The 55,929-nt window shown below is 69.5% G+C and carries 52 protein-coding genes (2 of these 52 only partly in view); 29 read left to right on the top strand and 23 right to left on the bottom strand.

All coding sequences use genetic code 11. The features are described from left to right. Positions 1 to 393, bottom strand: partial view of a beta-ketoacyl-ACP reductase gene (gene phbB, locus CSC66_RS01810; protein WP_162375632.1) — the 5' portion only. 348 nt of this gene lie to the left of the window's left edge; only the first 393 of its 741 coding nucleotides appear in the window; its start codon is at positions 391 to 393; its stop codon lies off the left edge, out of view. A gap of 27 nt (positions 394 to 420) precedes the next feature. Beyond that, on the bottom strand, positions 421 to 1,389 hold the full coding sequence (gene gluQRS / locus CSC66_RS01805) for a tRNA glutamyl-Q(34) synthetase GluQRS (protein WP_379655837.1): 969 nt from the start codon (positions 1,387 to 1,389) through the stop codon (positions 421 to 423). An 80-nt stretch (positions 1,390 to 1,469) separates the two neighbouring features. Between gluQRS and htpX the strand changes: the two genes are divergently transcribed. Further along, positions 1,470 to 2,345: a protease HtpX gene (gene htpX / locus CSC66_RS01800; protein WP_162375630.1), complete on the top strand. Its 876-nt coding sequence runs from the start codon at positions 1,470 to 1,472 to the stop codon at positions 2,343 to 2,345. Between the two features lie 96 nt (positions 2,346 to 2,441). Here htpX and CSC66_RS01795 read toward each other — a convergent pair whose 3' ends face one another. From CSC66_RS01795 to CSC66_RS01780, 4 genes are all read right to left on the bottom strand, one after another. Next, positions 2,442 to 2,906 (bottom strand): MliC family protein, encoded by a 465-nt coding sequence (locus CSC66_RS01795; RefSeq protein ID WP_162375629.1) that lies wholly within the window; start codon positions 2,904 to 2,906, stop codon positions 2,442 to 2,444. 38 nt (positions 2,907 to 2,944) lie between these two features. Beyond that, positions 2,945 to 3,511, bottom strand: coding sequence for a type 1 glutamine amidotransferase domain-containing protein (locus CSC66_RS01790; RefSeq protein ID WP_162375627.1), 567 nt, complete (start codon positions 3,509 to 3,511; stop codon positions 2,945 to 2,947). Between the two features lie 115 nt (positions 3,512 to 3,626). Next, entirely contained in the window at positions 3,627 to 4,490 is an 864-nt protein-coding gene (locus CSC66_RS01785; RefSeq protein ID WP_162375626.1) for an endonuclease/exonuclease/phosphatase family protein, read from the bottom strand. Positions 4,491 to 4,514: 24 nt separating this feature from the next. Continuing rightward, complete coding sequence (locus CSC66_RS01780; protein WP_162375624.1) at positions 4,515 to 6,350, bottom strand: M14 family metallopeptidase; 1,836 nt, start codon at positions 6,348 to 6,350, stop codon at positions 4,515 to 4,517. 151 nt (positions 6,351 to 6,501) lie between these two features. On the opposite strand from CSC66_RS01780, the gene CSC66_RS01775 reads away from it, so the two are divergent. Both CSC66_RS01775 and CSC66_RS01770 read left to right on the top strand, forming a co-directional pair. Further along, the gene (locus CSC66_RS01775; RefSeq protein ID WP_162375622.1) at positions 6,502 to 8,121 is read left to right on the top strand and encodes a POT-type proton-dependent oligopeptide transporter; all 1,620 of its coding nucleotides are present in this window, start codon (positions 6,502 to 6,504) and stop codon (positions 8,119 to 8,121) included. A 9-nt stretch (positions 8,122 to 8,130) separates the two neighbouring features. Further along, positions 8,131 to 8,751 carry a rhomboid family intramembrane serine protease gene (locus CSC66_RS01770; RefSeq protein ID WP_162375621.1) on the top strand — a complete coding sequence of 207 codons (621 nt, stop codon included), beginning with the start codon at positions 8,131 to 8,133 and terminating at the stop codon, positions 8,749 to 8,751. 7 nt (positions 8,752 to 8,758) lie between these two features. Here CSC66_RS01770 and CSC66_RS17770 read toward each other — a convergent pair whose 3' ends face one another. Continuing rightward, positions 8,759 to 9,358, bottom strand: a complete 600-nt coding sequence (locus CSC66_RS17770) for a hypothetical protein (protein WP_162375619.1) — start codon at positions 9,356 to 9,358, stop codon at positions 8,759 to 8,761. A 43-nt stretch (positions 9,359 to 9,401) separates the two neighbouring features. Here CSC66_RS17770 and CSC66_RS01760 point away from each other — a divergent pair, with 43 nt between their 5' ends. After that, positions 9,402 to 9,659 carry a hypothetical protein gene (locus tag CSC66_RS01760; RefSeq protein ID WP_162375617.1) on the top strand — a complete coding sequence of 86 codons (258 nt, stop codon included), beginning with the start codon at positions 9,402 to 9,404 and terminating at the stop codon, positions 9,657 to 9,659. A gap of 86 nt (positions 9,660 to 9,745) precedes the next feature. Here CSC66_RS01760 and CSC66_RS17430 read toward each other — a convergent pair whose 3' ends face one another. Beyond that, positions 9,746 to 9,913, bottom strand: a complete 168-nt coding sequence (locus tag CSC66_RS17430; RefSeq protein WP_202935572.1) for a hypothetical protein — start codon at positions 9,911 to 9,913, stop codon at positions 9,746 to 9,748. A gap of 181 nt (positions 9,914 to 10,094) precedes the next feature. Between CSC66_RS17430 and CSC66_RS01755 the strand changes: the two genes are divergently transcribed. The 3 genes from CSC66_RS01755 to cfa are packed head-to-tail and all read left to right on the top strand — an operon-like array spanning position 10,095 to position 12,415. After that, positions 10,095 to 10,379, top strand: a complete 285-nt coding sequence (locus CSC66_RS01755) for a GNAT family N-acetyltransferase (RefSeq protein ID WP_162375615.1) — start codon at positions 10,095 to 10,097, stop codon at positions 10,377 to 10,379. Positions 10,380 to 10,435: 56 nt separating this feature from the next. Beyond that, a complete protein-coding gene (locus CSC66_RS01750; RefSeq protein ID WP_162375613.1) occupies positions 10,436 to 11,281 on the top strand; it encodes a DUF3298 and DUF4163 domain-containing protein in 846 nt (281 codons plus the stop codon). A 12-nt stretch (positions 11,282 to 11,293) separates the two neighbouring features. After that, entirely contained in the window at positions 11,294 to 12,415 is a 1,122-nt protein-coding gene (cfa, locus tag CSC66_RS01745) for a cyclopropane fatty acyl phospholipid synthase (protein WP_162375612.1), read from the top strand. 193 nt (positions 12,416 to 12,608) lie between these two features. Here cfa and CSC66_RS01740 read toward each other — a convergent pair whose 3' ends face one another. Continuing rightward, positions 12,609 to 14,798 (bottom strand): M3 family metallopeptidase, encoded by a 2,190-nt coding sequence (locus CSC66_RS01740; RefSeq protein ID WP_162375610.1) that lies wholly within the window; start codon positions 14,796 to 14,798, stop codon positions 12,609 to 12,611. Positions 14,799 to 15,063: 265 nt separating this feature from the next. On the opposite strand from CSC66_RS01740, the gene CSC66_RS01735 reads away from it, so the two are divergent. Then, on the top strand, positions 15,064 to 15,558 hold the full coding sequence (locus CSC66_RS01735; RefSeq protein WP_162375608.1) for a glutathione peroxidase: 495 nt from the start codon (positions 15,064 to 15,066) through the stop codon (positions 15,556 to 15,558). Between the two features lie 13 nt (positions 15,559 to 15,571). On the opposite strand, the gene CSC66_RS01730 is transcribed toward CSC66_RS01735, so the two are convergent. From CSC66_RS01730 to CSC66_RS01710, 5 genes are all read right to left on the bottom strand, one after another. Continuing rightward, positions 15,572 to 16,354, bottom strand: coding sequence for a ferredoxin--NADP reductase (locus CSC66_RS01730; RefSeq protein WP_162375606.1), 783 nt, complete (start codon positions 16,352 to 16,354; stop codon positions 15,572 to 15,574). A 151-nt stretch (positions 16,355 to 16,505) separates the two neighbouring features. Next, complete coding sequence (locus CSC66_RS01725) at positions 16,506 to 17,690, bottom strand: PQQ-dependent sugar dehydrogenase (RefSeq protein WP_162375605.1); 1,185 nt, start codon at positions 17,688 to 17,690, stop codon at positions 16,506 to 16,508. A 31-nt stretch (positions 17,691 to 17,721) separates the two neighbouring features. Beyond that, positions 17,722 to 19,602, bottom strand: a complete 1,881-nt coding sequence (locus CSC66_RS01720; RefSeq protein ID WP_162375603.1) for an ABC transporter ATP-binding protein — start codon at positions 19,600 to 19,602, stop codon at positions 17,722 to 17,724. Between the two features lie 510 nt (positions 19,603 to 20,112). Beyond that, positions 20,113 to 20,556, bottom strand: coding sequence for a c-type cytochrome (locus tag CSC66_RS01715; protein ID WP_162375601.1), 444 nt, complete (start codon positions 20,554 to 20,556; stop codon positions 20,113 to 20,115). A 13-nt stretch (positions 20,557 to 20,569) separates the two neighbouring features. After that, positions 20,570 to 20,974, bottom strand: a complete 405-nt coding sequence (locus tag CSC66_RS01710) for a c-type cytochrome (protein WP_162375599.1) — start codon at positions 20,972 to 20,974, stop codon at positions 20,570 to 20,572. Between the two features lie 243 nt (positions 20,975 to 21,217). Between CSC66_RS01710 and CSC66_RS01705 the strand changes: the two genes are divergently transcribed. Genes CSC66_RS01705 through CSC66_RS01695 form a run of 3 tightly spaced genes read left to right on the top strand, consistent with a single transcriptional unit; the run spans position 21,218 to position 28,967 of the window. Further along, complete coding sequence (locus tag CSC66_RS01705; RefSeq protein ID WP_162375597.1) at positions 21,218 to 22,351, top strand: efflux RND transporter periplasmic adaptor subunit; 1,134 nt, start codon at positions 21,218 to 21,220, stop codon at positions 22,349 to 22,351. Continuing rightward, positions 22,348 to 25,863, top strand: coding sequence for an efflux RND transporter permease subunit (locus CSC66_RS01700; RefSeq protein WP_162375595.1), 3,516 nt, complete (start codon positions 22,348 to 22,350; stop codon positions 25,861 to 25,863). The genes CSC66_RS01705 and CSC66_RS01700 overlap by 4 nt, the downstream gene beginning before the upstream one ends. Further along, positions 25,860 to 28,967 (top strand): efflux RND transporter permease subunit, encoded by a 3,108-nt coding sequence (locus CSC66_RS01695; RefSeq protein WP_162375594.1) that lies wholly within the window; start codon positions 25,860 to 25,862, stop codon positions 28,965 to 28,967. The genes CSC66_RS01700 and CSC66_RS01695 overlap by 4 nt, the downstream gene beginning before the upstream one ends. A 228-nt stretch (positions 28,968 to 29,195) precedes the next feature. On the opposite strand, the gene CSC66_RS01690 is transcribed toward CSC66_RS01695, so the two are convergent. The 6 genes from CSC66_RS01690 to ykgO form a co-directional block, all read right to left on the bottom strand. Beyond that, positions 29,196 to 30,431: a TraB/GumN family protein gene (locus tag CSC66_RS01690; protein ID WP_162375592.1), complete on the bottom strand. Its 1,236-nt coding sequence runs from the start codon at positions 30,429 to 30,431 to the stop codon at positions 29,196 to 29,198. Then, positions 30,421 to 30,954 (bottom strand): GNAT family N-acetyltransferase, encoded by a 534-nt coding sequence (locus CSC66_RS01685; RefSeq protein WP_162375590.1) that lies wholly within the window; start codon positions 30,952 to 30,954, stop codon positions 30,421 to 30,423. The genes CSC66_RS01690 and CSC66_RS01685 overlap by 11 nt, the downstream gene beginning before the upstream one ends. Before the next feature lie 9 nt (positions 30,955 to 30,963). Next, the gene (locus CSC66_RS01680) at positions 30,964 to 31,848 is read right to left on the bottom strand and encodes a carbon-nitrogen hydrolase (RefSeq protein WP_162375589.1); all 885 of its coding nucleotides are present in this window, start codon (positions 31,846 to 31,848) and stop codon (positions 30,964 to 30,966) included. 110 nt (positions 31,849 to 31,958) lie between these two features. Beyond that, positions 31,959 to 32,990, bottom strand: coding sequence for an agmatine deiminase family protein (locus CSC66_RS01675; protein ID WP_162375587.1), 1,032 nt, complete (start codon positions 32,988 to 32,990; stop codon positions 31,959 to 31,961). A 204-nt stretch (positions 32,991 to 33,194) separates the two neighbouring features. Further along, entirely contained in the window at positions 33,195 to 33,524 is a 330-nt protein-coding gene (locus CSC66_RS01670; protein WP_162375585.1) for a hypothetical protein, read from the bottom strand. Between the two features lie 216 nt (positions 33,525 to 33,740). Beyond that, the gene (gene ykgO, locus CSC66_RS01665) at positions 33,741 to 33,866 is read right to left on the bottom strand and encodes a type B 50S ribosomal protein L36 (RefSeq protein WP_010342887.1); all 126 of its coding nucleotides are present in this window, start codon (positions 33,864 to 33,866) and stop codon (positions 33,741 to 33,743) included. A 173-nt stretch (positions 33,867 to 34,039) separates the two neighbouring features. On the opposite strand from ykgO, the gene cmk reads away from it, so the two are divergent. From cmk to galU, 8 genes are all read left to right on the top strand, one after another. After that, entirely contained in the window at positions 34,040 to 34,714 is a 675-nt protein-coding gene (cmk, locus tag CSC66_RS01660) for a (d)CMP kinase (protein WP_162375583.1), read from the top strand. 187 nt (positions 34,715 to 34,901) lie between these two features. Further along, positions 34,902 to 36,590 (top strand): 30S ribosomal protein S1, encoded by a 1,689-nt coding sequence (rpsA, locus tag CSC66_RS01655; RefSeq protein ID WP_162375582.1) that lies wholly within the window; start codon positions 34,902 to 34,904, stop codon positions 36,588 to 36,590. Positions 36,591 to 36,671: 81 nt separating this feature from the next. Continuing rightward, entirely contained in the window at positions 36,672 to 36,986 is a 315-nt protein-coding gene (locus CSC66_RS01650) for an integration host factor subunit beta (protein ID WP_162375580.1), read from the top strand. 61 nt (positions 36,987 to 37,047) lie between these two features. After that, positions 37,048 to 37,335: a hypothetical protein gene (locus CSC66_RS01645; RefSeq protein WP_162375578.1), complete on the top strand. Its 288-nt coding sequence runs from the start codon at positions 37,048 to 37,050 to the stop codon at positions 37,333 to 37,335. Between the two features lie 3 nt (positions 37,336 to 37,338). Then, on the top strand, positions 37,339 to 38,517 hold the full coding sequence (gene lapB, locus CSC66_RS01640) for a lipopolysaccharide assembly protein LapB (RefSeq protein ID WP_162375576.1): 1,179 nt from the start codon (positions 37,339 to 37,341) through the stop codon (positions 38,515 to 38,517). Positions 38,518 to 38,522: 5 nt separating this feature from the next. After that, positions 38,523 to 39,518, top strand: coding sequence for an MraY family glycosyltransferase (locus tag CSC66_RS01635; RefSeq protein WP_238394204.1), 996 nt, complete (start codon positions 38,523 to 38,525; stop codon positions 39,516 to 39,518). Then, positions 39,515 to 41,428, top strand: a complete 1,914-nt coding sequence (locus CSC66_RS01630) for a polysaccharide biosynthesis protein (RefSeq protein ID WP_238394223.1) — start codon at positions 39,515 to 39,517, stop codon at positions 41,426 to 41,428. Before CSC66_RS01635 ends, CSC66_RS01630 begins: the two co-directional genes overlap by 4 nt. Beyond that, on the top strand, positions 41,425 to 42,327 hold the full coding sequence (galU, locus tag CSC66_RS01625; RefSeq protein ID WP_162375572.1) for a UTP--glucose-1-phosphate uridylyltransferase GalU: 903 nt from the start codon (positions 41,425 to 41,427) through the stop codon (positions 42,325 to 42,327). The genes CSC66_RS01630 and galU overlap by 4 nt, the downstream gene beginning before the upstream one ends. Positions 42,328 to 42,432: 105 nt before the next feature. Here the strand turns inward: galU and CSC66_RS01620 are convergent, their stop codons facing one another. The 3 genes from CSC66_RS01620 to CSC66_RS01610 form a co-directional block, all read right to left on the bottom strand. Continuing rightward, positions 42,433 to 43,638 carry an acetyl-CoA C-acyltransferase gene (locus CSC66_RS01620; protein ID WP_162375570.1) on the bottom strand — a complete coding sequence of 402 codons (1,206 nt, stop codon included), beginning with the start codon at positions 43,636 to 43,638 and terminating at the stop codon, positions 42,433 to 42,435. An 85-nt stretch (positions 43,639 to 43,723) separates the two neighbouring features. Further along, positions 43,724 to 46,096, bottom strand: a complete 2,373-nt coding sequence (locus CSC66_RS01615) for a 3-hydroxyacyl-CoA dehydrogenase/enoyl-CoA hydratase family protein (protein WP_162375568.1) — start codon at positions 46,094 to 46,096, stop codon at positions 43,724 to 43,726. A 27-nt stretch (positions 46,097 to 46,123) separates the two neighbouring features. Next, positions 46,124 to 46,753 (bottom strand): TetR/AcrR family transcriptional regulator, encoded by a 630-nt coding sequence (locus tag CSC66_RS01610; protein ID WP_162375566.1) that lies wholly within the window; start codon positions 46,751 to 46,753, stop codon positions 46,124 to 46,126. Positions 46,754 to 46,993: 240 nt separating this feature from the next. Between CSC66_RS01610 and ndk the strand changes: the two genes are divergently transcribed. The 10 genes from ndk to moeB form a co-directional block, all read left to right on the top strand. Further along, entirely contained in the window at positions 46,994 to 47,419 is a 426-nt protein-coding gene (ndk, locus tag CSC66_RS01605; RefSeq protein WP_162375564.1) for a nucleoside-diphosphate kinase, read from the top strand. A 123-nt stretch (positions 47,420 to 47,542) separates the two neighbouring features. Continuing rightward, on the top strand, positions 47,543 to 48,691 hold the full coding sequence (gene rlmN / locus CSC66_RS01600; protein ID WP_162375794.1) for a dual-specificity RNA methyltransferase RlmN: 1,149 nt from the start codon (positions 47,543 to 47,545) through the stop codon (positions 48,689 to 48,691). After that, positions 48,681 to 49,493 carry a type IV pilus biogenesis/stability protein PilW gene (gene pilW, locus CSC66_RS01595; RefSeq protein WP_162375562.1) on the top strand — a complete coding sequence of 271 codons (813 nt, stop codon included), beginning with the start codon at positions 48,681 to 48,683 and terminating at the stop codon, positions 49,491 to 49,493. The genes rlmN and pilW overlap by 11 nt, the downstream gene beginning before the upstream one ends. Continuing rightward, positions 49,490 to 50,323, top strand: coding sequence for a helix-turn-helix domain-containing protein (locus CSC66_RS01590; RefSeq protein WP_162375561.1), 834 nt, complete (start codon positions 49,490 to 49,492; stop codon positions 50,321 to 50,323). The genes pilW and CSC66_RS01590 overlap by 4 nt, the downstream gene beginning before the upstream one ends. A 67-nt stretch (positions 50,324 to 50,390) precedes the next feature. Further along, positions 50,391 to 51,017, top strand: coding sequence for a YfgM family protein (locus CSC66_RS01585; RefSeq protein WP_162375559.1), 627 nt, complete (start codon positions 50,391 to 50,393; stop codon positions 51,015 to 51,017). Position 51,018: 1 nt separating this feature from the next. After that, positions 51,019 to 52,215 carry an outer membrane protein assembly factor BamB gene (gene bamB / locus CSC66_RS01580; RefSeq protein WP_162375557.1) on the top strand — a complete coding sequence of 399 codons (1,197 nt, stop codon included), beginning with the start codon at positions 51,019 to 51,021 and terminating at the stop codon, positions 52,213 to 52,215. A 28-nt stretch (positions 52,216 to 52,243) separates the two neighbouring features. Beyond that, positions 52,244 to 53,644, top strand: a complete 1,401-nt coding sequence (gene der / locus CSC66_RS01575; RefSeq protein ID WP_162375555.1) for a ribosome biogenesis GTPase Der — start codon at positions 52,244 to 52,246, stop codon at positions 53,642 to 53,644. 1 nt (position 53,645) lies between these two features. Next, positions 53,646 to 54,233: a molybdenum cofactor guanylyltransferase gene (gene mobA, locus CSC66_RS01570; protein ID WP_162375553.1), complete on the top strand. Its 588-nt coding sequence runs from the start codon at positions 53,646 to 53,648 to the stop codon at positions 54,231 to 54,233. A gap of 18 nt (positions 54,234 to 54,251) precedes the next feature. After that, complete coding sequence (locus tag CSC66_RS01565; RefSeq protein WP_162375551.1) at positions 54,252 to 55,475, top strand: molybdopterin molybdotransferase MoeA; 1,224 nt, start codon at positions 54,252 to 54,254, stop codon at positions 55,473 to 55,475. Between the two features lie 109 nt (positions 55,476 to 55,584). Next, positions 55,585 to 55,929, top strand: the start of a protein-coding gene (moeB, locus tag CSC66_RS01560; RefSeq protein ID WP_162375549.1) for a molybdopterin-synthase adenylyltransferase MoeB. Its footprint extends 795 nt past the window's final position; the window shows 345 of its 1,140 coding nt (coding positions 1-345); its start codon is at positions 55,585 to 55,587; its stop codon lies beyond the right edge, outside the window.

The raw sequence follows: 55,929 nt of genomic DNA, 5'->3' as shown, positions 1-55,929 counted from the left end.
CCACTTGCGCTCGCGCATGCCCTCGATCACCGGGCGGGTGACGTTGAACACAGAATTGAGGTTGGTGTTGATGACGTCGTTCCACTGCTGCGCCGTCATCTTGTGGAAGGTGCCATCGCGGGTGATGCCGGCGTTGTTGACCAGGATCTCCACCGGGCCGAGTGTCTTTTCCACTTCGGCGACCATCGCCTGGGCTTCGTCCGGCGAGGTCACGTCCCCCTTGACCAGGGCGATGTCGTAGCCGTCGGCCTTCATCTGCGCCTGCCAGGCCTTGGCCTTCTCTTCGTTGCGGTAGTTGGTGGCCACGCGGTGGCCCATGTCGGCCAGCTTCTTGCAGATGGCCGTACCGATGCCGCCGGTGCCGCCGGTGACGAACGCGACGCGACTGTTCATTGGACCCCTCCCGGAGGCTCTTGATGGCTATTCAGGCTGTTCCATCGCAGTTGTAGTGGTGGCCTGATGAAAGTGCAAGCGCGGCGTCAGGTGTATCGGATCGAAGGCGTGGCGCGCGCACCGCAGCAGTGCATCGCGGCCGGCGATGCCCCGCAACGGTGCCGGATCCTGGCCCAGCAGCGACCAGGCCAGGCGCAGCGCCGGCAGCGGGTCGCCGGCGTCCACGGGCATCGCGGCGCTGGACTTGGACAGCTTGTGTCCGTGCGCGTCCACCACCAGTGGCAGGTGCAGGTAGCGCGGGGTCGGCAGGCCGAGCGCGCGCTGCAGCAGGATCTGGCGCGGCGTGGAATCGAGCAGGTCGGCGCCGCGGACCACGTCGGTGATGCCCTGCTCGGCGTCGTCGACCACCACCGCCAGCTGGTAGGCCCAGCAGCCGTCGGCGCGCAGCAGCACGAAGTCGCCGACCTCGCTGGCGACGTCCTGCCGCACCGGTCCCTGCAGGGCATCGTCGAAGGCGACCACGCTGCCGTCGGCCACCCGCAGCCGGAAGGCGGGGCGCGGCCGCGCCGCGGTGGCGACGCAGTGGCGATGGATGCCGCCCTGGGCGGCCAGTTCGCTGCGGCTGCAGGAACAGGCGAACGCCCGTCCCCCGGCGAGCAGGCGGTCCAGCGCCGCGCGATACAGCGCATGGCGTTCGCTCTGCCAGGCCACCGGCAGGTCCGGTTCCAGCCCGAAGGCGGCCAGGGTGTCCAGCTGCGCCTGCGCCGCACCGGCGACCTCGCGCGGCGGGTCCAGGTCCTCGATCCGCACCTGCCACTGGCCGCCGGCATGCCGGGCCAGCAGCCAGCTGCCGAACGCCGCCAGCAGCGAGCCGAAATGCAACGGCCCGGTGGGCGAAGGGGCGAATCGCCCTCGGTAGCCCGTGCCGGCGGGCGTGTCGGGCGAACCGCTGCGCGGCGGGCGGGGTGGGGTGGGCGCGTCCTGCATCCGGGCCATGGTCGCGGCGGCGATGGCTTGATTTCAAGCCGGCCCGCTCCCATAACTCCGGCGACAAGCCAACCCCCCGGAGAATTGCCGTGTTCAGCCGTATCGCCCTGTTCCTCGCCACCAACCTGGCCGTGCTGTTCCTGGCCGGCATCATCATGTCCTTCCTGGGCGTGAACCCGAACCAGATGGGTGGGCTGCTGGTGATGGCCGCGCTGTTCGGCTTCGGCGGCTCGCTGGTCTCGCTGCTGATGTCCAAGTGGCTGGCCAAGCGCGCCACCGGCGCGCACGTCATCACCGAGCCGCGCAACGAGACCGAGCGCTGGCTGGTGGCCACCGTGCAGCGGCAGGCGCAGGCCGCGGGCATCGGCATGCCGGAGGTCGCCGTCTATGACGCGCCGGAGATCAACGCGTTCGCCACCGGCGCCAACCGCAACAACGCCCTGGTGGCCGTCTCCACCGGGCTGCTGCGGCAGATGGAGGCCGACGAGGCCGAGGCGGTGCTGGGCCACGAGGTCGCGCACGTGGCCAACGGCGACATGGTGACCATGGCCCTGCTGCAGGGCGTGCTCAACACCTTCGTGATCGTGCTGGCGCGCGTGGTCGGCGGCATCGTCGACAGTTTCCTGTCGGGCAACCGGGAAGGCGAGGGTCGCGGCCTGGCCTACTTCGCCATCGTGATGGTGCTGGAGATGGTGTTCGGCCTGTTCGCGACCATGATCGCGATGTGGTTCTCGCGTCGCCGCGAATTCCGGGCCGATGCCGGTGGTGCGCAGCTGGCCGGCCGGCAGAAGATGATCGCCGCGCTCGAGCGACTGTCGCAGAACCACGGCCAGAGCACCTTGCCGGCCCAGGTGGAGGCCTTCGGCATCGCCGGTGGCGTGGGCCAGGGCCTGCGCAAGCTGTTCATGAGCCACCCGCCGCTGGCCGAGCGGATCGCCGCGCTGCGCGCCTCGACCGCCGCCTGATTCCACCGGCGGCACGCCGGGGCCACGACGCCCGCCCGCGCATCCCGGGCGGGCCTCTGCGCATGCGGGCGCCGTCAGCGCGCCTGGCGGAGGCGCTCAGTCCGCGAGACCGTTCTCGACCCGGGTGCAGGCGCGGGGCGGCGTGCCGGAGAGCGTGAGCGTGGCGGTATCGCCCTTGTCCCAGAACTCGTTGCCATTGGCGTCGGCATAGCGGGCGCCGGACGCCGCTTCGCGCCGTGGCAGCGCCAGCTGGCCGCGCTCGTGGACCAGGCTGAGGCTTTGCGAGGCGGCATCCAGGCGCACGGCGATCCGCTGGTCGGCGCACTTCCATTGCGCCTGCGCCGGGGTCGCCGGACCGCCCGGCGGCAGCAGTGGCGGCGAAGACGCAGGCAGGGCGGCCTCGGTCGCCGGCGAGGCCGGCGCTGGCCGCATCACCGCGGTATCGGCTGGCGGCGGATCGGTCGCGGGTCCGGGTGCGGCCTGGTCGTCGCGGCCGCAGGCGCTCGCCGCCACCGCCAGGCATGCCACTGCCGCCAGGCGCCACGGTGCGCATGCGCGCACCGCGCGACGATCGTCCCTGCCGCTCGGCGCCGCAGGCCTCATGCCGAGGCCGCCTGGCCGGCGTGGCGCCCTTCGGCGATTTCCTCCACCAGCTTGGCGCAGAAGGCCGGCAGGTCCTTAGGCGTGCGGCTGGTGACCAGGCCCTGGTCGACCACCACTTCGCGGTCGACCCAGCGGGCGCCCGCATTCTCCAGGTCGCGATGGATGTTGGGCACGGAGGTCAGCTCGCGCGAGTCGATGACGTCCGCATCCACCAGCACCCACGGCCCATGGCAGATCGCGCCGACCGGCTTGCCGGCCTCGAAGAAGGCGCGGGTGAAGCGGATCGAATCGGCGTCGTGGCGCAGCGCATCGGGATTGAACAGGCCGCCGGGGATCACCAGCGCGTCGTAGTCGGCCGCGCTCGCCTCGGCGACATCGCGGTCGACCGGCACGCTCTGGCCGCGGTCGAAGTGGCGGAAGCCCTGGATGCTGCCGCTCTCGGGCGAGACGACGTCCACTTCCGCGCCATGGTCGCGCAATGCACGCATCGGTTCGAGCAGTTCGGATTCCTCGAAGCCGTTGCTGGCGAGGATGGCGACGCGCTTGCCGGTCAGGTGACTCATCGGATACCTCCATGTTGGGTTGGCCACGCCAGCATGGCCTCGCCCGCTCCTGCCCGGCGCGAAGGCGATGTATGCAAAGCATTAAACCGACGACGGGTGCACGCGCCTGCCCGGGTCAGTGCGTGGCCGGATCGTCGATGCGGAAGCGGACCCGCAGGCCGCGGTGGTCGGACGCCCACGTGCCTGCGGCATCGGGCGTGGTGAACAGCAACTCGGCCTTCAGCGGGTGCAGTAGTCCGCGCTGGAGGAAGACGTGGTCGATCCGGGCCGGGCTGGCGAAGTAGGCCGGATTGAGCGTGCTCGCCGCTTCCTCGTCGACGTCGGGATGCAGCGCGGCCCAGGCGTCGTCCCAGCCTTCGCGAAGCGCGGCCAGTTCGGGGGCGCCTGGCTCGGCGTTGAAGTCGCCGGCGATCGCCGAAGCGATGCCGTCGGACGTGGCCTCGACATACGCCATCAGGTCGGCGAGCTGCCCGGCGCGGATGGCGCCGCCGTCGGGTGCCGAGTGGAGATGGGTGAAGTAGAGGTTCAGCGGCCGGCCGTCGACCAGCACCCGGGCCATGCCGGCGGTGCGGTGGTCGTCGAGCGGATGCAGCAGGGTCTCGCCCTGCTCGATCAGCGGCTGGCGGCTCAGCAGCGCGTTGCCGTAGCGACGGGCGTGGCTGGGGGGATCGGTGGTGACGAAGTGCCAGTGGTAACCCAGTTCCCGCGCCAGCCAGGTGGCCTGGTTGGGCAGGCCCTCGTGCTGCAGCACCTCCTGCAGCACGATCGCGTCCGGTTCCAGCGCACGCAGGGTGTTCACGATCTGCACGCGGCGCTTCGGCCAGTCGTCGCGGTCGTGGTACAGGTTGAGCGTGACCAGGGTGAATTCAGGCGCGGCGGCGCGCGCCTCGCCTCCTGCCTTGGCTGCGGCCCCCGCCAGCGCCGGCAGCAGCACGGCGCAGAGCAGCAGTCGTACGGCGAGGCGGGGCGGGAGGCTCATGTCAGGCTCGCGGGTCGTTCGGAATCAGGTGCCCGGCGGCGGCTGGTCCAGGCGCAGAACCGGATACAGGCCGTAGCGCTCGTCCCAGGACGCATGGCGGCGGTAGAAGAAGTCCAGGCGCGCGGCGGGATCGCCGGCGAAGGCCGGATCGGCCGCCACGCGGCGCTCGAACTCGGCGCGAAGCGCAGGATCGGCCGCCAGCATCCGCCGCGCCACGTCCTCGGCCACGTAGTCTTCCATGTATTCCTTGCGCTCGAAGGCGAGGTTGAAGCGGCCCCACGCGGCCAGTGAGTCGGGCGCCTGCGGCTCGAGCAGCGCCAGCACCAGGCGCGAAAGCGGCTGCGCGACCGGCACGAACAGCGCGCCGGTGCCGACGTCGCGTGGCTCGCGCTTCCAGGCGCCTTCGAGCGCCAGGCGCTGGCGGCCCTCGGTGGAGGTCGCATCGGTCCTGGCGCGGTCGGCCCGGAACGCCTGTACCGGCGCCTGCGGCCAGTCCGCGGCGAGCCGCTGGAAGGCGACGCCGTGCGCCTCCAGCGACGGCTGCACGAACTCCGCCCAGGCCGGCGGCACCAGGTAGCCGGCCGCCGGTGCGACGGCGGTCAGGACGGGAACGGCCTGGTCGCGCAACGGCACCTGCCAGACCTGCGGCCGGGTTTCGTCGTAGCGGGTCATCAGTGCGCCGGACACGTCCGAGGGCGTGCGGGTGTAGGCGTAGCCGCGGAAATCGACCGTGCGCGAATCCTGCGTCGCCTTCCATGCCAGTGGTTCCTCCTGGCCACCCAGCCGCGTGGCGCGCGCATCGGCGTCCAATGCCGTGTGCCGCCACTGCGCGCCGTGCCGCGCCATCTGCCCCAGCACCGAGACGATCGCGTTGCGCGTGGTCCGTACGCGCTCGGGGTAGGGCTTCCAGGAGTGCGTCTCCACCAGCATGCCGAGCCGGTTGCGCAGCAGGAAATAGCCATGCGAGAAGCGCGGCGGCGCCACGCCGTCCTCGAAGCCGGAGGCGGGGTCGTCCTGGATCACGAACGAGGGATAGAACGGGAGGGGCAGGGAGCCGTGGCGCCGGGCGTCGTCGATCACCGCGTCGCGCCACTGCCGGCCGATGGCGCGAAGCGCCGGATCGCCGGCATGCAGGGGCTCTACCTGGAACGAGATGTCGTGCTCGAACTGGGCGCCGTTGGTGGCGTGCAGGTCGACCATCGCCAGCGGATCCCACTCCTGCACCAGGCGCAGCATCGCGCGCATCTCCGGCGCGTCGGCCTTGAGGTAGTCGCGGTTGAGGTTCAGGTTCTGCGCGGTGGTGCGCCAGCCCATCTCCACCGGGCCACGCTGGTTGGGGCGGTTCCAGGCGCCGAAGCGCTCGTGGCCGTCGACGTTGAACACCGGCACGAACAGCCACACCACCTTGTCCAGCGCGCCGGGCGCGGCCTGGCCCTCGAGCACCTGGCGCAGGGCCAGGAAGCCGGCGTCCTTGCCGTCGATCTCGCCGGCGTGGATGCCGCCCTGGACCAGTACCACCGGCAGCCCGCGGCGGCGGGCCTCGGCCGCGTCGAACGCACCGGTCGCGGTCACCACCAGCAGCTGCATCGGCCGGCCCTCGGGGGTGGTACCGAAGCTGCGCGCGGCGACACGGTCCGGATAACGCGCCTGGAACGCGGCGGCCAGCGTGGCGACCTCCTCGTAGCGTCCGGTGTGCTGGAAGCCGCTGCGCTCGGCCACGGTCGTCAGCGGCTCGGCAGGCGCGGCCGCAAGCGCCGGGGCGGGGGCCGCGGCCCTGGAGGCCCACGCGGCGAGCAGGGCGGCCGAGCAGGCCAGCGCACGGGTCGGGGAGGGGCTCGACGGGCGGTAGCGGCGGGACATCGGGGATTCCGGCGGGGGGTGGCCCATGATGCCAGCGTGGCGCACCGCAGGCAGCCACGCGCTTGCGCCGTGGCGCGTGCCGGGCTCCCCGGCGGTTCCGGTGCCGCCCGCTCTTCGGGTACCCTCGGCTTCTTTTGCAGCCGTACCGCCGATGAGCACAGCCACCGCAGACACCGGGCGCATGCCGCGCCAGATTTCCTACATCATCGGCAACGAGGCCTGCGAACGGTTCAGCTTCTACGGGATGCGCAACATCCTGGTGCCGTTCCTGATCAGCTCCATCCTGCTGGCCTACCTGCCCGAGGGCCCCGAGCGCGACACCGCCGCCAAGGACATATTCCATATGTTCGTGATCGGCGTGTACTTCTTCCCGCTGCTCGGCGGCTGGCTGGCCGACCGCTACTTCGGCAAGTACCACACCATCCTCTGGTTCTCGCTGGTCTACTGCGCCGGCCATGCCTGCCTGGCGCTGTTCGAGAACAACGCCACCGGCTTCTACACCGGCCTGTTCCTCATCGCCCTGGGCTCGGGCGGGATCAAGCCGCTGGTGGTCTCCTTCTGCGGCGACCAGTTCGACCAGAGCAACAAGTCCAAGGCCAAGCTGGTCTTCGACGCCTTCTACTGGATCATCAACTTCGGCTCGTTCTTCGCCTCGCTGCTGGCGCCGCTGTTCCTGCGGCACTGGGGGCCGGCGGTGGCGTTCGGTATTCCGGGCGTGCTGATGTTCATCGCCACCTTCGTGTTCTGGCTGGGGCGCCGCCATTACGTCCACGTGCCGCCGTCGGGCAACGATCCGCATGGCTTCTTCGAAGTGGTCAAGACCGCGTTGCGCACGCAGCGCCAAGGCGAAGGCCGGCCCGGCTATTTCGCGGCGATGGCCGGCCTGGCGCTGGCGGTCGCGCTGCTGGGCCTGTGGGCGCTGTCGCTGGCCGGTGCCGCCCCCGCATGGTGGCCGGACTTCGGGTTCGTCATCTCCGCGTGCCTGGCGCTGGGCGTGGTGATCGCGTTCGGCGGCTGGGGCGCGTCGATGCAGCTCGAGCGTGCGCGCGGCCTGCATCCGGACGCGGCGGTCGACGGCGTGCGCGCGGTGCTGCGCATCCTGATCGTATTCGCGCTGGTGACCCCGTTCTGGTCGCTGTTCGACCAGAAGGCGTCGACCTGGATCATCCAGGGGCGCGAGATGGTGATCCCGCACCACGCCGCCTGGTGGCCGAGCTGGCTGATCAAGGACGCCGCGCAGATGCAGGCGCTCAACCCGCTGCTGGTGATGCTGCTGATCCCGTTCAACAACCTGGTCCTGTATCCGGCCCTGCGCCGGCTGGGCTGGGAGCCGACGGCGCTGCGCCGGATGGGCTGGGGCATCGCCATCTCCGGCCTGTCCTGGATCGTGGCCGGCGCCCTGCAGTTGTGGCTCGACGGGGGGCAGCAGGTCTCCTTGACCTGGCAGGCGCTGCCCTACCTGCTGCTGACCTTCGGCGAGGTGCTGGTCTCGGCGACCGCGCTGGAATTCGCCTACAGCCAGGCGCCGCACGCCATGAAGGGCGTGATCATGGCGTTCTGGTACCTCACCAGCACGTTCGGCAGCCTGTGGGTACTGCTGACCAATTTCGGCATCCGCAACGAAGCCGTGCTCGGCCGCATCGCCGGCACCGGGTTGAGCGAGAACGCCTTCCTGATGTTCTTCTTCGCCGGCTTCGCGTTCGTGGCCGCGCTGGCGTTCGCCGCCTACGCGCGCCGCTACCCGATGCAGGACAACTACCGCGTCGCCTGAGGCCGCCCGATGTCGTCTCCCGTCACCCTCATCCTGATCGCCGCCACCGCGCTGGTGTCGTGGCTGGCGTTCAAGGACCGCCGCCTGGTCGACCGGCTGATCCTGTGGCCGCCGGCCGTCTCGAGGCGGCACGAGTACTGGCGCCTGGTGAGCTACGGGTTCCTGCATGCGGACTTCCCGCACCTGCTGTTCAACATGATCACGCTGTTCTTCTTCGGTCGGCTGATCGAGCAGGTGATGCGGGAGCTGACCGGCAGCGCCCTGACCTATCCGCTGTTCTACCTGGCGGCGCTGGTGGTTTCGATCCTGCCCAGCTACCTGAAGAACCACGCCAATCCCAACTACTTCAGCCTCGGCGCCTCCGGCGCGGTGTCGGCGGTGCTGTTCGCCTTCATCCTGATTTCGCCGTGGTCGCTGATCTTCGTGTTCTTCATCCCGGCGCCGGCGATCCTCTATGCGGTGTTCTACGTCGGTTACAGCATCTGGATGGACCGCAAGGGCGGCGACCGGATCAACCACAGCGCGCACCTGGCCGGCGCGGCGTTCGGCGTCATGTTCATGCTGGCCATGGAGCCGCGCCTGGTGCAGGTGTTCATGGAGCAGTTGCTGAATCCGAGCTTCAACCTCTGAGTCGCGCTCACCTGGCGTGAATGCGGGGCATGCCACGGTGATCCGCGTCCAGGCCAGAGGAGGCGGAGATGGCAACCCGGAGCAAGCGGACCCCTGCCGGCGGCAAGTCGGCGACATCCAGTAAAGCGGCCAGGCCGGCGCGCAAGGCGCCGGCGAAGAAGGCTGCCGCAAGATCGGGAGCGGGTGCGGCCACGCGCAAGCTCGCCACGAAGAAGCCGCTCAAGGCTACGGCCAAGAAGGCTACGGCCAGGAAATCTGCGGCCAAGGGCGTGGTGGCGAAGAAGTCGGGTGTCGCCAGGAAGGCCGCGACCAAGAAGGCTGTAGCCAAGAGGACCGCAGCAAAGAAGCCTGCCATCAAGAAGTCTGCGAGCAAGAAGTCTGCCGCCCGGAAGACTGCCGCGAAGAAGAGCGCGACGAAGAAGACCGCGACCAGGAAGACCGCGACCAGGAAAGTCGCCACCAGGAACGCATCGACCGGGAAGGTATCCACCGGCACGAGGACGGTGGTCGAGGCGGGGGCACCGAAGAAGGCTGCGATCGCGAAGAAGGCGGCGTCGAAGGCCGTGATGCCGTCACGCCGCGCCGCCACCGGAGCCAAGTCGCGCAAGGCGGTGCGCCCCGCCGCGGGAGGCCGCCGCAAGGCGCCGCCGTTGACCCCGGAACAGGCGCTGGCCCGTACCCGCGAACTGTTGCAGGCGCACCAGGAGCAGGCCCGGGAAACGCCCGCATGGAGGCAACTGGAGGATCCGCACGCCGCGCCGCAGGCCGTCGGCGCTGCCGACCACGCATCGGCCGAGGCCGAGGCCAGGCTTCGCGAACTGCACGCCGGGGAAAGCCGGATGCGGGCCATCCAGGGCAGCGTCAGCACCCATGACCGGCGCAACCAGCGCAAGCGCGATCACCGGTAGCCATCAACAAAAAGGGCAGCCCCGCCGCCGACGGAGCTGCCCCCGGACGCAAGCGCGCGTTTCCGCGCTGCTTCGTCCTTCCCCCTTCAGTTGGTCACGGCGTAGGCGTGCTTGAGCCGCTCGTAGACCACGCTGTCGAGCTGCTCGAACTCCCAGCCATCGGTGTGGCCGTTGACGACGAGCTGGTAGAGACCTTCGAGCAGCGAGGAATCGCTGGCGAAGTCGGTCGGGCTGTTGTGTTCCAGTGCATTCATGGTGAGGTTCCCTGCAGAATCTGGCTCGGTATCGCTTGCCTGAATCAACGCACAACCCGTGCCAACCCGTAAGCCCGCCGCAGCCACCTGTTCAGCAATGTCGTCACCCCGCTTTGGCGGTGTTCAGGCCAGAATGTGACGCAGGACGTCGCCTTCTGCCGCCACCCTCCGAGGAGCCGCCATGACCGACCTTCCCTCCGTGGAGCATGACCCCGGCCGCCAGCGCTTCCACGTGGAGGTGGAAGGCCACCAGGCCGAGCTCGTCTACCGCGTCCAGGACGGCAGGCTGGTGATCGATCACACCGGGGTCCCGGCCGCCATTGGCGGCCGCGGCATCGCCGGACACCTGGTGCGGGCGGCGTTCGAACATGCACGGGAGCAGGGCTGGCGGGTTGTTCCCGCCTGCGCCTATGCACGTGCCTGGGTCGCCCGCCATCCGGCGTACGCCGGAATGGTGGCCGGCTGACCGCTCCCCGGGCCTGCGGTCGGCAGGCTTTCCGTATTGCACAAAGGAGGTGCCGCATGACCCTGAACCGCCCCATCCGGATCGTCCTCGCCCTGCTGCTCCTGCCTGCGGCGGCAGCCTGCCAGCGCGGGAACGACCCGGTCCCGGCGACCCCCGATCCGGGGCCCGCCGCCGCGGCCGCGCCGGAACCTTCGGCTCCCGTGGCGGCCGCCGAAGCGCCGGTCTCCCTGGAGGATGTGATCGAGACCGACCCGCGTTACGTGGTCGGGATCAGCTACCCGCCGGGCGCGGCCGCCGACCCGGGACTGGCCCGCGCCCTCCACGGTTACGCCGAGGCGGCCCGCGCCGAACTGATGCAGGCCGTGTCCGGCCTGCGGGAAAAGCCGACCGCGCCCTACGAGCTGTCGCTGGGCTTCCGCGAGGTGATGCGCAGCAGCGAGGTGGTGGCGGTGGCGGCCGACGGCAGCCTGTACACCGGCGGTGCCCATGGCCAGCCCCTGCTGGCCAGGTTCGTCTGGCTGCCGCGCCAGCAGCGCATGCTGACCGCGCAGGACCTGCTGGCCTCGCCCGAAGGCTGGCGGTCGGTGGCCGATTACGTCGGCGAGCAGTTGGGTGCAGCGGCGCACACGCGCGCCGCCGACGAGGCGCTCGAATCCGGCGATCGCGAGCGGCTGCTGGCCGTGGCGCTCCGCATGATCGACGAGGGCACCCGTCCGGTACCCGAGAACTTCGCCCAGTTCGAACCGGTGCCGGCGGCCGACGGCCGCATCGCCGCGCTGCGTTTCGTGTTCCCGCCCTACCAGGTCGGACCGTACGCCGACGGCGTGCAACGCGTGGAGGTGCCGGCGGCGGTGCTCAAGCCGCTCCTGGCGCCCGATGTGAGTCCGCTGTTCGTACCCTAGGCCGACCGTCCCATGTCCGCCGCATCGCGCTCGCGCCGCCGGATCGAGGCCTTGCTCGACGAAGCGGGCGTGCGCGTGGACGGTGGACGCGACTGGGACCTGCAGGTACACGACGACCGGCTTTACGCGCGCCTCCTGGCGCAGGGGTCGCTCGGGCTCGGCGAGTCGTACATGGACGGCTGGTGGGATGCGCGTTCGCTGGACGGTTTCCTTGCCCGCCTGATCGACGCACGCCTGGACGAGCGCGTCCATGCACTGGCCGAGGTCGGCGACGCGCTGCTGGCGCGCCTGTCCAACCGCCAGTCGCGCACGCGCAGCGCCGAAGTGGCCAAGCGCCACTACGACCTGGGCAACGACCTGTACGCGGCCATGCTCGGCTCCCGGCTGGTCTACAGCTGCGGTTACTGGCGCCAGGCAGGCGACCTGGATGCGGCGCAGGAGGCCAAGCTGGACCTGGTCTGCCGCAAGCTCGAGCTGCGGCCCGGCATGCGCGTGCTCGACATCGGCTGCGGCTGGGGCGAGGCGCTCAAGTTCGCGGCGCAACGCTACGGCGTTGCCGGGGTGGGCGTGACCATCTCCGGCGAACAGGCCGATTTCGCGCGCAAGCTCTGCGCCGGGCTGCCGGTGGAGATCCGCCTGCAGGACTACCGCGAGCTCGATGAACCCTTCGATGCGGCGTTCTCGATCGGGATGTTCGAGCACGTCGGCGACCGCAACTACCGCACTTATTTCGAGGTGGTCCAGCGCTGCCTGCCGCCGCATGCACTGTTCCTCCTGCACACGATCGGCCGCAACGTCTCGACCCACCACACCGATCCCTGGATCGCCCGCTACATTTTCCCCAACTCGATGCTGCCGTCGGCCGCGCAGGTGGCCTCCGCCAGCGAAGGCCTGTTCGTGGTCGAGGACTGGCACAACTTCGGCACCGACTACGACCGCACCCTGCAGGCCTGGCGGACCAACATCGAGGCCGCCTGGCCGCGACTGGACGCACGCTACGACGAGCGCTTCCGGCGCATGTGGCGGTTCTACCTGGCCGGTGCGATGGCCAGCTTCCGCACGCGGCGCGCGCAGCTCTGGCAACTGGTGCTGTCGCCGCGGGGCGTGCCCGGCGGCTACCTCGCGCCGCGTTGAGGCCCGGGCGCGCGGCCACCGGCACCGGCGGCGAAAAAAACGCCAGTCATCTTGACAGCCGCGCCACGCCTGGCGCGCCGGCGATTATCCACAGCTTTGTGCAGGCGTCATCCACACCGCCTGTGGAAAACCCGGCGCCGGAAACGACTGCGCCACCCGGAGGTGGCGCAGTCGATGTGGCAGGGCGATGGGATCAGCGCGGCGGCGCCGCGTCCAGCCCGCGCTTCTCCAGCAGCGGCTCGATCTTCGGGTCGTGGCCGGCGAAGTCGCGGAACAGCTGCATCGCATCCTTGCTGCCGCCACGCGAGAGCAGGGTGGCGCGGAAGCGGTCGCCGTTCTCGCGCTTGAGGCCGCCATTGGCGCGGATCCAGGCCTGGGTGTTGGCGTCCAGCACCTCGGACCAGATGTAGGCGTAGTAGCCGGCCGCGTAGCCGCCCATGATGTGGCTGAAGTACGGGGTGCGGTAACGCGGCGGCACCGGGCGGAAGTAGATGCCGTCGTCCTTCAGCGCCTGCGCCTCGAACGGCATCACCCCGGCCGCGTCGGGCACCTTGTCGGCGCCGAGCTGGTGCCAGCGCTGGTCGAGCATGGCCGCGCCGAGGTACTCGGTGGTGGCGAAGCCCTGGTTGAACTTGCTCGCCGCCAGGACCTTGTCCAGCAGCGCCTGCGGCATCGCCTCGCCGGTCTGGTAGTGCTTGGCGTAGTTGGCCAGGATCGACGGCCAGTCGGCCCACATTTCGTTGACCTGCGAGGGGAACTCGACGAAGTCGCGCGGCACGCTGGTGCCGCTGAAGTACGGGTAGGTCACGTCGGAGAACATGCCGTGCAGGGCGTGGCCGAACTCGTGGAACGTGGTGGTGACCTCGTCCCAGGTCATCAGCGTGGGCTGGCCGTCGGCCGGCTTGGTGATGTTGAGGTGGTTGGCCACCACCGGCTGGGTGCCGCGCAGCTTGGACTGGGAGACGTAGGAGTTCATCCACGCGCCGCCGCGCTTGGATTCGCGCGCGTACGGGTCGAAGATGAAGATCGCCAGCTGCTTGCCGTCGGCGTCGAAGACGTCGTAGGTCCAGGTGTCCTCGCGGTACTTGGGCAGGTCGGTGCGCTCCTTGAAGGTGATCCCGTACAGCTGGGTTGCCGCGAAGAAAACGCCGTTCTCCAGCACGTTCTTCATCTCGAAGTACGGCTTGAGCTGGGACTCGTCGAAGTTGTACTTGGCCGCGCGGACCTTCTCGCTGTAGTAGGCCCAGTCCCACGGCTCCAGCTGGAAGGTCGGCTCGCCCTTGGCCGCCTGCTCCTGGTCGATCATCTTCTGCAGCTCGGCCGCCTCGCGGGTGGCGTTGGCCACCGCGGCCGGGGCCAGCTTGCCGAGCATGTCGTTGACCGCCTGCGGGGTCTTGGCGGTGGCGTCTTCCAGCGCGTAGGCCGCGTGGTTCGGGTAGCCGAGCAGGGCGGCGCGGTCGGCGCGCAGCTTGATCACCTGGGCGACCACGCCGGTGTTGTCGTATTCGTTGCCGCGGCTGCCACGGGCGATCGACGCCTCGAAGATCTTCTGCCGCGCATCGCGGTTGCTCAGGTAGGTCAGCGGCGGCTGGCCGGTGGTGTTGAGCAGGGTGACCACGTACTTGCCGTCCAGCCCGCGCTTCTTGGCCTCGGCGGCGGCCGCGGCGATCTGCGCTTCGGACGAGCCGGCCAGCGCGTCGGCGCTGTCGAAGGTTACCGCCGAGGCGTTGACCTCGTTGAGCACGTTCTGGTCGAACTGGGTGCCCAGCGTCGCCAGCTGCGCGTTCATGTCCTTGAGCTTGGCCTTGTCGGCGTCGGACAGCTTGGCGCCGGCGCGGACGAAGTCGGTGTAGTAGCGCTCGACCAGGCGCAGGCCTTCGGCGTCCAGGCCGAGGGTGTCGCGCTGGTCGTACAGCGCCTGCACGCGCTCGAACAGCTTGCCGTTCAGGTAGATCGCATCGCGGTGGGCGGCGAACTTCGGCGAGTAGTCGGCGTCGAGCTTCTTGCGCGCGTCGTTGGTGTCGGTGCTGGACAGGTTGAAGAAGACGGTGGCGGCGCGATCGAGGACCTGGCCGCTGTTCTCCATCGCGATGATGGTGTTGTCGAAGGTCGGCGCCTCGGCATTGTTGGCGATCGCCTCCACTTCCTTCAGCTGCTCGGCCATGCCGGCGTCGAAGGCCGGGCCGAAATCGCTGTCCTTGATCCGGTCGAAGTGCGGGTACTGCAGCGGCAGTTCGCTCTGCACGAAGAACGGGTTGTCCTGGGTGGCCGGGGCGGCCTGCTCGGCGGTGGCGCCGGCGGCGGGACTTTCGGTGCGGTTGCAGGCGGTCATGCCAAGTCCAAGGGCGGCGGCGAGCGCCAGGTAAAGGCCGGTCTTCTTCATTACAACGGATCCTGCGGGAAAGATTCCGTTGAATCTAACCCGCCCGCCGGGGCGACCGCCCGTGACGAAAGACACGGGCGCGGGCCCGGCCCGGGTCCCGGTCCCGGTCCCGGTCCCGGGCGTCTCGAAGCGCGGTGCGATCCACGAAGCCGGAGACCAGGCGTTTGGCTGGCCGTGCTGTTTCCGGGGCTGGCGACAGGGCCAAGGCCAGACACCTTCCGCCGGCGGCGGGCTATGCTGGCCTCGAATCCTCCGCGAACCGCCCATGACCGTCGCCTACGATTTCACCGCCACCGACATCGACGGCCACCAGCGGCCGTTGTCCGAATTCGCCGGACAGGTACTGCTGGTGGTGAACGTCGCCTCGCGCTGCGGCTTCACCCCCCAGTACGCGGGGCTGGAGCAGCTGTGGCGGGAGCGCAGCGGGCAGGGCCTGGCGGTGCTGGGCTTCCCCTGCGACCAGTTCGGCCACCAGGAGCCGGGCGACGAAGCGGCGATCCGCGATTTCTGCGCGCTCAACTTCGGGGTGACCTTCCCGATGTTCGCCAAGGTCGAGGTCAACGGCCCCGGCGCCCATCCGTTGTGGGCCTGGCTTCGGCGCGAGAAGCGCGGCCTGCTGGGCACCGGCGCGATCAAGTGGAACTTCACCAAGTTCCTGGTTGGCCGCGACGGCCGGGTGCTGGCGCGCTACGCACCGCGCACGCGCCCGGAGGCGCTGCTGGGCGCGATCGACCGGGCACTGGCCCGGCCGCCGCGCTGACAAGGCCGGCGCCTTACTTCTCGACGAAGGCGCGCTCGAACACGTACTGCCCCAGGGTGCCGATCCGCGGCGAGGCGGTGAAGCCGCGTCCATCGAGCAGGGCGCGGAAGTCGGCCAGCATCTGCGGGCTGCCGCAGATCATGGCGCGGTCGTGCTCGGCCGCCAGCGGGTCCAGGCCCAGCGTGCGCATCATCTGGCCGCTGGCCATCAGGTCGGTCAGGCGGCCGTGGTTGGGGAAGTCTTCGCGGCTGACGGCCGGGTAATACAGCAGCTTCTCGCGGATGATCTCGCCCAGCAGCTCATGGTTGGGCAGCTCCTTCTCGAAGTAATCGCGGTAGGCCAGGTCGCCGGCGCTGCGCACGCCGTGGCACAGGACCACGCGCTCGAAGCGCTCGTAGGTTTCCGGATCCTTGACCACCGACAGCCATGGCGCCAGGCCGGTGCCGGTGCCCAGCAGGTACAGGTTGCGGCCCGGATGCAGGTCGCTGATCAGCAGGGTGCCGGTGGGCTTGCGCCCGACCAGCACCGTATCGCCGGGCTGGATGTGCTGCAGGCGCGAGGTCAGCGGGCCGTTGGGGACCTTGATGCTGAAGAACTCCAGCTGCTCTTCCCAGTTGGCGCTGGCAATCGAATAGGCGCGCAGCAGCGGCTTGCCGCCCTCGGTGGCCAGCCCGATCATCACGAACTGGCCGTTCTCGAAGCGGAAACCGTCGTCGCGGGTGGTGGTGAAGCTGAAGTAGTCGTCGGTCCAGTGACGGACGTCGAGCACCGTTTCGGTGCCGTAGGCGGAGGACATCGGGTATGCGGCGTGGGGATGTTCGCCGCGTATTGTAGCCGACCGGCCGGGGCCGGCCTTGCGCAGGATCAGGGCGCCAGGCCGGTGGGTGCGGAGCGTGCCGGCCGCTCCGTGCCGGCGGCTGCCGGCGATGGAGCGCCAGGGGAGCGGCTCAGGCCTGCGGTGGCTCCAGCTTCAACAGCTTGCCGTTTTCTTCGTCGGTGACCAGGTACAGGTTGCCGTCGGCGGCCACGCGCACGTCGCGGATGCGCTCGCCCAGGTCCTGGAGCAGTCGCTCCTCGGCCACGACGCGGTCGCCCTCGAGCTGCAGCCGGATCAGGTTGCGTTGCGCCAGCGCGCCCAGGAACAGGCTGTCGTTCCAGGGCTTGCCCGCCTGGCCGGTGTAGAACGCCATCCCCGACAGCCCGGGGGAAACCTCGAACACGAAGTGGGGCGGTTCCATGCCTTCCTTCTCCTTGCCTACCGCCTCGGGGATCGGCTGGCCGGAGTAGTTGATGCCGTGGGTGACGATCGGCCAGCCGTAGTTCCTGCCGGGCTGCGGCAGGTTGATCTCGTCGCCGCCGCGCGGTCCGTGCTCGACTTCCCACAGCGTGCCGGTGCGGGGATCGATGGCCAGGCCCTGCGAGTTGCGGTGACCGTAGCTCCAGATTTCCGGCCGCGCGCCGTCCTGGCCGACGAAGGGATTGTCCTCCGGCACGCTGCCGTCCAGGTTCAGGCGCACCAGCTTGCCCTGCAGCTTGTCCAGCTCCTGGGACATCATGCGCATGGTGCGCTCGCCCTGGCTGATGAAGACGTGGCCCTGGCCGTCGAAGGCGAAGCGCGAGCCGTAGTGGTTCTCGGCATTGACCTTCGGCTCCTGCCGGTAGAACACGGTCACGTCCTCCAGGCCGGCCTCGCCCAAGGTGGCGTAGGCGGCGCTGGTGCCGGCAAGGCCGTTGTCGCCAGGCTCGGCGTAGCTGAGGTAGATGCGCCGGCTCTGCGCGAAGTCGGGTGCGAGGGCGACGTCGAGCAGGCCGCCCTGGCCGCGCGCGGACACCTCCGGCACGCCGGCGAGCGGTGCCGAGACGCTGCCGTCGGCGGCCACGCGGCGCAGGGTGCCGCCGCGTTCGGTGACCAGGAATCCGCCGCCCGGCAATGGCGCCAGTGCCCACGGGTGCGACAGTCCGCGCGCGACCACACTCAACCGGGCTTCGCCCTTCTCGGTGGCGAGGGTCCGGGCCGGTTCGCCGGCGGCGGCGGGCGTGGATGCCGGTGCGGCCTCCTGGGCGGGCTTGCAGGCGGCCAGGCCGAAGCAGACGGCGAGGGCGAGGGCGGCGGAGGCGTGGGGCGGGCGCATGCGTCGTTGTCCGGTGCGGGGCATAAGGCCGTCAACGATAGCCGGCGGCCTGCAGTTCGAACAACTCCGCATAGCGCCCGCCCTGGGCCATCAGCTGGTCATGGGTGCCGCTGGCCTCGACCCGGCCCCCGGCCAGCACCAGGATGCGGTCGGCCATGCGTACGCTCGAGAAGCGGTGCGAGATCAGCACCGCGGTGCGCCGCTGCGAGAGCTCCTTGAAGCGCTGGAACACCTCGAACTCGCTGCGCGCATCCAGCGCGGCGGTCGGTTCGTCCAGGATCATCACCTGCGCGTCGCGCATGTAGGCGCGGGCGATGGCGATCTTCTGCCACTGGCCACCGGACAGGTCGATGCCGTTCTTGAAGCGGCGGCCGATCACCTGGTCGTAGCCCAGCGGCAACGCCTGGATCGTCGCATCGGCCATCGCCTGCCGCGCGGCGTCGCGGATGCGTGCGCCATCGTCCAGCGCCTCGATCCGGCCCACGCCGATGTTCTCGCCGGCGGTGAGGTGGTAGCGGACGAAGTCCTGGAAGATCACTCCGATGTTGGCGCGCAGGTCGTCCAGGTCGTAGTCGCGCAGGTCGCGGCCGTCAAGCAGGATGCGGCCTTCGTCCGGCTCGTACAGCCGCGCCAGCAGCTTGACCAGGGTGGTCTTGCCGGCGCCGTTCTCCCCGACCAGGGCCAGCACTTCGCCGGCATGCAGCTCGAAGCCGACGCCCCGCAGCGCCCACCCGTCCGCGCCCGGATAACGGAAGCCGACGTTGTCGAACACGAAGCCGCGCTCGATCGGCCGCGGCACCGGGATCGCATCCGGGCGCGAGGCGATCTCCGGCTCGATCTCGAAGAACGAGTAGAGGTCGTCCAGGTACAGCGCCTGCCCGGCGACCTGCGAGAACCCGACCAGCAGCCCCTCAAGCAACTGCCGCAGGCGGCGGAAGCTGCCGGCGAGGAAGGTCAGGTCGCCGATGCTGAAGTCGCCGGTGACCGTGCGCCACGCGATGTAGGCGTAGGCGACGTAGTAGCCGAGCGTGCCCAGGGCCGCCAGCAGCGCGCCCCAGAAGGCGCGGCGCCGGGCCAGGGCGCGGTTGGCGAGGTAGAACTTCTCCGCCAGCGCGCGGTAGCGCCCGACCAGGAAGCGGTGGAGGTTGAAGATCTTCACCTCCTTGGCCGTTTCCACGCTGGCGCCGGTCTGGCGCAGGTATTCGAGCTGGCGGCGCTCCGGCGTCCACTGGTAGTTGAGCGAGTAGCCCAGCGCGTTGAAGTGCGCCTCGCCGATGAACGCCGGCACCAGGGCGACGGCCAGCAGCAGGATCAGCCAGGGCGCATAGACCAGCAGGCCGGCGGCGAACGCGACCACGGTGACCGCGTCCTGCGCCTGGCCGAACAGCTGGCTCATCAGGTTCATCCGGCTCATCGTCAGGCGCCGGGCGCGGTCGAGCTTGTCCTGCAGGTCCGGGTCCTCGAAGTCCTCCAGGTCCAGGGTCGCCGCATGTTCCATCAGGCGCACGCTGCTGGCGTTGGTGAACAGTTCCGAGAGCAGGCCGTCGGCGTAGCTCACCAGCCGGCCGAGCAGGTCCGAGGCCACGGCCAGCGCCAGCTCCAGCCCGAGCAGCCACAGCAGGTGGTCGAGTTCGCCGCCGCGCAGGGCCTGGCCGAGGCCCTCGAACTGCAGGTCGAGGCCGACCACGCGGATCGCCTCGTCGATGATCAGCTTGCCGATGTAGAGCATCACCACCGGCAGCAGGGCCCGAAGCAGGCGCAGGCCCAGGCTGGTCAGGGTCAGGCCGGGGCTGGTTTGCCAGATCTGGCGCAGGAACGGCGGCAGGTTGCGCATCGCGTCGAAGCGTTCGCGCAGGCTGGGGTTGCCGCGTTCACGGCGCGGCTTGGGCGAAGGGGCGGGGGAGGCGGCCATGCCTGCATTGTGCCGTGCCGCGGTGAGCGGACGGTCGACAAGACTGTCCATGGACGAGCGCGGAAGCGGGCCGGGTTATCGGCTGCGACACAGGCCGTGGCGTACCACGTCCTGGGGGTATCGTCGTGCATTCGTCGAGACGACCTGGCCGCGACGCGATGGCGTGGGCACGAGAGGCACCCCTGCGACCAGGATGCCCGAGTCGCCGGCAAGCCCGCGCCCTACCGAAAAGCCCCATCGCGTCTTGTCGGAGTCGCTTGTTGCTTCGCCTGTCTGATCGAAGCTGCGGCGTTGAAGCGCCCGGGGACGTCGTGCCATGCGGGTATGGCGCAAGTGGCACAGGGATGTGCCACGGCCCCTCGTAAAGGCAGGATGCCGTCCCGAGGGGTAAGCCATACCCGCATGGCATGGCGGCCCCATCCGGAGCCTGCGCTCTCGGTCGATTTATCCCGGGAACGAGAAGGCCCGCTTGCGCGGGCCTTCGCTTGAAGCCGGTGTCGCCGCGGTGTCTCAGTGCACGCCGTGCAGGTCGCGCAGCTGGCCCGGGCGCGAGGCGAAGAAGGCGGCCAGGTCGGCGATGTCCTGGTCGCTCAGGCCGGCGGCCTGCGGGGTCATCAGCGCGTGCTGGCGCTCTTCCTTGCGGTACTGCTGCAGCGCATGGGCCAGGTAGTCGGCGTACTGGCCGCCGAGCTTGGGATAGGTCGAGTCGATCGGCGCATTGCCGTCCGGACCATGGCAGTCGATGCAGCTCTGGCCGGTGGCCTTGCCCTTCGCATTGGCCAGCTGCTCGCCGATGGCGACGCGGCCGTCGGGCAGGCCGGCGGACGAGCTCTGGGTGGCTTGCGCCTCGCCTTCGGCGGGGGCGTGGGAACTTTCCTGTCCGGAACAGGCCGCCAGGGCGAGGGCGGCGAGCAGGGCGATGGCGAGACGCTGGGCGGTCACGGCTGTCGTCATTGGGGGCGGCTGCTTACTTGAGGGTGGACAGGAAGGCGGCGATGTCGGCGATGTCCTGGTCCGAGAAACTCTGGGCCTGGGCCTGCATGGTCGGGTGCTTGCGGGTGCCGTCGCGGTATTCGTGCAGGGCCTGGGCCAGGTATTCGGCCGACTGGCCGCCGATCAGCGGCACCTTGAAGCTCGGATAGGCGTTCTTGTAGCCGGTGATGCCGTGGCAACCCTGGCAGGTGTAGGTCAGCTGGTGGCCGGTCTTCGGGTCGCCGACCAGGGCGCCCGCCGCGGCGGGTGCAGCAGGAGCGGCGGGAGCGGCTTCGGTGGTGGCCGGTGCGGCGGCCGGCTGGGCGGCATCCTGGGCGACGGCGGCGAAGGGCAGGGCGGTGACCAGGGCAAGGCAGGCGGCTAGCGGCAGCGGGCGCATCATTCGGTGGTCCGGGGTCGGTCGCGGAAGTAGGGCGGTCGTGCCGGCCGGGGCCGGTCACGAAGCCGCCGCAGTATAGCCTCAGCATTCACGCGACCGGAACCTGCGTCCGTGCGCCCGGTCGAACGGAGGCGCGCCACCGGTATCCATGACCTTCGGCGCATGGCGCGCGACTGTTCAGGTGATCTACTTGCATACAACACCTGATCACACCCCCTGCCACCGACTCATATGGATATCGCCATGGCCACTCGCCATACCCCCCGCCGGCGCCACGGAATGCGCGCTGCTGCGGTTGCCTTCGTGCTTGCCACCGCGCTGACCGCCTGCAAGAAAGGGGAGGGTGGCCCGGGCGAGGCCCAGGCCAAGGAGCCGGAAGTCGAGGCGATCCCGGTGGAGGTGGTGAAGGCGGCCAACCGGCCGATCGCGGCCAGCTACACCGGCACCGCCGCGCTCGAGCCGCTGGCCGAATCGCAGGTCGTGGCCAAGACCTCCGGCGTCGCCCTGGCGGTGCTGGTACAGGAAGGCCAGCAGGTCAAGGCCGGCCAGCCGCTGGTCCGGCTCGACCCGGACCGTGCGCGGCTGGCCGTGGCCCAGGCGCAGGCCCAGCTGCGCAAGCTGGAGAACAACTACCGCCGCGCGCAGCAGCTGGTCGCCCAGCAGCTGATCAGCGCCGGCGAGGTCGACCAGATGCGCTACGACCTGGAAAACGCGCGTGCCCAGTACAACATGGCCACGCTCGAGCTTTCGTACACGACCGTGACAGCGCCGATCGCCGGCGTGGTGGCCTCGCGTTCGATCAAGCCCGGCAACTTCGTCCAGATCAATACCCCGATCTTCCGCATCGTCGACGACTCCCGCCTGGAAGCCACGCTCAACGTGCCCGAGCGCGAGCTGGCGACGATGAAGGCCGGCCAGCCGGTGCTGATGCAGGTCGACGCGTTGCCGGGCCGCACCTTCGAAGGCGTGGTCGACCGGGTCGCGCCGGTGGTGGACGCCGGCAGCGGCACGTTCCGCGTGATCAGCGCGTTCAATGGCGGCGACGCACTGCAGCCGGGCATGTTCGGCCGCATCCGCATCGACTACGACCAGCGCCCCAATGCGCTGGTGGTGCCGCGCGTGGGCCTGCTCGACGACGGCGACCCCGCCCTGTTCGTGATCCGCGAAGGCAAGGCCGCGCGCGTGCCGGTCAAGGTCGGCTACGTGGATGGGGAGTGGATCGAAGTCCGCGAGGGCCTCAAGCCCGGCGACCAGGTCGTGACCGCCGGCAAGGTCGCGCTGCGCGAGGGCAGCGCGGTGCAGGTCATCGGCGCCGAGGCGCCGGCCAAGGCCGTGGCCGACGCCGCCGCCGCCAAGACCGCCGGTAGCAAGCAGTGAGCGCTCCCGACCACGCGCCGCACGACGCGGCAGGGGATGGCAGGCTGGGCGGGGGACTGGTCGAGTTCTCCACCCGGCGTCGCGTGACCATCGCGATGATCACCGTGACCATGGTGCTGTTCGGCCTGATCTCGCTGAACAGCCTCAAGGTCAACCTCCTGCCCGACCTGAGCTATCCGACCCTCACCGTGCGCACCGAGTACACCGGGGCGGCGCCGCTGGAGATCGAAACCCTGATCACCGAGCCGGTCGAAGAGACCGTCGGCGTGGTCAAGAACTTGCGCAAGCTCAAGTCGGTCTCGCGCACCGGCCAGAGCGACGTGGTGCTGGAGTTCGCCTGGGGCACGGACATGGACCAGGCCAGCCTGGAGGTCCGCGACAAGATGGAGCTGCTGGCGCAGTTCCTGCCGCTGGAAGCCAAGGCGCCGGTGCTGCTGCGCTTCAATCCGTCGACCGAGCCGATCCTGCGCGTCGCGCTGTCCGGCAACGCCGATTCGACCACCGAAGGCGAAAGCGTGCGCGTGCTCACCGAGCTGCGCCGTTATGCCGACGAGGACCTCAAGAAGAAGCTCGAGCCGGTCGCCGGCGTGGCCGCGGTCAAGGTCGGCGGCGGCCTGGAGGACGAGATCCAGGTCGACATCGACCAGCAGAAGCTGGCGCAGCTGAACCTGCCGATCGACACCGTCATCCAGCGCCTGCAGCAGGAGAACATCAACATTTCCGGCGGCCGCCTGGAGGAAGGCTCGCAGCGCTACCTGGTGCGCACGGTCAACCAGTTCGCCTCGGTCGACGAGATCCGCGAGATGCTGGTCACCACCCAGAGCGGCGGCGACAACGCGGCCAGCTCGGCGGCGCAGCAGATGGCGGCGATCGCCGCCGCCTCCGGCGACGCCAGCGTGCTGGCGGCCGCGGCTTCGGTGCAGAGCGCCTCGTCCGGTGGCGGCAGCAGCGCGGTCGCCGGCGGCATGCCGGTGCGGCTGAAGGACGTCGCCGACGTGCGCCAGGGCTTCAAGGAGCGCGAGGCGGTGATCCGCCTGGCCGGCAAGGAAGCGGTCGAACTGGCGATCTACAAGGAGGGCGACGCCAATACCGTGGCCACTGCAAAGGCGCTGAAGGCGCGGCTGGAGCAGCTGAAGAAGCAGGTGCCGCCGGACGTCGAGCTGACCATCATCGACGACCAGTCGCTGTTCATCGAGCACGCCATCGCCGACGTCAAGAAGGACGCGGTGATCGGCGGCATGCTGGCGATCCTGATCATCTTCCTGTTCCTGCGCGACGGCTGGAGCACGTTCGTGATCAGCCTGTCGCTGCCGGTTTCCATCATCACCACGTTCTTCTTCATGGACCAGCTGGACCTGAGCCTGAACGTGATGTCGCTCGGCGGCCTGGCGCTGGCCACCGGCCTGGTGGTGGACGACTCGATCGTGGTCCTGGAAAGCATCGCCAAGGCGCGCGAACGCGGCCTGGGCGTGCTGGAGGCGGCCATCGCCGGTACCCGCGAGGTGAGCATGGCGGTGGTCGCCTCGACCCTGACCACGATCGCGGTATTCCTGCCGCTGGTATTCGTGCAGGGCATCGCCGGGCAGCTGTTCCGCGACCAAGCGCTGACGGTGGCGATCGCCATCGCCATCTCGCTGGTCGTGTCGATGACGCTGATCCCGATGCTCAGCTCGCTCAAGGGGCGGCCGCCGCTGGCGTTCCCCGAGGAGGCCCCGCATCCGCAGTGGCGCCCCGCGTCGCGCTGGCAGAAGCCGATGGCAGCCACCGGACGCGGGCTCGGAGCCGGCATCCGTGGCGCCTTCCTCGGCGTGGCCTGGCTGCTGGTCCGCGCCTGGCGCGGGCTTGTGGCGGTGGTCGGCCCGGTCATGCGCAAGGCCAGTGACCTGGCCATGTCGCCGTACCACCGTGCCGAGTCGGGTTACATGAAACTGCTGCCGGGGGCACTGGACCGCCCGGGCCGCGTGCTCGGGCTGGCCGGGGCGGCGTTCGTCGCCGCGTTGCTGGTCGTCCCGCAGCTGGGCGCGGACCTGATCCCGCAGCTGGCCCAGGACCGCTTCGAAATGACGGTCAAGCTCCCGCCGGGAACGCCGTTGGCGCAGACCGACGCGCTGGTGCGGAGCCTGCAGCAGAAGCACGCCGGCGCCGAGGGGGTACAGAGCCTGTACGGCGTCAGCGGCAGCGGTACCCGGCTGGACGCCAACCCGACCGAAAGCGGCGAGAACATCGGCAAGCTGACCGTGGTCATGGCCAACGGCGGCAACGCCGAAGTCGAGGCGCGCACCACCGAGGCGCTGCGCGCGACGCTGAAGGACCAGCCCGCGGTGCAGGTCGACTTCAGCCGGCCGCAGCTGCTGAGTTCGTCCACGCCGCTGGAGGTGGAACTGCGTGGCCAGGACCTGGCCGGCATCGAGCACGCGGGCCAGAAGCTGGCGGCGCTGCTGCGCGCCAACCCGCATTACGCCGACGTGACCTCAACCGTGGAGCAGGGCTTCCCCGAAATCCAGATCCGCTTCGACCAGGAGCGCGCCGCCTCGCTGGGCCTGACCACGCGCCAGGTCGCCGACGTGGTGGTCAAGAAGGTGCGCGGCGAAGTGGCCACGCGCTACAGCTTCCGCGACCGCAAGATCGACGTGCTGGTGCGCGCCCAGAAGGACGATCGCACGTCGGTGGAGAGCATCCGCCGCCTGATCGTCAATCCGGGGAGCAGCCGCCCGGTGACCCTGGCCGCGGTGGCCGACGTGGTCTCCACCACCGGTCCGAGCGAGATCCACCGCGCCGACCAGGTGCGCGTGGCGATCGTCTCGGCCAACCTGCGCGACATCGACCTGGGCACGGCGGTGGAAGAGGTCGAACGCATGGTGGCCGAGAACCCGCTGGGCGCGGGCGTGGGCATGCACATCGGCGGCCAGGGCGAGGAACTGTCCGAATCGCTCAACTCGCTGCTGTTCGCCTTCGGCCTGGCCGTGTTCCTTGTCTACCTGGTGATGGCGTCGCAGTTCGAGTCCCTGCTGCATCCGTTCGTGATCCTGTTCACCATCCCGCTGGCGCTGGTCGGCGCGGTGGGCGCCCTGTTCCTCACCGGCTCCCCGGTGTCGGTGGTGGTGTTCATCGGCCTGATCCTGCTGGTCGGCCTGGTGACCAAGAACGCGATCATCCTGATCGACAAGGTCAACCAGCTGCGCGAGGCGGGCGTGGACAAGCGCACGGCGCTGGTCGAGGGTGCCCGTTCGCGCCTGCGGCCGATCGCCATGACCACGCTGTGCACGGTCTTCGGCTTCCTGCCGCTGGCGATCGCGCCGCTGTTCGGCAGCCCGGGCGCGGAGGTGCGCTCGCCGATGGCGGTGACCGTGATCGGCGGCCTGATCGTGTCCACGCTGCTGACCCTGGTGGTGATCCCGGTCGTGTACGACTTGCTCGACCGCCGCGCCGACGAGTACTACCGGGAGCGCGGCCGCCGCGCGCGCCGGCTGGCCGGCACGGCGGCGGTCGAAGGCGAGGGCTCGCCCGCATGAGCGTCGCGGAGTTCAGCATCCGGCGCCCGGTCACGACGGTGATGTTCTTCGTCTCGCTGTTCGTGATCGGCCTGATCGCGGCCTTCCGACTGCCGCTCGAGGCGTTCCCGGAGGTGTCGCCGCCGTTCATCTTCGTCCAGCTGCCATACACCGGCTCGACGCCGGAAGAGGTCGAGCGCACGGTGCTGCGCCCGGCCGAGGAAGCGTTGTCGACGATGCCGGGCATCAAGCGGATGGAGTCGCAGGCCAACGCCGAGGGCGCGCGCATCTTCATCCAGTTCTCCGACTGGGACCGCGACGTGGCCATCGCCGCGTCGGAGGCGCGCGAGCGGCTCGACGCGATCCGCGACGACCTGCCCGACGACATGCAGCGCTACTTCGTCTTCAAGTTCTCCACGACCGACGAACCGGTGCTGCGCGTGCGCCTGGCCAGCGCGACCGACCTGACCGGCGCGTACGACATGATCGAGCGCGAGTTCAAGCGCCGGATCGAGCGGATTCCGGGCGTGGCCCGGGTCGAGGTGTCGGGCGCGCCGCCCAACGAGGTCGAGATCGCGATCAACCAGGACCGGTTGACCGCGCACGACCTGAGCCTCAACGACCTGACCACCCGCCTGCAGGCGGTCAACTTCTCGATTTCCGCCGGCGTCATCAGCGATGGCCCGCAGCGCCTGCGGGTGCAGCCCGTCGGCGAGCTGACCGACCTGCAGCAGCTGCGGGACCTGGTGGTCGGACCCAACAACGTGCGCCTGGGCGACATCGCCGACGTCCGCCTCAAGCCGGCGCGCATGGACTACGGCCGGCGCCTGGACGGCAAGCCGGCGGTGGGCCTGGACATCTTCAAGGAGCGCAACGCCAACCTGGTGGAGGTCTCGCGCCGCGCACTGGCGGAGGTGGAGGCGATCCGCGCGCAGCCCTCGCTGCGCGACGTGCAGATCAAGATCATCGACAACCAGGGCGACAACGTCACCTCCTCGCTGCTGGAGCTGGCCGAGGCCGGCCTGATCGGCCTGGTGCTGTCGATCGTGGTGCTGTGGTTCTTCCTGCGCCACTGGCCGTCGGTGGCGATGGTCACCCTGGCCATCCCGATCTGCTTCGTGATGACGCTGGGCTTCATGTACTTCGCCGGCGTCACCCTCAACATCCTGACCATGATGGGGCTGCTGCTGGCCATCGGCATGCTGGTCGACAACGCCGTGGTGGTGGTGGAGAGCATCTACCAGGAGCGGGAGAAGTTCCCCGACAACCCGGTCGCCGCCTCGATCGTCGGCACCCGCCACGTCGCCATCGCCTTGTCCGCCGGCACCCTGTGCCACTGCATCGTGTTCGTGCCCAACCTGTTCGGCGAGCGCAACTTCCTGAGCATCTACCTGGGCCAGATCGCGATCACGATCTCGGTCTCGCTGCTGGCCTCGTGGCTGGTGGCGGTCAGCCTGATCCCGATGCTGTCGGCGCGGTTGAAGACCCCGCCGCTGGTGCACGACACCAACGGCTTCATCCCGCGGATGCAGCGCCGCTACGCCGGCCTGCTGCGCTGGACCCTGGACCACCGTGGCTGGAGCGTGCTTGGCATCCTGCTGGTCGTGCTGGTCAGCCTGGTGCCGATCAAGTTCACCAAGTTCGACATGTTCGGCGGCGACGAGGGCGGCGAGGCCCAGGTCTACTACCAGTGGAAGGGCTCGTACACCAAGGAGCAGATGTCCAGCGAGGTGCTGCGGATCGAGCAGTTCCTCGAAGCCAACCGCGCCAAGTACCGCATCACCCAGATCTACTCGTTCTTCAGCGAGCAGGGCTGGGGCGGCACGATGGTCAAGTTCGACACCGACAAGCCCGGCGAAACCAAGACCCTGGTCGAGACGCTGCGCAAGGAGCTGCCGAAGTCGGCGCGCGCCAACATCGGCATCGGCAACCAGGGCGGGCAGGGCGGCGGTGGGCAGCCCGGCCAGAACGTGTCCTTCCAGCTGGTGGGCGATTCCACCCAGACCCTGGGCGAGATCGCCGCCGAGCTGGTGCCGATCCTGTCGCGGCGCCCGGAGCTGCGCGACGTGCGCGTGGACATCGGCGACCAGAACAGCGAGCTCAACGTCCGGGTCGACCGCGACCGGGCGGCGGCGTTCGGGTTCAGCGCAGAGCAGGTGGCCAGCTTCGTCGGCCTGGCCCTGCGCGGCGCGCCGCTGCGCGAGTTCCGCCGTGGCGAGACCGAGGTGCCGGTATGGGTCCGCTTCGCCGGTGCGGAGGACTACGGCACCGAGGACCTCGAGGGCTTCATGGTCCGTTCCCCGGACGGGCGCACGGTGCCGCTGCTGAGCCTGGTGGACGTGGAGGTCACGCCGTCGGCGACCCAGATCCAGCGCACCAACCGCCAGACCACGCTGTCGGTCCAGGCCAACCTGGCCGACAAGGTCACCGTGCCGGAGGCGCGCAAGGCGATGGAGGACACCCTGAAGGGCATGGTCTTCCCGGTCGGCTACAGCTATTCCTTCGATGGCGGCGCGTTCCAGGAGGAGGACGAGGCCAGCGCGCAGATGATGTTCAACCTGCTGATCGCCCTGGTCATGATCTACATCGTGATGGCGGCGGTGTTCGAGTCGCTGCTGTTCCCGGCGGCGATCATGAGTGGCGTGCTGTTCTCGGTGTTCGGCGTGTTCTGGCTGTTCGCGCTGACCGGCACGACCTTCGGGATCATGTCCTTCATCGGCATCCTCGTGCTGATGGGCGTGGTGGTGAACAACGGCATCGTCATGGTCGAGCACATCAACAACCTGCGCCGGCGCGGCATGTCGCGCACCGATGCGCTGGTCGAGGGCAGCCGCGAGCGCCTGCGCCCGATCCTGATGACCATGGGCACCGCGATCCTGGCGATGATCCCGATCGCGCTGGCGGAGACCAAGATGGCCGGCGACGGCCCGGCCTATGCGCCGATGGCGCGGGCGATCGCCGGTGGCCTTGCGTTCTCCACCGTGGTCAGCCTGCTGTTCCTGCCCACCATCTACGCGATCCTCGACGACTTGAGCAGCGGGGTTAAGCGGCTGGTGCGCCGCGCGCGCGGCGTCGAGGCGGCGGGACCAGGCGCCGCCGCCGTGGCGGCGATGCACGTGGAATGAGGTCGGCCCGGCCCGTCGTGGCCGGGTGCGTGCGTGGCGGGCTCCGGTCCGCCGACGCGCGCGCGGCGATAGCCGTATGGCTCCGGTCCGCCGGTGGAAATCCGCAAGCCCGCCGCGAGCGGGGCTCGACCCGCCATGGGTCTGCCACGCGGCGCGCGCCAGGCGAATCTGGGCGTGGGGATGGCGCGGGGCGGCGACATCCCGCTCTGCTGAACCGCCCCGTCAGGCTCAGCCGACCAGCCGGCCCAGCATGCGCAGGCCGCCGGTCCACACGCCGATGGCGGTGCCGAGGCTGGTCAGGAAGAAGTTGAGCAACACGCGGGCCACGCCGTTGCGCCACCAGCCTTTCACGGTCTGCACGTCGTCGCGCAGTGCCATGAAATCGGCGTAGGTGGGCTTGCGCAGCGTCGCTTCGACCAGGGCGCTGATCGTGCCCGAGGCCAGCGCCGGATGCAGCGGCGTGAGCGGGGAGGCGATGAAAGCGGCCAGGATGCTGAGCGGATGCCCGCCGGCGATCGCGCAGCCCAGCGCGCCGAGCAGGCCGGTGGCCAGCACCCACTGCACGACCAGGTCCGATCCCACGTCCAGTCCGCCCTGCCAGAACCCCCAGGCGAAGCCGCCGACCACGAACACCGACAGCGCCAGGGTGAACCAGGGAAAGCGCTTGCGTTCCTGCACCGCCTCGAGTTCGCTGCGCACCGCCTGCGGCGGCGTGCCGTCCTCGCGCAGGTGCCGCGCCAGGCCGGGCAGGTGGCCGGCGCCGACCACCGCCAGCACGTGGCGGGCTCCCTGTCCTGCGTCGCGCAGGTTGGCGGCCATGTAGCGGTCGCGCTCGGCGATCACGCTTTCGTACAGCGCCGGGCTGTGCGCGGCGAACTCGCCGAAGCTCGATTCGAGCACGTCGCCGCCCTTGAGCTTCTCGATGTCGTCCTCGCCGATCTCCTCGTCGCCGACCATCGCCAGCAGGATCCCGGCGCCGGTCTTGGCCCGCCCCCACCAGCCCAGCCGCTGCATGGCGCGGCGGAAGGTCAGCCCGACCTCGCGGTCGATCAGGTGGACCGGCAGGTCGCGCGCGCGCGCCTCGCTCACGGCCGCCTTGAGTTCGGCGCCCGGCTCCACGCCCAGCTGCTCGGCCAGCCGCCGCTGGTACGCCGCCAGGGCCAGGTTCGCGGCGAACAGGTGGGTCTTGCCGTCGCGCAGCACCTTGACGATGTCCATCCGCGCCAGCGCATCGGGGTCGGAGAGCGACTGCAGGCGGCCGGCGTCCAGCTCCACGGCCACGGTGTCGTAGGCGCCGCTGTCGATGGCTGCCCGCACCGCGTCGATGCTGGCCTGGGAAATATGCGCGGTACCGAGCAGGGTGTAGCGCACGCCGTCGCGCTCGACGATCTGGTGCGGCTGGCCGTGCAGCGGATCGACCGCGGGCGGGACGGTGTCTTGCGAAGTCGTCGGATCAGCGTTCATGTGGGGGCTCGTTGTTGCCTGCGCCTAGCGGACGCTGCATCTGCACGGTATCCAGCCAGCGGCCATGCTTCCAGGCGATGCCGCGGAAGATGCCGACGAGCTGGAAGCCGAACTTCTCGTGCAGGCGGATGGAGGCGGTGTTGGTGGGCTCGCCGATGACCGCGATCATCTGCCGGAAGCCGCGCTCCTCGCACATCGCTATCAGGCGCCCGAGCAGGGCCGCGCCGATGCCCTGGCCCTGGCGCCCGGCGGCCACGTAGACCGAGTTCTCCACGGTCATGCGGTAGCCCAGGCGCGCGCGGTAGCTGCTGGCGTAGGCGTAGCCGGCGATCGTGCCGTCCGGCTCCTGCGCGACGATATACGGGTAGCCGGCGCCGACGATGGCGTCCATGCGCCGCGCCATCTCCGCCTCGTCAGGGACGTCGTACTCGTAGGTGTTGACGTGCTCGCGCACCTCGATGGCGTAGATCGCGGTGATCGCGGCCACGTCGGCCGCGGTGGCGTCGCGGAGCAGGGCGGGCACGCGCGCGCCTCAGTCGATGTAGCGCTTGAGCAGGTCGCCGTAAGCGTCGATCCGCCGGTCGCGCAGGAAAGGCCAGATCCGGCGCACGTGCTCGCTGCGCTGCAGGTCCACGTCGCACACCAGCACGGTCGGTTCGGCACCGGCTTCGGCGACGAACTCGCCCTGCGGGCCGAGCACGTGGCTGTTGCCCCAGAACTGGATGCCGGAAGCGCCGAGCGGCGAAGCCTCGTGGCCGACCCGGTTGCAGGACAGCACCGGCAATCCGTTGGCCACGGCGTGGCCGCGATGGCTGAGTACCCAGGCGTCGCGCTGGCGGTCCTTTTCGTCCTGCGCATCGTCCGGGTCCCAGCCGATGGCGGTGGGGTAGAGCAGCAGTTCGGCGCCGGCCAGCGCCATCAGCCGCGCCGCTTCCGGGTACCACTGGTCCCAGCACACCAGCACGCCCAGCCGCCCGACCGATGTCTCGACGGGGGAGAAGCCGAGGTCGCCCGGGGTGAAGTAGAACTTCTCGTAGAAGCCCGGGTCGTCGGGGATGTGCATCTTGCGGTACTTGCCCAGCAGGGTGCCGTCCTTCTCCAGCACCACGGCGGTGTTGTGGTAGAGGCCTGCGGCGCGGCGCTCGAACAGCGAGCCGACGATCACCACGCCGTGCTTCTTCGCCAGCGCGCCCAGGCGCTCCGTGCTCGGGCCGGGAATGGGCTCGGCCAGGTCGAACTCTGCGACCGATTCGTGCTGGCAGAAGTAGGCCCCGTTGTGCAGCTCCTGCAGCAGGACCAGTCGTGCGCCCTGCGCGGCGGCCTCGGCCACGCGCGATTCGATCGCTGCAAGATTGGCCTGCGCATCGCCGTGGTTGCGCTCCTGTATCAGCGCGACGGTGAGGGTCTTGCGGGTCATGGGCGTGCAGTGCGTATGCGGAAACATGGATGGTAACCCGGCGCCGCGCACCGGGCCTGAAGGCAGCGTGGACGAAGGAAGGCGCGGCGCGTATCGGGAACGCCGGCGACTCAGCGCCCCAGCCCGGCGGGCAGCTGCATGGTGATGCAGTGCAGGCTGCCGTTCTGCCAGATCAGCGGACGGCACGGGACCTGGACGATGTCCCGGCCCGGGTAGGCCAGGGCCAGCACCGCGGCCGCGGCATCGTCGGCGCGATCGCCGTAGGCGGGGATCAGCACCGCGCCATTGATGATCAGGTAGTTCGCATAGGACGCGGCCAGGCGACGGCCGTTGTCGACGATCGGCCGCGCCCACGGCAGCGGGAACAGGCGGTAGGGACGGCCATCGGCGGTGCGCAGCGCGGCGATGTCGGCGGCCATCGCCTGGAGTTCGGCGTGATGACTGTCGGCGGGGTCGTCGCAGGCCTGGAACACGATCGCATCGCCGGGCGCGAAGCGCGCCAGCGTGTCGATGTGGGCGTCGGTGTCGTCGCCTTCCAGGTAGCCATGGTCGAGCCAGAGCACGCGGTCCTGGGCCAGCCACTGGCGCAGCCGGGCGTCCAGATCCTCGCGACTCGCCTGCGGGTGGCGCTCATGCAGGCAGTGCCACGTGGTCAGCAGGGTGCCGTCGCCGTCGGTCTCGATGCCGCCGCCCTCCAGTGCGAATTCGATGCGCTGGCGCGGCGCGCCGCCGAACAACCCTTGCTGGGCGAGCGCCTCGACCAGACGGTCGTCACGTCCGGCCTCGAACTTGCCGCCCCAGGCGGTGAAGCGGAAATCGAGCACGCGGAAGCCGTCGCCCTCGCGCAGGGTGATCGGGCCGGAGTCGCGCAGCCAGGTGTCGTCGTAGTCGAACGGCACGAACCGGACTTTCGTCATGTCCACCCGGGCCGAGCGCAGGCGTGCCTCGGCATAGGTCTGCAGGTCGTCGTCGGCCACGCAGATCCAGGCCGGCTGGTAGCGGGTGACCGCCTGGACCAGGGCGATGTAGGTTTCCTCCACTTCGGCCAGGCGCTCGGCCCAGTCGGTGCCCGCGTGGGGCCAGGCGACCAGGATCGCCTCCTGGGGCTCCCATTCGGCGGGAAAGCGCAGCGTATCGGTCATTTCCTGGGGCTACTCGACGCCCGCGCCGGAGGCACGGGCTTGCTGGAATCGAAAACACCGCACGGAGAGTGCGGACTTGCGCGGGGACCGCGCCAGTTCGGGGCCCGGGCTTTGCGGCGCGGGCTGCGGGCAGTCGCTTCCGGCAGGGGCCGGATGGCGAAACGCCTCCCGCCACACGCCATCTGGCAACCGCCGCGAAGGGCGTTACCTGATCGGTGGCTTCGGGCCGACTTCGCCGGGGCTGGCCTGGTGGGCCACCACGTCGACCACCTTGTTCTTCTCGAAGTACACGATGAAGTCGGGATAGACCCAGCGGTTGATCGTCGGCCACTGGCGCTTCTGGCCGCCGCGTGGATCGAGCTTTTCCTGCGGCGTGCCGAAGCGGGCTTCGACTTCGCCCATGCTCAGGCCGCGCGCGGGCTGGGCCACGGCCGGCTTCTGCTGGGCGCGTTCGACCAGCAGCGTGTCGGCCTGGGCGCCGCCGCACAGGGCGAGCAGGGCCAGCAGGATCAGGGTGTTCGGGCGGTGCTTCATCGCGGTGCTCTCCCCGTTGGATGGCCGCCGGTGGCGGCGTGGAATGCGCGCCTGGATCCCCGGCGTCGCGCCGATTGTAAGCAGAAGCGCACGGGCCAATGTGGGCTCGGCGTCAACATCCGGCGGCCGGAGGGGGTGCCCGAAACGCAGAAGGCCGCATCGCTGCGGCCTTCGCGTCGATCCGCATGCCGGCCGCGGCCGGTGCGCCTGCCGGCTTCAGCGCTGGCGGGCCTTGAAGCGCGGATTGGACTTGCAGATCACGAAGACCTTTCCGCGGCGGCGGACCACCTTGCAGTCGCGGTGACGGGCCTTCGCCGACTTCAGGGAGGACAGGACTTTCATGACACACCTCGGAGGACGACGGATGGGAAGCCAGGGCCGCTCTGGCCTAGGCGTGCAAACAAGCCCGCCATTCTAGCCGGGTTTCCCGTGCCGGTTCAAGCGTTTGCGTCCGCCGCGCGGAGCCGGGCCGGGTGCGGGCTACAATCCGGCCCCCTGCAGCCTGCGGAGCCGCCATGCCCCCCGTCCCGGTCCTGACCATCGATGGCCCCTCCGGCGCGGGCAAGGGCACCGTGAGCCGGCTCGTCGCCGGCCGCCTGGGGTGGCATTACCTGGACTCGGGTGCGCTCTACCGGGCGGTGGGGGTGGCGGCCAGCTGGGCCGACCTGGACCTGTCGGACCCGGCCGCGCTGGTCCACTGCACTTTCGATACCGACATCCGTTTCCAGGATGATGGCGGGAGTTTGAGGGTCATTGTCAACGGAACCGATGCCACCGACGAGCTCCGGCTCGAGACCACCGGCACCCTGGCCTCGGCCATCGCGGCGATCCCGGAGGTCCGGGCCGCGCTCAAGGAGCGGCAGCGGGCGTTCCGCCGCGAGCCGGGCCTGGTTGCCGACGGCCGGGACATGGGCACGGTCATCTTCCCGGACGCCACGACCAAGGTGTTCCTGACCGCGAGTGCCGAAGAGCGCGCCCGCAGGCGTCATAACCAGTTGAAGGAAAAAGGGGTTTCGGTTACATTTGACGGTCTGCTGCGGGAGATCCTGTCCCGCGACGCCCGCGATGCGCAGCGCGCGGTGGCACCGTTGAAGCCGGCCGACGACGCCGTCCTCCTCGACACCACCGGCCTGTCCATCGACGAGGTCGTCGATCGCGTGCTGGCCCTGGTGCCTGCTCGCGCCGACTGACCGGCCGACCTGCAAGATCGCACGCAGCAGAAGGCGCGCAAGCGCCAAAGGCGCCGTCGTGGATGTCCACGGCGGTTTTTTCCAACCCACCACACAAGGCTCCTTGCGGGCCGATCAGGGGGGCGGGAGCGCGGCACTCATGCTTGCCGATGGCATCCCGTCCGTGTGTTCAACCGAGTAATCAACAATGACCGAATCTTTTGCCGAACTGTTCGAACAGAGCCAGGCCAACCTGGCCAAGCTGAAGCCGGGTGCGATCGTCATCGGCACCGTCGTGGAAGTCCGCGGCGACGTCGTGGTGATCAACGCCGGCCTGAAGTCCGAAGGCATCGTGCCGATCGAGCAGTTCCGGAATGACGCCGGCGAGATCGACGTGGGCGTGGGCGACCAGGTCAAGGTCGCGCTCGACTCCATCGAGAACGGCTTCGGCGAGACCGTGCTGTCGCGCGAGAAGGCCAAGCGCGCGATGGTGTGGGACGAGCTGGAAGAGGCCCTGGAGAAGAACGAGACCATCACCGGCCGCATCAGCGGCAAGGTGAAGGGCGGCTTCACCGTCGACATCAAGGACGTTCGCGCGTTCCTGCCCGGTTCGCTGGTCGATGTGCGCCCCGTGCGCGACCCGGCCTACCTGGAAGGCAAGGAGCTTGAGTTCAAGCTCATCAAGCTGGACCGCAAGCGCAACAACGTGGTCGTCTCCCGCCGCGCGGTGGTCGAGAGCGAGCACTCCGAGGAGCGCGAGCAGCTGATGGAGAAGCTGCAGGAAGGCGCGGTGCTCAAGGGTGTCGTCAAGAACCTGACCGATTACGGCGCGTTCGTCGACCTGGGCGGCATCGATGGCCTGCTGCACATCACCGACATGGCGTGGAAGCGCGTCCGTCACCCGTCCGAAGTCGTCAACGTCGGCGACGAGCTGGACGTTCGCGTGCTGAAGTTCGACCGCGAGCGCAACCGCGTTTCGCTGGGCCTGAAGCAGCTGGGCGAGGATCCGTGGGACAACATCGCCCGCCGTTACCCGGCCAACAGCCGCGTGTTCGGCAAGGTCTCCAACGTCACCGATTACGGCGCGTTCGTCGAGATCGAGCCGGGCGTCGAGGGCCTGGTGCACGTGTCCGAGATGGACTGGACCAACAAGAACGTCAACCCGTCCAAGGTCGTGCAGGTCGGCGACGAGGTCGAGGTCATGGTCCTGGACGTGGACGAGGAGCGTCGCCGCATCTCGCTGGGCATGAAGCAGGTCGCCGCCAATCCGTGGGAGACCTTCGCCGCGATCCACAAGAAGAACGACAAGGTGTCCGGCCAGATCAAGTCGATCACCGACTTCGGCATCTTCATCGGCCTGGACGGCGGCATCGACGGCCTGGTCCACCTGTCCGACATCAGCTGGAACACCACCGGCGAGGACATCCTGCGCAACTATAAGAAGGGCGACACGCTTGACGCGGTCGTGCTCGCTGTCGATCCGGAGCGCGAGCGCATCAGCCTGGGCCTGAAGCAGATGGAGCAGGATCCGTTCGGCCAGTACATGGCCGCCAACCCGAAGGGCTCCAAGGTCGAGGGCACGGTCAAGGAAGTGGACGCCAAGGGCGCCACCATCGAGCTGGCCGACGGCATCGAGGGCTACGTGGCCGCGCGCGACATCAGCCACGACCGCGTCGACGATGCGACCCAGCACCTGAAGGTCGGCGACAAGGTCGAGGCCAAGTTCGTGGGCATGGACCGCAAGGGCCGCAGCCTGCAGCTGTCGATCAAGGCCAAGGACGAGGCGGAGACCGCCGAGGCGCTGGCCGAGTACAACAAGACGGCCGCCGAGGCCGCCGCCGGCACCACCAGCCTGGGTGCGCTGCTGCGCGCGCAGCTGGGCGGCAAGTCCGAGTAAGTCCATAGCAGAAGCAGAACCGCGGCGGTCCGGGACTCCCGGGCCGCCGCGGCCTGTCCACACCCATCCAGCCTGCCTGAGATGACCAAGTCCGAACTGATCGAAATCCTGGCCCGCCGCCAGTCGCACCTGAAGGCCGAGGACGTCGACCTCGCCGTCAAGTCGCTGCTGGAGATGATGGGGGGCGCGCTCGCGTCCGGCGAGCGGATCGAGATCCGGGGTTTCGGCAGTTTTTCCCTGCATTACCGCCCGCCGCGGTTGGGCCGCAATCCCAAGACCGGCGATTCGGTCGCCCTGCCGGGCAAGCACGTACCGCATTTCAAGCCCGGCAAGGAGCTGCGCGAGAAGGTCAGCGACGTGCAGCCGGCCCCGGCCTCGTCCGATGACGGCCCCTGACCGGCTCGTCGTCGTCGTTCAGGTCCGCTAAGCTTCCCCCGACTGCCGCAGGAGTCGGGACATGAGCATTCTTCGTCTACTGGTGCTGGTCGCCTTCCTGGCCGCCGGCTTGGTGGTCGGTTCACTCAATCCGCAAAAGGTCGTGCTGGACTTCGGCATCGCCGAGGTCGTGACCACATCGGGCGTCGCCATCATGGTGTCGCTGCTGGCCGGCGTGCTGCTCGGCGGTGGCATCGTCATGGCCACCACGGTGCTGCCCTTGCAGGCGCGCCTGCGCCGCGCGTCCCGTCCTGCGCCGCCTGCTGCAGTCGCGGAGGAAGGCCCGCGCCCCCCCTATCAGGGAACCTGATCCATGGAATTCCTCAACGAATGGTTCTGGTTCTTCCTGCTGCTGCCGCTGGCCGCGCTCACCGGCTGGGTGGTGGGAAGGCGGGGAGGGCAGCGCCACGGCGACACCCAGGTCAGCCGCCTGTCCAGCACCTACTTCCGCGGCCTGAACTACCTGCTCAACGAACAGCCGGACAAGGCGATCGAACTTTTCCTGCACATCGCCGAACTGGACAAGGAAACCTTCGAGACCCAGGTCGCGCTCGGGCACCTGTTCCGCCGTCGCGGCGAGGTCGACCGCGCGATCCGCTTGCACCAGGGCCTGGTCCAGCGCAACGACCTCAGCGACCAGCAGCGCGTCCAGGCCCTGCTCGCGCTCGGCGAGGACTACATGAAGTCCGGCCTGCTCGATCGCGCCGAAACGGTCTTCACCGACCTGGCGCGGATCGACCAGCGCGCGCCGCAGGCGCTCAGGCACCTGATCGGCATCTACCAGGCCGAGCGCGACTGGGAGCGGGCGATCGACAATGCGGTGCGTTACGAGGAAGTCACCGGCGAACCGATGGGCAAGCTGGTGGCACAGTTCGAATGCGAACTGGCCGATCGCCATCGCGCCAACGGCGACCTCGATGGCGCGCGCAGCGCGATCGCCAGGGCCTACCAGGCCGATGCCACCAGCGTCCGCGCCGGCATCCTCGAGGGCCGCATCGAGGTGGATTCGCACAATCCGGAGGGTGCGATCCGCGCCTTCGAGCGCGCCGCGCGGCACGATCCCGATTACCTGCCGGAGTTCCTGCCCAGCCTGCTGGCCTGTTATGGCGAAGTCGGTGACAACGCGGGTGCGCGCGCGTTCCTCGCCGAGATGAGCGAGCACTATCGAGGCATCGCGCCGGTGCTGGCGCTGACCCGCCTGATCGAGGGGCAAGAGGGGGCCAAGGCGGCCCGCGACTACCTGGGCAGGCAGCTGAAGGACCGGCCGTCGGTGCGGGGCGAGGCCGCGCTGATCGACCTGACCCTGGCCGTGGGCGCGGACAGCACCGCGACCCTGCACGACCTCAAGCACATCACCGACCAGTTGCTCGTGCGCAATCCGAGCTACCGCTGTACGCGTTGCGGCTTCGGTGCACGGACCCACCACTGGCAGTGCCCGAGTTGCAAGGAGTGGGGCACGGTGAAGCCGCTGCTCAACTACGCGGTCGTCTGATGGGCATGGCGGCCTGGCTGATGCTCCTCGCGGGAGTGTCGGCGGCGGGGACCTGGTTGGCCCTGGTGTACGCGCGCCGGCACAAGCTGATCGATCAGCCGGGAGAGCGGCGAAGTCATTCGGTGCCGACTCCGCGCGGCGGGGGCATCGGAATCGCTTTTGCCCTGCTCGTCGGGTGCGCCATGGCAGCGGCGACGGGAATGGCGGGTCTCGTGTCCTTGCTGGGATTCGCCACTGGCCTGCTGCTAGTCGCCGGCATAGGCTGGGTCGATGACCACCGCCCCCTGGGGCCGGTGCTGCGCCTGCTGGTGCAATGCTTGGCAGGCCTGGTACTGGCCTGGGGCCTGCATGGAGCGGAGGGACGCTGGGGATGGGTGGTGCTCACTGCCTTGTCGGTGCCCGTCCTTGTCAACGTTTGGAACTTCATGGACGGCATCAACGGGCTGGCATCCAGCCAGGCGGTCCTGGCGGCGGCTGCAGTCGGCTGGCTGGTCCCGCCCGTGGCCTACCCGGCGCTGGCACTGGCAGCGGCGACGGCGGCTTTCGTGCCATTCAACTTTCCAAAAGCCCGGATCTTCCTCGGTGATGTGGGCAGCGGCACGCTCGGGTACGCGCTGGCTGCGCTGCTGGCGCTCGCGGCCCGGGACGCGTCAGCGCAAAAGATTCCCGACGCCCTCGTATTGGTGCTGCCGCTCTCGGCCTTTCTGATTGACGCTTCCTTGACGCTGGGTGCGCGCATGCTGGCCGGCGAGGTATGGTGGCAACCGCACACCTCTCATCTCTACCAGTGCTGGGTAAAAGCCGGACGCAGTCACACATTCGTGACCCTCGTCTACGCTGCATTCAGCGTTGTCGCTGTTATCCTTGCGTCTTATCTGAGCGGGGTTGCGCCATGGTTCGCCGGGGGGGGCGTGGCGCTTTGGCTATCCATTGCGCTCCTGGCCTGGGTCCGGTTACGACGGCGCCTCGTTCCAGGGAAGGGAACCGAAAGGCAAGCATGAACCCCGGAACGAGTACCAGTGTCGCGTTGACCCGCATCGCGGTCGTGGTCCATGACCTGGTCATGGTTTACATCTGCTGGCAGCTTGTCCACGCCCTGCGCTACGCCAGCAGCCGGGAGCCTTATACGTGGACGGAATTCTCGCCCACCGTTGCCTTGGTGCTGGTGGCCCAGGGGTTGGTGTTCTGGAGGGTGGGACTCTATCGCGGCCTGTGGCGTTTCGCCAGCGTGCCCGACCTTGGGAACATCCTGAAGGCCGGTGTCTTCGGCCTGTTGGCCATTGTCCTGGGGCTGGCCGTCTACAACCGCCTGGGCTCGGTTCCGCGCACGGTTCTGGTCGTCTATCCGTTTGCGCTCACCGTACTGCTGGGGATGCCCCGGCTGCTCTACCGGGTCTGGAAGGACCATCATATGGGCCAGCGCGGGATGGTTGCCCGGCGCGTCCTGGTCCTGGGCGCCGGGCGCGCCGGCGAGGCGCTGGTCCGCGACCTGCGGCGCTCCGGTGCGTACGAGCCGGTCGGTTTCCTCGACGACGCGCCGCGCCTGCGGGGGGCGCGCCTGCATGGCCTGTCCGTACTCGGCGGGTTGGAGGATGCGGTTCTGGTGGCGAAGGAAACCGCGGCCGGCATGCTGGTCATCGCCATGCCATCGCTAGACGCGGCCGGCATGCAGCGGGTGATGGCGATCTGCGAGCGCACGGGCCTGCCGTTCCGCACCGTGCCCCGGTTGACCGACGTCCTGGAGGGGCAGGCGTTGCCGGGCGAGCTGAAGGAAGTCGCGATCGAAGACCTGCTGGGCCGCAAGCCGGTCATGCCGGACTGGAAGCTGATCCGTGGCTGGCTGGGCAGTCGCACGGTGATGGTGACCGGCGCGGGCGGTTCGATCGGTTCCGAGCTGTGCCGCCAGTGCGCGCGCCACGGCGCGCGCCGCATCGTGTTGCTCGAGATCGACGAACTGGCGCTCATCACGATCCACGGCGACCTGAGCCGCGCGTTCCCGGACCTGGAGATCGAGGCGGTCCTGGGCGACTGCGGCGATCCGGCGGTGACGGCCCACGCATTGCGCCTGGGGCAGCCGGATGCGGTGTTCCACGCAGCAGCCTACAAGCAGGTGCCCCTGCTCGAGGCGCAGTTGCGGGAGGCCGTGCGCAACAATGTGCTGGCGACCGATACGGTCGCCCGCCTGTGCCGCGAGAGCGGCGTCGACACCTTCGTTTTCATATCCACCGACAAGGCGGTCGACCCGGCCAACGTACTGGGCGCGACCAAGCGTTTCGCGGAGATGATCGCGCAGTCACTCGATGCCAAGAGCAGCGGCACCCGGTTCGTCACGGTGCGCTTCGGCAACGTGCTCGACTCTGCCGGCAGCGTCGTGCCGCTGTTCCGCGAGCAGATCCGCAAGGGCGGGCCGGTGACGGTCACCGACCCTGAGGTTACGCGTTACTTCATGACCATCCCGGAGGCCTGCCAGCTGATCGTGCAGGCCGCTGCCGCCGGTTCGCACGCCGCCATCTACACGCTCGACATGGGCGAGCCGGTGCCGATCCGTTTGCTTGCGGAGCAGATGATCCGCCTCGCCGGCAAGCAGCCCGGCCGCGACATCGCAGTGGTGTACACCGGCTTGCGTCCGGGCGAGAAGCTGCACGAAACCCTGTTCTACGCGGACGAGCACTATCGCCCGACTTCGCATTCCAAGATCCTGGAGGCCGGCGCGCGCGAGTCGTCCGCCGAGCAGGTGCGCCTGGGGGTGGAGCGGATGCGTGAGGCGGTGGCCCACTACGACGAGGACAGCCTGCGCCAGGTGCTGCGCGAAGTAATCCCCGAATTCATTCCGGCGGAACTGGCGGCGGTGCCCGATGCGGGCGCGGTCGTGGTTCCGTTCCCCGCACGCGAGGCCCGATCGACACGATGACGTCCAAGAGGATCCGCAAGGCAGTTTTCCCGGTCGCAGGACTGGGTACCCGCTTCCTTCCCGCCACCAAGACCGTTCCCAAGGAGATGCTGCCGATCATCGACCGGCCGCTGATCCAGTACGCAGTGGACGAGGCGATCGAGGCCGGGTGCGACACGCTGGTGTTCATCACCAACCGCTACAAGCATGCGGTCGCCGACTACTTCGACAAGGCCTACGAACTCGAGCAGAAGCTCGAGCGCGCCGGCAAGACCGAACAGCTGGAGCTGGTCCGGCACGTGCTGCCGGAGGGCGTCCGCGCGATCTTCGTGACCCAGGCCGAGGCCTTGGGTCTGGGCCATGCCGTCCTGTGCGCCAGGGAGGTCATCGGCGACGAACCGTTCGCGGTGCTGCTCCCCGACGACCTGATCTGGAACCGGGGTGCGGGTGCGTTGAAGCAGATGGCCGACGCCGCCGAAACCTCAGGCGCGAGCATGATCGCGGTGCAGGACGTGCCGCACGAGGCCACCGGCAGCTATGGCATCGTCGCGACCGAAGCCTTCGACGGCCGCCAGGGCCGGATCAAGGCCATCGTCGAGAAGCCCAAGCCAGAGGTCGCGCCGAGCAACCTCGCGGTGGTCGGCCGGTACGTGCTCAGTCCGCGCATCTTCAGCCTGCTCGAGGCGACCCGTCCGGGCGCAGGCGGCGAGATCCAGTTGACCGATGCGATCGCGGCGCTGCTGGCCGAACATCCCGTCCACGCCTATCGCTTCCAGGGCACCCGTTTCGACTGCGGCACGCATATCGGCCTGATCGAAGCGACGATCCGTTATGCGCTCGACCACGAGAAGCTGAGCGATCCGGCGCGGGACATGATGCAGCGCGCCCTGGGCGAGCTGGGCGTGATCGACCAGGACTGAGCGCGCGCCGGCGACTGCCGCCGCAGTGATCGCTGAAACAAGGACGGCGCCCGAGGGCGCCGTCTCCGCTTGCGTTTCCCGCGGACGGGAGGCCCTCCTGGTAGCTCAGAGCGCCTCGAAGATCCCCGCCGCGCCCATGCCGGTTCCGATGCACATGGTCACCATGCCGTACTTCTGCTGGCGACGGCGCATGCCATGGACGATGGTCGCGGTGCGCACCGCGCCGGTCGCGCCCAGCGGGTGGCCCAGGGCGATCGCGCCACCGAGCGGGTTGACCTTGGACGGATCCAGGCCACTGTCGCGGATCACCGCCAGCGCCTGTGCGGCGAAGGCTTCGTTGAGCTCGATCCAGTCCAGCTGGTCGCGGGTCAAGCCTGCCTGCTTGAGCGCCTTGGGGATCGCGGCGATCGGTCCGATGCCCATCACCTCCGGGCGCACCCCGGCCACCGAGAAGCTGACGAAGCGCGCCAGCGGGGTGAGGCCGTAATCCTTGATCGCCTGCTCGGAGGCCAGCAAGACCGCGCCGGCGCCGTCGCTCATCTGCGAGGAATTGCCGGCGGTTACGGTGCCGCCGAACTGGCCGTTGCGGAACACCGGGCGCAGCCTGGCCAGGCCTTCCATCGAGGTGTCCGCGCGCGGGCCTTCGTCGGTATCGGCCAGCTTCTTGCGCAGCTGGATCGTGTTGCCGGCCAGGTCCGGCACATGGGAAAGGATTTCGTAGGGGCTGATCTCGTCGCGGAACTCGCCGGCGGCAATCGCAGCCAGCGCCTTCTGGTGCGAAGCCACCGCGAAAGCGTCCTGCTCCTCGCGCGAGACCTTCCACTCTTCGGCAACCTTCTCGGCGGTGATGCCCATGCCATAGGCGATGGCGACGTGGTCGTCCTTGAACACCGACGGAGACAGGGCGACCTTGTTGCCCATCATCGGCACCATCGACATCGACTCGGTGCCGCCGGCCAGCATCAGGTCGGCGTTGCCCAGGCGGATCTGGTCGGCGGCCAGGGCCACGGCCTGCAGGCCGGAGGAACAGAAGCGGTTGATGGTCTGCGCGGCCACGGTGTCGGGCAGGCCGGCCAGCAGCACGCCGATGCGCGCCACGTTCATGCCTTGCTCGCCCTCGGGCATGGCGCAGCCGATGATCGCGTCGTCGATGCGCGAGGTGTCGATGCCCGGCGCCTGCGCGACCACCGACCTGAGCACGTGGGCGAGCATGTCGTCGGGACGCGTGTTGCGGAACATGCCTTTGGGCGCCTTGCCGACCGGGGTGCGGGTGGCGGCGACGATGTAGGCATCTTGAATCTGCTTGATCATTTCGTTACTCCGGAATTCGGGAAGACCGTGCGGGTCGCAGCGAACGAGGGGGCGGCGCCATCGCTGCGACGGCGCCGCGCTGGCCTCAGTTCCTCAGCGGCTTGCCCGTCTTGAGCATGTGGCCGATGCGGGCCTGGGTCTTTTCCTGCTGGGCCAGTTCGACGAAGTGCTTGCGCTCGAGCTTGAGCAGCCACTCCTCGTCCACCAGCGCGCCGCGGTCGATCTCCCCGCCGCTGAGCACGGTGGCGATGCGGGTGGCGATCTCCTCGTCGTACGGGCTGATGAAGCGGCCTTCGAGCATGTTGACCAGCAGCATGCGGAAGGTGGCGATGCCGACGTCACCGGCGGCCTGGATGCGGCGTGCCGGCAGCGGCGGACGGTAGCCGGCCTCGGCCAGCGCGCGTGCCTGCGCCTTGGCCACGTGCAGCAGCTCGAAGGCATTGAACACCACCACGTCGTCCTGGCGCAGCAGGCCCAGCTCCTTCGCTTCGACTGCCGACGTCGAGACCTTGGCCATGGCCACCGTTTCGAAGGTCTTCTTCAGCTCGGCGAACACGTCGCCGCCCGGACCGGCCGCACGCGAAGCGCGAACCGCCAGTTCCTTCAGGCCGCCGCCGGCCGGCAGCAGGCCCACGCCGGCCTCGACCAGGCCGATGTAGCTCTCCAGGTGTGCCACGGTACGGGCGCTGTGCATCTGGAATTCGCAGCCGCCGCCCAGGGCCAGGCCGCGCACGGCCGCCACCACCGGGACCAGCGCGTACTTGATCCGCTGGCTGGTGCGCTGGAAGTTGGCGACCATCGCCTCGAACTGCTCGATCCTGCCGGCCTGCAGCGCGCCCAGCGCACCGGCCAGGTCGGCGCCGGCGGAGAAGGGCTCCTTCTGCTGCCAGATCACCAGGCCCTGGAAGTCGCGCTCGGCGATCGTGATCGCTTCCTGCAGGCCGTCGAGCACCTGGTCGGAGACGGTGTTCATCTTGGTCTTGAAGCCGACCACCGCGATACCGTCGCCGTCGTGCCACATGCGCACGCCGTCGTTCTCGAACACGGTCGTGCCGGCGTCGAACTTCTCGCCCAGCAGCGGATCGGGGAAGCGCTGGCGCTGGTAGACCGGCAGGGTGGAGCGGGGCACCAGGGCGTTGTCGGCCGGGCTGTAGCTGCCGGCCGCCGCATGCACGCCGTCGCGGCCGTCCAGTACCCAGGCCGGCAGCGGCGCATCGCTCATGGCCTTGCCGGCGGCGATGTCGTCGGCGATCCACTGCGCCACCTGCTTCCAGCCGGCGGCCTGCCAGGTCTCGAACGGGCCCAGCGACCAGCCGTAGCCCCAGCGGATGGCCAGGTCGACGTCGCGCGCGGTGTGGGCGATGTCGACCAGGTGGTAGGCGCTGTAGTGGAACAGGTCGCGGAACGCGGCCCACAGGAACTGCGCCTGCGGATGCGCGCTCTCGCGCAGCCTGGCGAACTTCTCGGCCGGGTTCTTGACCTTGAGAATCTCGACCACCTCGTCGGCGGCCTTGCGGTCCGAGGCGCGGTAGTCCTGCTTTTCCAGGTCCAGGACGACGATGTCCTTGCCGACCTTGCGGAAGATGCCCGCGCCGGTCTTCTGGCCCAGCGCGCCCTTGGCGATCAGTGCGGCCAGCCAGTCCGGCGACTGGAAGTACTTGTGCCACGGGTCGCCGGGCAGGGTGTCGGCCATGGTCTTGATGACGTGGGCCATGGTGTCCAGGCCGACCACGTCGGAGGTGCGGTAGGTGGCCGACTTCGGCCGGCCGACCAGCGGGCCGGTCAGCGCGTCGACTTCGTCGAAGCCCAGGCCGAACTGGCGGGTGTGGTGGATCACCGACAGGATCGAGAACACGCCGATGCGGTTGCCGATGAAGTTCGGGGTGTCCTTGGCGTAGACCACGCCCTTGCCCAGGTTCGTGACCAGGAAGGTTTCCAGGCCCTCCAGCACGGCGCGGTCGGTGGTCTTGGCCGGGATCAGCTCGGCCAGGTGCATGTAGCGCGGCGGGTTGAAGAAGTGCACGCCGCAGAAGCGGTGGCGCAGTTGCTCGGGCAGCACCTCGGCCAGCTTGTTGATGCCCAGGCCCGAGGTGTTGGAAGCCAGCACCGCGTGGTCGGCCACGAACGGGGCGATCTTCCGGTATAGGTCCTGCTTCCAGTCCATCCGTTCGGCGATGGCCTCGATGATCAGGTCGCAATCCTTCAGCTGCTCCAGCCCGCTGTCGTAGTTGGCCGGGGTGATCGCCTCGGCCAGCGACCGGCTGGCGAACGGGGCGGGGCTGAGCTTGCCCAGGTTGGCGATGGCCTTGAGCACGATGCCGTCGGCGGGACCTTCCTTGGCGGGCAGGTCGAACAGGACGGTATCCACGCCCGCATTGGTCAGGTGGGCGGCGATCTGCGCACCCATGACGCCGGCACCGAGGACGGCGACGCGTCGGACAAGTAGTTTCTCAGACATGTCTTTCAACCTGTTGATTTGACGTGGTTACTTTGCCGGGGCCTGGAGGCCTGCGGCGGCGAAACGGATCAGTTCACGGGCCGCACGGGCCCGGTGCGTGGCCTCGCTGGCGCCGGCCGGCCGCTTGATCAGGCCGAAGTCGGACATCGCGTAGGTGAGCGAGCCGGCCAGGAAGTCCAGGCGCCAGTACAGGGTTTCCTTGTCCAGGCTGGGCAGGCAGCCCGCCAGGGCCTTGCCGAACTCGCGCAGCACGTGGCCGTAGTGGTCCGAGAGGAACTTTCGCAGGCTCTCGTTGTGCTCGGCGTAGGCGCGGGCGATGACCCGCACGAAGGAGGCGCCGCCGTTGCGGTCCTGGGCAAGGGCCAGCGCGGGCTCGATGAATGCCGCCAGCACCGGCTCGAGCTGGCCGGGGTGGTCGCGCAGCGCCACTTCCAGCTGCTGCAGGCGGCTGGCGGTCATCCCGTCCATGCGCCGGCGGAAGACCTCGTTGACCAGGTTCTCCTTGGAGCCGAAGTGGTAGTTCACGGCCGCGATGTTGACCGCGGCCAGGCTGGTCACCTGGCGCAGCGAGGTACCGGCGAAGCCGTGCTGGGCGAACAGCTCCTCGGCCGCGCCCAGGATCCGGTCCTTGGTGGAGAAATGTGCGGGCTTGCCCATGCCTGTGGTGCCGTATCCGGGTAAATCAAACGATTGTTTTATCCTAGGCCCGCGCGGCGGCCGGGTCATTTTGCGGTGCAGCAATACGGTCACTGGCACGGTCTTGAGCAAAGCGGGGGCCGCCGATGCTAGAATTGCGCTACGCATTTGAAGCTAACCCCGCGTCCCAGCGCGGGTTTTTCGTGCTAACCTCCGGCCGTCCTGGTCCGGAACGTCCGTCCGTCACTAGAGAAGAAGTCCATGGCGCTTGAGCGCACCCTTTCGATCGTCAAGCCCGATGCCGTCGCCAAGAACGTCATCGGCGAAATCTACTCCCGCTTCGAGAAAGCCGGCCTGAAGGTCGTGGCCGCCAAGTACAAGCAGCTGTCGCGCCGCGAGGCCGAGGGCTTCTACGCCGTGCACCGCGAGCGTCCGTTTTTCAACGCCCTGGTCGAGTTCATGATTTCCGGCCCGGTGATGATCCAGGTCCTGGAAGGCGAGAACGCCGTGCTCAAGCACCGCGAGCTGCTGGGCGCGACCAATCCGAAGGAAGCCGCGCCGGGCACCATCCGCGCCGACTTCGCCGAGTCGATCGACGCCAATGCCGCGCACGGTTCCGACTCGGTCGAGAATGCCGCGATCGAAGTGGCGTACTTCTTCGCCGCGACCGAAGTCGTCTCGCGCTGAGCGAGGGATAGCGACGTGGCCGGCCTGCAGCCGATTCCCAGCGTCACCACCACCGGCGACCCGGTCGCCGGTGGTGCGCCAGCGCACCCGGTCGAGGCTGGCAAGGCGCCGGCGCGCCAGAACCTGCTCGACCTCGACCGCGAGGGCCTGGAGCGCTTCTTCGCCGAGACCCTCGGCGAGCAGCGATACCGCGCGCACCAGGTGATGAAGTGGATCCACCACCGCTACGTCACCGACTTCGACCAGATGACCGACCTGGGCAAGGCGTTGCGGGCGAAGCTGCATGCGCACGCGCAGGTCGTCGTCCCCAACGTCGTGTTCGACAAGCCTTCCGCCGACGGCACCCACAAGTGGCTGCTGGCGATGGGTACCGATGGCAAGAACGCGATCGAAACGGTCTACATCCCGGACAAGGGGCGCGGCACGCTGTGCGTGTCCTCGCAGGTCGGCTGCGGGCTGAACTGCACGTTCTGCTCGACCGCCACCCAGGGCTTCAACCGCAACCTGACCACGGCCGAGATCATCGGCCAGGTCTGGGTGGCCGCGCGCCACCTGGGCAATGTGCCGCACCAGCAGCGCCGACTCACCAACGTGGTGATGATGGGCATGGGCGAGCCGCTCATGAACTTCGACAACGTCGTCCGCGCGATGAGCGTGATGCGCGACGACCTGGGCTACGGCCTGGCCAACAAGCGGGTGACCCTGTCGACGTCCGGCCTGGTGCCGATGATCGATCGCCTCTCGGTCGAGAGCGACGTCTCGCTGGCCGTGTCGCTGCATGCGCCCACCGACGAACTGCGCGAAACGCTGGTCCCGCTCAACCGGAAGTACCCGATCGCCGAGCTGATGGCGTCGTGCGCGCGCTACCTGCGCGCGAACAGGAAGCGTGACTCGGTGACCTTCGAGTACACCCTGATGAAGGGCGTGAACGACCAGCCCGAGCACGCGCGGCAGCTGGCGAAGCTGATGCGCCAGTTCGACAACTCGGTGCAGGCACGCGATTCGGGCAAGGTCAACCTGATTCCGTTCAACCCCTTCCCCGGCACCCGCTACGAGCGCTCGGACGAGGCGCAGATCCGCGCCTTCCAGAAGATCCTGCTCGACTCGCAGGTGCTGACCATGGTGCGACGCACCCGTGGCGACGACATCGACGCGGCCTGCGGCCAGCTCAAGGGACAGGTGATGGATCGCACCCGCCGCCAGGCGCAGTTCCGCCGCAGCCTGGCCCCCGACCTGGAAACGAACGGGCAGGTCGGCGGACATGCGGCCTGATCGCGGCGCGATCCTCCTGGCGTGTGCGCTGGTGCTGGTGGCGGCGTGTTCCAAGTCGGCCACGGTCAAGCCACCGAAGATCAAGGGCAGCGAGCAGATCGCGCCCGAGTACAGCTATTCGGACAGCGACGCCACCAAGAAGCGGGTGCAGGTCCGCGAGACTCTGGGGCTGGCCGGCCAGCGCTTCGCCACCGGGGACCTTGCCGAGGCCGAGAAGCAGGCCAACAAGGCGCTGAAGCTGGACCCTGCCGCGGCGGACGCCTACACCCTCCTGGGCGCCATCGCCGCCCGGCGCGGCCAGGCAGCCCAGGCGGGCGAGCACTACCGGCGCGCCGCCGAGCTGTCCCCCCAGCGGGGCGAGGTCCTCAACAACTACGGCGCGTGGCTGTGCGCCAACGGCCATCCGGCCGAGTCGCTGGTCTGGTTCGATCGCGCTCTGGCCGCGCCCGGCTACCGGACCCCTGGCTCGGCGCTGGCCAATGCCGGCGGTTGCGCCCTTAAAAGCGGGCAGGGCGAACGGGCGGAGCGTGATTTGCGTCGCGCTCTGGAAATCGAACCCAAAAATGCCTATGCACTTGCCAGCATGGCCGAGTATCAATATCGCCAGGGGCAATACTTCGAGGCGCGGGCGTTCGCGGAACGCAGGCTGGCGGCTGCGCCGGCCGATGCATCCGTGTTACAACTCGCGGCCAGGATCGAAGAGAGGCTTGGCGACAGGGCGGCCGCCAATCGATATGAGCAGCGGTTGAGGGCGGAGTTCCCGCAGGCCGCGACAGCCAGAACCGGGGAAGATCCAAAGTGATCCACGAATCCAGCGCGAACATCCACGGTGATGCGCGAGGGTGTGGCGGCCGGCTGCGCGACGCGCGGACCGCGGCGGGGCTGAGCGTGCAGGAAGTGGCTACCCGCCTGCGCATGCCGGTGCACGTCGTCCAGGCGCTGGAGGAAGGGCGCTGGCAGGTGATCGGCGCCAGCGTCTTCGTCCGTGGCCAGCTGCGCAGCTACGCGCGCCTGCTGGGGGTCGATGTCGAGCCCTTCCTGGACGCGGAGATCGCGCCCACCGCGCCGGTGGAGCTGGTGAGCCATTCGCACGCCCCCCGTTACCAGCGCCTGATGGAGAACATGGGGCGGCGCGCGGTCTACGTGGTGATCACCGCCGCCATCGTCGTCCCCGTATGGCTGGCCACCCGTTCGCATTTCAGCGATGTGGCACCCACCACCGCCTCGCTGGATGCGGTGCCGCCCGAGGCGGCCATGCCCGCGCAGGGCAGCCCGTTGCCGCCGCCAGCAGCGCCGTCGGCCCCTCCGGCCGCGGATGCCGGTCCCTATGTCGCCTCGCTCGCGCCGCCGGTCAACCGCAGCCCTGCGGCCGGCAAGCTCGTGCTCGATTTCGGCGGCGAGAGCTGGATGCAGGTGGTCGCGCCCGATGGCACGACGGTCGAGCAGGGCCTGATGCGTGCCGGCGACAACCGCACCTTCGACCTCGGCGCGGGATTGCGCGTGGTGCTCGGCAACGCGACCGCGGTACGCGTTCAGCAAGCGGGCAGTATCGTGGACACGGCGCCGTACCAGCGGGCGAACGTGGCCCGCTTTACGGTATCCTCTGACGGTTCCGTGACCCCTGCCGAGTAGCCGGCGCGGGCCGGTACTCCACTGGACATAGAAGTCCCGGCGCGGCCCGCGCGGGGCAGGGAACTGCATGGCAATCGACGACCTTCTTGACGAGCACGAGCAGGGCGAACGCGTCCGTTCGTGGCTGCGCAACAACGCACTTGGCATCCTCGGGGGCTTGGCCCTGGGCATCGCGGCCATTTATGGCTGGCAGTGGTGGGGCAAGCACCAGGCGCAGCAGCAGTACCAGGCGCATTCGACCTATGCCGCAGCGGTCAAGCAGCTGGAGGACGGCGCCACCGACAAGGCCGGCGCGCTGCTGGCCGGCCAGGAAGGCACCTATGCGACCCTGGCCGCGCTGCGCGTGGCCAAGGCCCAGGTCGAGGCAGGCAAGATCGAGGAAGCGATCGCCACCCTGCGCGGCATCCAGGCCGAACCGGCCCTGGCGCCGGTGGTGCATCAGCGCCTGGCGCAGCTGTACAACGCATCCGGCAAGCCGGACGAAGCATTGAAGGTGCTCGAGGGCGACACCGGCAGCGCGGCGCAGGAGCTTCGCGGCGACGCGCTGTTCGCGTCGGGCAAGCGCGACGAAGCCCGCGATGCCTACGCACAGGCGCTGACCGGCACCGACGTGGCGTCGCCGTCTCGCCGCCGCGTCGAGCTGAAACTGCAGGAGGCCGGTGGCCAGGTGCCCGAGCCGGTGGAGGCGATCTGACATGGCCCACAAGCACATGCTCCGTCCGGTCCTGGCGGCCGGCCTGCTCGCGCTGGCGCTGACCGGGTGCAGCACCGTTAAGGGCTGGTTCGCCGGCAAGGACGCGGAAGCCAAGAAGGCGGCCGAGCCTGCCGAGCTGGTCGACTTCCAGCCGACCGCGCAACCCGCCAAGGTCTGGTCGACCGGCATCGGCGACGGTGAGCGCCGGATCGGCACGCGGCAGACGCCGGCAGTGCTCGACGGACGCGTCTTCGCGGCCGCTTCCGAGAACCGTGTGGTCGCGCTGGACCTCCAGACCGGCAAGCAGGTCTGGGAGTTCAAGGCGCCGAAGGACCAGGCATTGCGCCTGTCCGGCGGCCCCGGTGCCGGCGAGGGCCTGGTGGTGGTCGGCAGCCTGGGCGGCGATGTCATCGCCCTGGACGCCGCCGGCGGAGCCGAGCGCTGGCGTGCCAAGGTCACCAGCGAGGTGATCGTCGCCCCGCTGGTCACGCAGGGCACGGTGTACGTGCGCAGCAACGACGGCCGCATCACCGCGCTGGACGCAACCACCGGCGAGCGCCGCTGGTTCAACGAGCACGAGCTGCCGCCCCTGACCGTTCGCGGCAACGCACCGCTCACCTACGCTCCCGGCGTGCTCTTCTCCGGCAACGACGACGGGACACTCAGCGCGCTGTCGCTTCAGGATGGTCGCGTGCTGTGGCAGCAGACGATCGGCACGCCCGACGGGCGCACCGAGCTCGAGCGCATGGCGGACGTCGACAGCGCGCCGCTGATCGACGGCACCATGCTGTTCGTGAGCAGCTTCAAGAACCGCACCGTCGCGATCGACGGCCCCAGCGGACGGCCGATGTGGCAGAGCGAGTACGGCGGCATCGGCGGCCTGGGCGTCGCCGCGTCCGGCCTGCTGGTATCGAGCCCGGCCGGCACGGTCTACCTGCTGGACAAGAACAATGGCGCGGCGTTGTGGTCGCAGCCGGCGCTGGCGCGGCGTTCGCTGACCGGCCCGGTGGTGCAGGGCGACTACGCGGTGGTCGGCGACTACGACGGCTACCTGCACTGGCTGCGCCTGGACAACGGCGAGCTGGCTGCGCGCGAGCGCGTGGGCGGCAAGGCCATCAAGGGCCAGCCGGTGGTGGTCGACGGCATCCTGCTGGTGCAGAACGTCGAAGGCGGCCTCACCGCCTTCCGTCTGGACTGATCGGACGGATGCAGGCAGGGATCACGCCATGTTGCCGCTGGTTGCTCTGGTTGGACGGCCCAATGTCGGCAAGTCGACCCTGTTCAATGCGCTGACGCGCAGCCGAGACGCGCTCGTCCACGACGAGCCGGGCGTCACCCGCGACCGCAACTATGGCGTGTGCAGGCTCGAGCCGGACCGGCCGTTCCTGCTGGTCGATACCGGCGGCATCGCCGGCGAAGAGGAAGGCCTGGCCGGAGCCACCGCCCGCCAGGCGCGTGGCGCCGCCGGCGAGGCCGACCTGGTCCTGTTCGTGGTCGACGGCCGCGAGGGCGCTTCGGCGCTGGACGACGAGATCCTGTCCTGGCTGCGCAAGCTGGCGCGTCCGACCCTCCTGGTGATCAACAAGATCGACGGCACCAACGAGGACGCGGTGCGCGCCGAGTTCGCGCGTTACGGTTTCGCCGATGTGCTGGCGGTATCGGCGGCGCACCGGCAGGGCCTGGACGACCTGCACCTGGAAATCCTCGAGCGCATTCCCGAAGAGGGCAGCACCGAGGAACTGGACAACGATCCGTCGCGCCTGCGCGTGGCCTTCGTCGGCCGGCCGAACGTGGGCAAGTCCACCCTGGTCAACCGGCTGCTGGGCGAGGAGCGGATGATCGCCTCGGAGGTGCCCGGTACCACGCGCGATTCGATCGCCGCCGACCTGGAGCGCGACGGGAAGCTGTACCGGCTGATCGACACCGCCGGCATCCGCCGCAAGGGCAAGGTCGAGGAGGCGGTCGAGAAGTTCAGCGTGGTCAAGACGCTGCAGGCGATCGAGCGCTGCCAGGTGGCGGTGCTGATGCTGGACGCCACCGAAGGCGTCACCGACCAGGACGCCACCGTGCTGGGTGCGGTGCTCGATGCCGGCCGCGCGCTGGTGATCGCGGTCAACAAGTGGGACGGGCTGACCACCTACCAGCGCGAGCAGGCCGAGGCGCTGCTGTCGCGCAAGCTGTCCTTCGTGCCGTGGGCCGAGGCGGTGCGCATCTCGGCCAAGCACGGCTCCGGGCTGCGCGAGCTGTTCCGCGCCGTCCATCGCGCGCATGCCTCGGCGATCCGCACCTTCAGCACCAGCGAAGTGAACAAGGCGCTTGAGATCGCCTATGAGACCAATCCGCCGCCGAGCATCCGCGGCCACGTCTCCAAGCTGCGCTACGTGCATCCCGGTGGCGAGAATCCGCCGACGTTCGTGGTCCACGGCACCCGCCTGAAGGACCTGCCCGATTCGTACAAGCGCTACCTGGAGAACTTCTTCCGCAAGCGCTTCAAGCTGGTCGGAACGCCGGTGCGGATGCTGTTCCGCGAGGGCGCCAATCCGTACGAAGGCAAGAAGAACGAACTGACCGAGCGCCAGGTCGCACGCAAGCGCCGGCTGATCCGCCACGTCAAGCGCGGCAAGTGAGATGGCGGCCTTGGCCGCCGGCACCCTGACCCTGGGCCTGCTGGCGGGCGGCCGCGGATCGCGGCTGGGTGGCGTCGACAAGGCCTGGCTCGAGCGCGATGGCGTGCCCCAGGTCCTGCGCTTCGCGCGCCGGTTCCCGGGGGAGACCGGGCCGGTGCTGGTCAGCGCCAACACCGACTTGGCCCGTTACGCCGACGCCGGCCTGGCCACGGTGGTCGACCGGCTCGACTCCGGCAGCGGCCCGCTGGCCGGGCTCGACGCGCTGGCGGCCGCGTGCACGACCGAGTGGCTGCTGACCTTGCCGGTGGACCTGTTCGACGTCAACGACTGCCTCGTCCGGAGCCTCGCCAGCGGCGCCGCGCCCAACGGAGCAGTCGCCGAGGACGACGACGGTCCGCAGCCCCTGGTGGCGCTTTATCGATGCGAACCGCTGCGGCGCGCGCTGTCGGCGATGGTCGCCGAAGGCCAGCTCGCACCGCGCCAGCTGGAGCAGCGGCTCGGGCTGGGCCGCGTGCGGCTGCGCGGGGTACGCTTCGGCAACCTCAACACGCCCCAGGACCTGGCGGCGGCGCGCATCGCGCTGCCCTGACTCCGCGCGAGCCGACCGATGGACCACGCCGATTTCCCCACCCGCATCTCGCTGGACGAAGCGCTCGCCATCATCGGGCAGGTGAGTGCGGCACGGCGGCCGGCGGCGGAGCGCGTACCGACCTCGCGTGCCGATGGCCGGGTGTTGGCGGCCGACGTGGTCGCGCCGGTGGCCTTGCCCGGCTTCGACAACAGCGCGATGGACGGCTTCGCCCTGCGCCATGCCGACTTGCATCCCGACGCGGCCACCGCGCTGCGCCTGGCGGGCGAGCAGTTCGCCGGCCGCGACCTGGGCCTGGCGCCGGCCACGGGCCAGTGCGTCCGCATCACCACCGGGGCGCCCATGCCCGAAGGCACCGATACGGTGCTGATCAAGGAAAGCGCGGTGCTCGACGGCGACACGGTGCTGGTGCCCGCCGGGCTGGCCCGCGGGGCCAACGTGCGCCGCCGCGCCGAGGACGTGCAGGTCGGCGACGTGGTGCTGCACGCAGGCCAGGTGCTGACCCCCGCGCGGATCGGCCTGGCCGCATCACTGGGCATCGATCGCCTCGCGGTGTCGCCGCGACCGACGGTGGCCGTCTTCGCCAGCGGCGACGAACTGGTCGAGCCGGGCCTGCCGTTGCAGCCCGGCCAGGTCTACAACAGCAACCGCGACCAGCTGATGGCGCAGTTGCGCGGACTCGGCCTGGAGCCGGTGGCGTGGCCGACCCTGCCCGATGACCCCGCACGGATCGCCGCCGTCCTGGACGACGCGGTCGACAGCTTCGACGTGGTCGTGACCTGCGGCGGGGTGTCGGCCGGCGAAAAGGACCACCTGCCGCCGTGGCTGCGTGCGCGCGGCCGCATCCATTTCTGGAAGGTGCGGATGCGGCCGGGCATGCCGGTGCTGTTCGGGCAGGCCGGGCGCGCGCTGGTGCTGGGCCTGCCGGGGAACCCGGTATCGGTGCTGGCGACCTTCACGCTGCTGGGCCGGGCGGTGCTCGACGGCCTGCAGGGGCGCAGCGAACCGCGCACGCGCTGGCGCGCGTGCCTGAGCGCCCCCTGGCGCAAACGCCACGAGCGCCTGGAGCTGCTGCGCGGCCAGCTCGGCCAAGGCGATGGCGCCGGATTGCAGGTGCTCCCCAATCCGGCCGATGGCTCCCATCGCCTGCGCGCGGCGTCCGGCAGCGACGTGCTGATCGTGCTGGACGAGGGCGTGCGCGACTATGCGGCCGGGGACCTGGTCGAGGTTGTGCCACTCTAGCGCGGCCTGCGACGGCGGCACGCCCGCGCCCGATTGCCCGCGCCCGCGGAAACATGCAACCCGCAACCGGGTGCTTTCGCCGTCGCGATGCGCGCCGGATAATCGACCGATGGCCCATTTCGAGATCACGCCCCGCCAGGCGCGCGAACGCCAGCGCCAGGGCGCACTGCTGGTCGATATCCGCCAGGCGCACGAGCGCGCCAGCGGCCAGGCGGAGGGCGCGCTGGGCATCCCCAAGGACGAGCTGGAAGCCGAGCACGCCCGGCACCTGCAGGCGCCGGACGCGGCGGTGATGCTGATCTGCCAGTCCGGGCAGCGTTCGGCTGCCACCGTGCAGGTGTTGCGGGCGGCCGGCTACACGGACGTGCATTCGGTCGCCGGCGGCACTACCGCCTGGATCGCGGACGCGCTGCCGCTGGTGCGTCCGCGGCTGGATGCGGACGAGGCAGATTTC

This window comes from Pseudoxanthomonas kaohsiungensis (assembly GCF_010211765.1).
Taxonomy (GTDB): domain Bacteria; phylum Pseudomonadota; class Gammaproteobacteria; order Xanthomonadales; family Xanthomonadaceae; genus Pseudoxanthomonas; species Pseudoxanthomonas kaohsiungensis.
This window is presented reverse-complemented; position numbering and strand designations above follow the sequence as displayed.

Coding starts and splice junctions, on each gene's coding strand:
- gluQRS (WP_379655837.1), bottom strand. CDS start 1,389: ATGGCCCGGATGCAGGACGCGCCCACCCCACCCCGCCCGCCGCGCAGC.
- CSC66_RS01790 (WP_162375627.1), bottom strand. CDS start 3,511: ATGAGTCACCTGACCGGCAAGCGCGTCGCCATCCTCGCCAGCAACGGC.
- CSC66_RS01785 (WP_162375626.1), bottom strand. CDS start 4,490: ATGAGCCTCCCGCCCCGCCTCGCCGTACGACTGCTGCTCTGCGCCGTG.
- CSC66_RS01780 (WP_162375624.1), bottom strand. CDS start 6,350: ATGTCCCGCCGCTACCGCCCGTCGAGCCCCTCCCCGACCCGTGCGCTG.
- CSC66_RS01775 (WP_162375622.1), top strand. CDS start 6,502: ATGAGCACAGCCACCGCAGACACCGGGCGCATGCCGCGCCAGATTTCC.
- CSC66_RS01770 (WP_162375621.1), top strand. CDS start 8,131: ATGTCGTCTCCCGTCACCCTCATCCTGATCGCCGCCACCGCGCTGGTG.
- CSC66_RS17430 (WP_202935572.1), bottom strand. CDS start 9,913: ATGAATGCACTGGAACACAACAGCCCGACCGACTTCGCCAGCGATTCC.
- CSC66_RS01755 (WP_162375615.1), top strand. CDS start 10,095: ATGACCGACCTTCCCTCCGTGGAGCATGACCCCGGCCGCCAGCGCTTC.
- CSC66_RS01750 (WP_162375613.1), top strand. CDS start 10,436: ATGACCCTGAACCGCCCCATCCGGATCGTCCTCGCCCTGCTGCTCCTG.
- cfa (WP_162375612.1), top strand. CDS start 11,294: ATGTCCGCCGCATCGCGCTCGCGCCGCCGGATCGAGGCCTTGCTCGAC.
- CSC66_RS01740 (WP_162375610.1), bottom strand. CDS start 14,798: ATGAAGAAGACCGGCCTTTACCTGGCGCTCGCCGCCGCCCTTGGACTT.
- CSC66_RS01735 (WP_162375608.1), top strand. CDS start 15,064: ATGACCGTCGCCTACGATTTCACCGCCACCGACATCGACGGCCACCAG.
- CSC66_RS01730 (WP_162375606.1), bottom strand. CDS start 16,354: ATGTCCTCCGCCTACGGCACCGAAACGGTGCTCGACGTCCGTCACTGG.
- CSC66_RS01725 (WP_162375605.1), bottom strand. CDS start 17,690: ATGCGCCCGCCCCACGCCTCCGCCGCCCTCGCCCTCGCCGTCTGCTTC.
- CSC66_RS01720 (WP_162375603.1), bottom strand. CDS start 19,602: ATGGCCGCCTCCCCCGCCCCTTCGCCCAAGCCGCGCCGTGAACGCGGC.
- CSC66_RS01715 (WP_162375601.1), bottom strand. CDS start 20,556: ATGACGACAGCCGTGACCGCCCAGCGTCTCGCCATCGCCCTGCTCGCC.
- CSC66_RS01710 (WP_162375599.1), bottom strand. CDS start 20,974: ATGCGCCCGCTGCCGCTAGCCGCCTGCCTTGCCCTGGTCACCGCCCTG.
- CSC66_RS01705 (WP_162375597.1), top strand. CDS start 21,218: ATGGCCACTCGCCATACCCCCCGCCGGCGCCACGGAATGCGCGCTGCT.
- CSC66_RS01695 (WP_162375594.1), top strand. CDS start 25,860: ATGAGCGTCGCGGAGTTCAGCATCCGGCGCCCGGTCACGACGGTGATG.
- CSC66_RS01690 (WP_162375592.1), bottom strand. CDS start 30,431: ATGAACGCTGATCCGACGACTTCGCAAGACACCGTCCCGCCCGCGGTC.
- CSC66_RS01680 (WP_162375589.1), bottom strand. CDS start 31,848: ATGACCCGCAAGACCCTCACCGTCGCGCTGATACAGGAGCGCAACCAC.
- CSC66_RS01675 (WP_162375587.1), bottom strand. CDS start 32,990: ATGACCGATACGCTGCGCTTTCCCGCCGAATGGGAGCCCCAGGAGGCG.
- CSC66_RS01670 (WP_162375585.1), bottom strand. CDS start 33,524: ATGAAGCACCGCCCGAACACCCTGATCCTGCTGGCCCTGCTCGCCCTG.
- ykgO (WP_010342887.1), bottom strand. CDS start 33,866: ATGAAAGTCCTGTCCTCCCTGAAGTCGGCGAAGGCCCGTCACCGCGAC.
- cmk (WP_162375583.1), top strand. CDS start 34,040: ATGCCCCCCGTCCCGGTCCTGACCATCGATGGCCCCTCCGGCGCGGGC.
- rpsA (WP_162375582.1), top strand. CDS start 34,902: ATGACCGAATCTTTTGCCGAACTGTTCGAACAGAGCCAGGCCAACCTG.
- CSC66_RS01650 (WP_162375580.1), top strand. CDS start 36,672: ATGACCAAGTCCGAACTGATCGAAATCCTGGCCCGCCGCCAGTCGCAC.
- CSC66_RS01645 (WP_162375578.1), top strand. CDS start 37,048: ATGAGCATTCTTCGTCTACTGGTGCTGGTCGCCTTCCTGGCCGCCGGC.
- lapB (WP_162375576.1), top strand. CDS start 37,339: ATGGAATTCCTCAACGAATGGTTCTGGTTCTTCCTGCTGCTGCCGCTG.
- CSC66_RS01635 (WP_238394204.1), top strand. CDS start 38,523: ATGGCGGCCTGGCTGATGCTCCTCGCGGGAGTGTCGGCGGCGGGGACC.
- CSC66_RS01630 (WP_238394223.1), top strand. CDS start 39,515: ATGAACCCCGGAACGAGTACCAGTGTCGCGTTGACCCGCATCGCGGTC.
- galU (WP_162375572.1), top strand. CDS start 41,425: ATGACGTCCAAGAGGATCCGCAAGGCAGTTTTCCCGGTCGCAGGACTG.
- CSC66_RS01620 (WP_162375570.1), bottom strand. CDS start 43,638: ATGATCAAGCAGATTCAAGATGCCTACATCGTCGCCGCCACCCGCACC.
- CSC66_RS01615 (WP_162375568.1), bottom strand. CDS start 46,096: ATGTCTGAGAAACTACTTGTCCGACGCGTCGCCGTCCTCGGTGCCGGC.
- CSC66_RS01610 (WP_162375566.1), bottom strand. CDS start 46,753: ATGGGCAAGCCCGCACATTTCTCCACCAAGGACCGGATCCTGGGCGCG.
- ndk (WP_162375564.1), top strand. CDS start 46,994: ATGGCGCTTGAGCGCACCCTTTCGATCGTCAAGCCCGATGCCGTCGCC.
- pilW (WP_162375562.1), top strand. CDS start 48,681: ATGCGGCCTGATCGCGGCGCGATCCTCCTGGCGTGTGCGCTGGTGCTG.
- CSC66_RS01585 (WP_162375559.1), top strand. CDS start 50,391: ATGGCAATCGACGACCTTCTTGACGAGCACGAGCAGGGCGAACGCGTC.
- bamB (WP_162375557.1), top strand. CDS start 51,019: ATGGCCCACAAGCACATGCTCCGTCCGGTCCTGGCGGCCGGCCTGCTC.
- der (WP_162375555.1), top strand. CDS start 52,244: ATGTTGCCGCTGGTTGCTCTGGTTGGACGGCCCAATGTCGGCAAGTCG.
- mobA (WP_162375553.1), top strand. CDS start 53,646: ATGGCGGCCTTGGCCGCCGGCACCCTGACCCTGGGCCTGCTGGCGGGC.
- CSC66_RS01565 (WP_162375551.1), top strand. CDS start 54,252: ATGGACCACGCCGATTTCCCCACCCGCATCTCGCTGGACGAAGCGCTC.